This is a genomic window from Sinorhizobium terangae (assembly GCF_009601505.1).
Taxonomy (GTDB): Bacteria; Pseudomonadota; Alphaproteobacteria; order Rhizobiales; family Rhizobiaceae; genus Sinorhizobium; species Sinorhizobium terangae.
In genome coordinates this window covers 1-54,463 of sequence record NZ_WITC01000139.1, presented here as the reverse complement: position 1 = coordinate 54,463, position 54,463 = coordinate 1, and the positions used below count along the sequence as shown (strand labels likewise).

General features: G+C 62.1%; 63 protein-coding genes (1 of these 63 cut by a window edge). 16 read left to right on the top strand and 47 right to left on the bottom strand.

Annotated elements, in window-relative coordinates; translation table 11 throughout:
* Together ptsP and GHK62_RS33360 are read right to left on the bottom strand one after the other, a co-directional pair.
* Positions 1–638, bottom strand: the start of a protein-coding gene (gene ptsP, locus GHK62_RS33365; RefSeq protein WP_153443275.1) for a phosphoenolpyruvate--protein phosphotransferase. 1,630 nt of this gene lie to the left of the window's left edge; only the first 638 of its 2,268 coding nucleotides appear in the window; it begins with the start codon at positions 636–638; its stop codon lies beyond the left edge, outside the window.
* 92 nt (positions 639–730) lie between these two features.
* Complete coding sequence (locus tag GHK62_RS33360) at positions 731–2,005, bottom strand: aspartate kinase (RefSeq protein WP_153443274.1); 1,275 nt, start codon at positions 2,003–2,005, stop codon at positions 731–733.
* A gap of 580 nt (positions 2,006–2,585) precedes the next feature.
* On the opposite strand from GHK62_RS33360, the gene GHK62_RS33355 reads away from it, so the two are divergent.
* The gene (locus tag GHK62_RS33355) at positions 2,586–4,115 is read left to right on the top strand and encodes an ABC-F family ATP-binding cassette domain-containing protein (RefSeq protein WP_153443273.1); all 1,530 of its coding nucleotides are present in this window, start codon (positions 2,586–2,588) and stop codon (positions 4,113–4,115) included.
* Positions 4,116–4,173: 58 nt separating this feature from the next.
* Here GHK62_RS33355 and GHK62_RS33350 read toward each other — a convergent pair whose 3' ends face one another.
* Positions 4,174–4,719 carry a class I SAM-dependent methyltransferase gene (locus GHK62_RS33350; protein WP_153443272.1) on the bottom strand — a complete coding sequence of 182 codons (546 nt, stop codon included), beginning with the start codon at positions 4,717–4,719 and terminating at the stop codon, positions 4,174–4,176.
* Between the two features lie 166 nt (positions 4,720–4,885).
* On the opposite strand from GHK62_RS33350, the gene ubiG reads away from it, so the two are divergent.
* A complete protein-coding gene (gene ubiG / locus GHK62_RS33345; protein WP_153443271.1) occupies positions 4,886–5,632 on the top strand; it encodes a bifunctional 2-polyprenyl-6-hydroxyphenol methylase/3-demethylubiquinol 3-O-methyltransferase UbiG in 747 nt (248 codons plus the stop codon).
* Positions 5,633–5,657: 25 nt separating this feature from the next.
* Here the strand turns inward: ubiG and GHK62_RS33340 are convergent, their stop codons facing one another.
* The 4 genes from GHK62_RS33340 to GHK62_RS33325 form a co-directional block, all read right to left on the bottom strand.
* The gene (locus GHK62_RS33340; RefSeq protein WP_184108566.1) at positions 5,658–6,086 is read right to left on the bottom strand and encodes a DUF1178 family protein; all 429 of its coding nucleotides are present in this window, start codon (positions 6,084–6,086) and stop codon (positions 5,658–5,660) included.
* Complete coding sequence (locus tag GHK62_RS33335) at positions 6,083–6,940, bottom strand: carbon-nitrogen hydrolase family protein (RefSeq protein ID WP_153443270.1); 858 nt, start codon at positions 6,938–6,940, stop codon at positions 6,083–6,085. Before GHK62_RS33335 ends, GHK62_RS33340 begins: the two co-directional genes overlap by 4 nt.
* A gap of 68 nt (positions 6,941–7,008) precedes the next feature.
* The gene (gene grxC, locus GHK62_RS33330) at positions 7,009–7,266 is read right to left on the bottom strand and encodes a glutaredoxin 3 (protein WP_153443286.1); all 258 of its coding nucleotides are present in this window, start codon (positions 7,264–7,266) and stop codon (positions 7,009–7,011) included.
* A 46-nt stretch (positions 7,267–7,312) separates the two neighbouring features.
* A complete protein-coding gene (locus tag GHK62_RS33325) occupies positions 7,313–8,089 on the bottom strand; it encodes a ComF family protein (RefSeq protein WP_167528434.1) in 777 nt (258 codons plus the stop codon).
* 58 nt (positions 8,090–8,147) lie between these two features.
* On the opposite strand from GHK62_RS33325, the gene GHK62_RS33320 reads away from it, so the two are divergent.
* On the top strand, positions 8,148–9,035 hold the full coding sequence (locus tag GHK62_RS33320; RefSeq protein ID WP_184108567.1) for a methyltransferase domain-containing protein: 888 nt from the start codon (positions 8,148–8,150) through the stop codon (positions 9,033–9,035).
* Positions 9,036–9,129: 94 nt separating this feature from the next.
* Here GHK62_RS33320 and GHK62_RS33315 read toward each other — a convergent pair whose 3' ends face one another.
* From GHK62_RS33315 to GHK62_RS33290, 6 genes are all read right to left on the bottom strand, one after another.
* The gene (locus GHK62_RS33315; protein WP_153443267.1) at positions 9,130–9,303 is read right to left on the bottom strand and encodes a Flp family type IVb pilin; all 174 of its coding nucleotides are present in this window, start codon (positions 9,301–9,303) and stop codon (positions 9,130–9,132) included.
* A gap of 90 nt (positions 9,304–9,393) precedes the next feature.
* Positions 9,394–9,714 carry a hypothetical protein gene (locus tag GHK62_RS33310; protein WP_153443266.1) on the bottom strand — a complete coding sequence of 107 codons (321 nt, stop codon included), beginning with the start codon at positions 9,712–9,714 and terminating at the stop codon, positions 9,394–9,396.
* Positions 9,715–9,950: 236 nt separating this feature from the next.
* Positions 9,951–10,364, bottom strand: coding sequence for a (deoxy)nucleoside triphosphate pyrophosphohydrolase (locus GHK62_RS33305; protein ID WP_153443265.1), 414 nt, complete (start codon positions 10,362–10,364; stop codon positions 9,951–9,953).
* Between the two features lie 3 nt (positions 10,365–10,367).
* Positions 10,368–11,180, bottom strand: a complete 813-nt coding sequence (locus tag GHK62_RS33300) for a GNAT family N-acetyltransferase (RefSeq protein ID WP_167528433.1) — start codon at positions 11,178–11,180, stop codon at positions 10,368–10,370.
* Positions 11,181–11,213: 33 nt separating this feature from the next.
* Entirely contained in the window at positions 11,214–12,455 is a 1,242-nt protein-coding gene (argJ, locus tag GHK62_RS33295; protein ID WP_153443264.1) for a bifunctional glutamate N-acetyltransferase/amino-acid acetyltransferase ArgJ, read from the bottom strand.
* A gap of 132 nt (positions 12,456–12,587) precedes the next feature.
* Positions 12,588–13,442: a peptidylprolyl isomerase gene (locus tag GHK62_RS33290; protein WP_153443263.1), complete on the bottom strand. Its 855-nt coding sequence runs from the start codon at positions 13,440–13,442 to the stop codon at positions 12,588–12,590.
* Positions 13,443–13,683: 241 nt separating this feature from the next.
* Between GHK62_RS33290 and secA the strand changes: the two genes are divergently transcribed.
* From secA to GHK62_RS33275, 3 genes are all read left to right on the top strand, one after another.
* Positions 13,684–16,395 (top strand): preprotein translocase subunit SecA, encoded by a 2,712-nt coding sequence (secA, locus tag GHK62_RS33285; protein WP_153443262.1) that lies wholly within the window; start codon positions 13,684–13,686, stop codon positions 16,393–16,395.
* A gap of 162 nt (positions 16,396–16,557) precedes the next feature.
* Positions 16,558–17,952 (top strand): lipopolysaccharide biosynthesis protein, encoded by a 1,395-nt coding sequence (locus GHK62_RS33280; protein WP_167528436.1) that lies wholly within the window; start codon positions 16,558–16,560, stop codon positions 17,950–17,952.
* Positions 17,949–19,223, top strand: a complete 1,275-nt coding sequence (locus GHK62_RS33275) for a GNAT family N-acetyltransferase (protein ID WP_153443260.1) — start codon at positions 17,949–17,951, stop codon at positions 19,221–19,223. The genes GHK62_RS33280 and GHK62_RS33275 overlap by 4 nt, the downstream gene beginning before the upstream one ends.
* 11 nt (positions 19,224–19,234) lie before the next feature.
* Here the strand turns inward: GHK62_RS33275 and GHK62_RS33270 are convergent, their stop codons facing one another.
* Complete coding sequence (locus tag GHK62_RS33270) at positions 19,235–20,872, bottom strand: AMP-binding protein (RefSeq protein WP_153443259.1); 1,638 nt, start codon at positions 20,870–20,872, stop codon at positions 19,235–19,237.
* Between the two features lie 205 nt (positions 20,873–21,077).
* Between GHK62_RS33270 and GHK62_RS33265 the strand changes: the two genes are divergently transcribed.
* From GHK62_RS33265 to GHK62_RS33255, 3 genes are all read left to right on the top strand, one after another.
* Positions 21,078–21,626 (top strand): Rid family hydrolase, encoded by a 549-nt coding sequence (locus GHK62_RS33265; RefSeq protein ID WP_234887144.1) that lies wholly within the window; start codon positions 21,078–21,080, stop codon positions 21,624–21,626.
* 202 nt (positions 21,627–21,828) lie between these two features.
* Entirely contained in the window at positions 21,829–22,725 is an 897-nt protein-coding gene (locus GHK62_RS33260) for a LysR family transcriptional regulator (RefSeq protein ID WP_153443258.1), read from the top strand.
* Positions 22,726–23,331: 606 nt separating this feature from the next.
* On the top strand, positions 23,332–23,568 hold the full coding sequence (locus GHK62_RS33255; RefSeq protein ID WP_153443257.1) for a hypothetical protein: 237 nt from the start codon (positions 23,332–23,334) through the stop codon (positions 23,566–23,568).
* 179 nt (positions 23,569–23,747) lie between these two features.
* Here the strand turns inward: GHK62_RS33255 and GHK62_RS33250 are convergent, their stop codons facing one another.
* The 4 genes from GHK62_RS33250 to GHK62_RS33235 are packed head-to-tail and all read right to left on the bottom strand — an operon-like array spanning position 23,748 to position 25,255.
* Positions 23,748–24,074: a phage holin family protein gene (locus tag GHK62_RS33250; protein ID WP_153443256.1), complete on the bottom strand. Its 327-nt coding sequence runs from the start codon at positions 24,072–24,074 to the stop codon at positions 23,748–23,750.
* Entirely contained in the window at positions 24,074–24,280 is a 207-nt protein-coding gene (locus tag GHK62_RS34765; protein WP_153443255.1) for a hypothetical protein, read from the bottom strand. Before GHK62_RS34765 ends, GHK62_RS33250 begins: the two co-directional genes overlap by 1 nt.
* Positions 24,198–24,440, bottom strand: coding sequence for a hypothetical protein (locus tag GHK62_RS33240; RefSeq protein ID WP_234887143.1), 243 nt, complete (start codon positions 24,438–24,440; stop codon positions 24,198–24,200). Before GHK62_RS33240 ends, GHK62_RS34765 begins: the two co-directional genes overlap by 83 nt.
* Positions 24,440–25,255: a lysozyme family protein gene (locus tag GHK62_RS33235; RefSeq protein WP_153443253.1), complete on the bottom strand. Its 816-nt coding sequence runs from the start codon at positions 25,253–25,255 to the stop codon at positions 24,440–24,442. Before GHK62_RS33235 ends, GHK62_RS33240 begins: the two co-directional genes overlap by 1 nt.
* A gap of 158 nt (positions 25,256–25,413) precedes the next feature.
* Here GHK62_RS33235 and GHK62_RS33230 point away from each other — a divergent pair, with 158 nt between their 5' ends.
* On the top strand, positions 25,414–26,121 hold the full coding sequence (locus GHK62_RS33230) for a hypothetical protein (protein ID WP_153443252.1): 708 nt from the start codon (positions 25,414–25,416) through the stop codon (positions 26,119–26,121).
* 42 nt (positions 26,122–26,163) lie between these two features.
* Here the strand turns inward: GHK62_RS33230 and GHK62_RS33225 are convergent, their stop codons facing one another.
* Positions 26,164–26,544 carry a hypothetical protein gene (locus GHK62_RS33225; RefSeq protein WP_153443251.1) on the bottom strand — a complete coding sequence of 127 codons (381 nt, stop codon included), beginning with the start codon at positions 26,542–26,544 and terminating at the stop codon, positions 26,164–26,166.
* Positions 26,545–26,655: 111 nt separating this feature from the next.
* Here GHK62_RS33225 and GHK62_RS33220 point away from each other — a divergent pair, with 111 nt between their 5' ends.
* Entirely contained in the window at positions 26,656–26,886 is a 231-nt protein-coding gene (locus GHK62_RS33220; RefSeq protein ID WP_153443250.1) for a hypothetical protein, read from the top strand.
* A gap of 15 nt (positions 26,887–26,901) precedes the next feature.
* Entirely contained in the window at positions 26,902–27,069 is a 168-nt protein-coding gene (locus tag GHK62_RS33215; RefSeq protein WP_153443249.1) for a hypothetical protein, read from the top strand.
* On the opposite strand, the gene GHK62_RS33210 is transcribed toward GHK62_RS33215, so the two are convergent.
* From GHK62_RS33210 to GHK62_RS33080, 27 genes are all read right to left on the bottom strand, one after another.
* A complete protein-coding gene (locus GHK62_RS33210; protein WP_153443248.1) occupies positions 27,066–29,747 on the bottom strand; it encodes an SGNH/GDSL hydrolase family protein in 2,682 nt (893 codons plus the stop codon). The genes GHK62_RS33215 and GHK62_RS33210 overlap by 4 nt on opposite strands.
* 33 nt (positions 29,748–29,780) lie before the next feature.
* On the bottom strand, positions 29,781–31,958 hold the full coding sequence (locus GHK62_RS33205; RefSeq protein ID WP_153443247.1) for a hypothetical protein: 2,178 nt from the start codon (positions 31,956–31,958) through the stop codon (positions 29,781–29,783).
* Positions 31,955–32,356, bottom strand: coding sequence for a DUF6950 family protein (locus GHK62_RS33200; protein ID WP_153443246.1), 402 nt, complete (start codon positions 32,354–32,356; stop codon positions 31,955–31,957). Before GHK62_RS33200 ends, GHK62_RS33205 begins: the two co-directional genes overlap by 4 nt.
* Positions 32,346–32,930 carry a transcriptional regulator gene (locus tag GHK62_RS33195; RefSeq protein ID WP_153443245.1) on the bottom strand — a complete coding sequence of 195 codons (585 nt, stop codon included), beginning with the start codon at positions 32,928–32,930 and terminating at the stop codon, positions 32,346–32,348. Before GHK62_RS33195 ends, GHK62_RS33200 begins: the two co-directional genes overlap by 11 nt.
* A 2-nt stretch (positions 32,931–32,932) precedes the next feature.
* Positions 32,933–33,655: a hypothetical protein gene (locus tag GHK62_RS33190; protein ID WP_234887142.1), complete on the bottom strand. Its 723-nt coding sequence runs from the start codon at positions 33,653–33,655 to the stop codon at positions 32,933–32,935.
* Complete coding sequence (locus GHK62_RS33185; protein WP_153443244.1) at positions 33,655–35,562, bottom strand: phage tail protein; 1,908 nt, start codon at positions 35,560–35,562, stop codon at positions 33,655–33,657. Before GHK62_RS33185 ends, GHK62_RS33190 begins: the two co-directional genes overlap by 1 nt.
* Positions 35,563–35,870: 308 nt before the next feature.
* Complete coding sequence (locus GHK62_RS33180; protein ID WP_153443243.1) at positions 35,871–36,239, bottom strand: hypothetical protein; 369 nt, start codon at positions 36,237–36,239, stop codon at positions 35,871–35,873.
* A gap of 9 nt (positions 36,240–36,248) precedes the next feature.
* Complete coding sequence (locus tag GHK62_RS33175) at positions 36,249–36,938, bottom strand: phage tail tube protein (RefSeq protein ID WP_153443242.1); 690 nt, start codon at positions 36,936–36,938, stop codon at positions 36,249–36,251.
* A gap of 13 nt (positions 36,939–36,951) precedes the next feature.
* Positions 36,952–37,338 carry a DUF3168 domain-containing protein gene (locus GHK62_RS33170; protein WP_167528432.1) on the bottom strand — a complete coding sequence of 129 codons (387 nt, stop codon included), beginning with the start codon at positions 37,336–37,338 and terminating at the stop codon, positions 36,952–36,954.
* Positions 37,339–37,353: 15 nt separating this feature from the next.
* Positions 37,354–37,806, bottom strand: a complete 453-nt coding sequence (locus GHK62_RS33165; RefSeq protein WP_153443240.1) for an HK97-gp10 family putative phage morphogenesis protein — start codon at positions 37,804–37,806, stop codon at positions 37,354–37,356.
* Positions 37,806–38,144 carry a phage head closure protein gene (locus GHK62_RS33160; RefSeq protein WP_153443239.1) on the bottom strand — a complete coding sequence of 113 codons (339 nt, stop codon included), beginning with the start codon at positions 38,142–38,144 and terminating at the stop codon, positions 37,806–37,808. The genes GHK62_RS33165 and GHK62_RS33160 overlap by 1 nt, the downstream gene beginning before the upstream one ends.
* A gap of 6 nt (positions 38,145–38,150) precedes the next feature.
* On the bottom strand, positions 38,151–38,735 hold the full coding sequence (locus GHK62_RS33155) for a head-tail connector protein (protein WP_153443238.1): 585 nt from the start codon (positions 38,733–38,735) through the stop codon (positions 38,151–38,153).
* Position 38,736: 1 nt separating this feature from the next.
* The gene (locus GHK62_RS33150; protein WP_153443237.1) at positions 38,737–38,919 is read right to left on the bottom strand and encodes a hypothetical protein; all 183 of its coding nucleotides are present in this window, start codon (positions 38,917–38,919) and stop codon (positions 38,737–38,739) included.
* 61 nt (positions 38,920–38,980) lie between these two features.
* Entirely contained in the window at positions 38,981–40,252 is a 1,272-nt protein-coding gene (locus GHK62_RS33145) for a phage major capsid protein (RefSeq protein WP_153443236.1), read from the bottom strand.
* Positions 40,253–40,298: 46 nt separating this feature from the next.
* Positions 40,299–40,877, bottom strand: a complete 579-nt coding sequence (locus GHK62_RS33140) for an HK97 family phage prohead protease (RefSeq protein ID WP_153443235.1) — start codon at positions 40,875–40,877, stop codon at positions 40,299–40,301.
* Entirely contained in the window at positions 40,867–42,171 is a 1,305-nt protein-coding gene (locus GHK62_RS33135; protein ID WP_167528431.1) for a phage portal protein, read from the bottom strand. Before GHK62_RS33135 ends, GHK62_RS33140 begins: the two co-directional genes overlap by 11 nt.
* Positions 42,171–43,871: a terminase large subunit gene (locus GHK62_RS33130; RefSeq protein ID WP_234887141.1), complete on the bottom strand. Its 1,701-nt coding sequence runs from the start codon at positions 43,869–43,871 to the stop codon at positions 42,171–42,173. Before GHK62_RS33130 ends, GHK62_RS33135 begins: the two co-directional genes overlap by 1 nt.
* A 14-nt stretch (positions 43,872–43,885) precedes the next feature.
* On the bottom strand, positions 43,886–44,374 hold the full coding sequence (locus GHK62_RS33125; protein WP_153443232.1) for an AraC family transcriptional regulator: 489 nt from the start codon (positions 44,372–44,374) through the stop codon (positions 43,886–43,888).
* Positions 44,375–44,447: 73 nt separating this feature from the next.
* Positions 44,448–44,810, bottom strand: coding sequence for an HNH endonuclease (locus tag GHK62_RS33120; RefSeq protein WP_153443231.1), 363 nt, complete (start codon positions 44,808–44,810; stop codon positions 44,448–44,450).
* A gap of 342 nt (positions 44,811–45,152) precedes the next feature.
* On the bottom strand, positions 45,153–45,812 hold the full coding sequence (locus GHK62_RS33115; RefSeq protein ID WP_153443230.1) for a transcription termination/antitermination NusG family protein: 660 nt from the start codon (positions 45,810–45,812) through the stop codon (positions 45,153–45,155).
* On the bottom strand, positions 45,796–47,166 hold the full coding sequence (locus GHK62_RS34760; protein ID WP_234887140.1) for a hypothetical protein: 1,371 nt from the start codon (positions 47,164–47,166) through the stop codon (positions 45,796–45,798). Before GHK62_RS34760 ends, GHK62_RS33115 begins: the two co-directional genes overlap by 17 nt.
* 232 nt (positions 47,167–47,398) lie before the next feature.
* Positions 47,399–49,408, bottom strand: a complete 2,010-nt coding sequence (locus GHK62_RS33105) for a DNA cytosine methyltransferase (RefSeq protein WP_153443229.1) — start codon at positions 49,406–49,408, stop codon at positions 47,399–47,401.
* Positions 49,395–49,712: a hypothetical protein gene (locus GHK62_RS33100; protein ID WP_153443228.1), complete on the bottom strand. Its 318-nt coding sequence runs from the start codon at positions 49,710–49,712 to the stop codon at positions 49,395–49,397. Before GHK62_RS33100 ends, GHK62_RS33105 begins: the two co-directional genes overlap by 14 nt.
* A complete protein-coding gene (locus GHK62_RS33095) occupies positions 49,709–51,358 on the bottom strand; it encodes a hypothetical protein (protein WP_153443227.1) in 1,650 nt (549 codons plus the stop codon). The genes GHK62_RS33100 and GHK62_RS33095 overlap by 4 nt, the downstream gene beginning before the upstream one ends.
* Positions 51,358–51,600, bottom strand: coding sequence for a hypothetical protein (locus tag GHK62_RS33090; RefSeq protein WP_153443226.1), 243 nt, complete (start codon positions 51,598–51,600; stop codon positions 51,358–51,360). Before GHK62_RS33090 ends, GHK62_RS33095 begins: the two co-directional genes overlap by 1 nt.
* The gene (locus GHK62_RS33085; protein WP_184108568.1) at positions 51,600–52,061 is read right to left on the bottom strand and encodes a phage regulatory CII family protein; all 462 of its coding nucleotides are present in this window, start codon (positions 52,059–52,061) and stop codon (positions 51,600–51,602) included. Before GHK62_RS33085 ends, GHK62_RS33090 begins: the two co-directional genes overlap by 1 nt.
* Before the next feature lie 316 nt (positions 52,062–52,377).
* Positions 52,378–52,716 carry a helix-turn-helix domain-containing protein gene (locus tag GHK62_RS33080; RefSeq protein WP_167528429.1) on the bottom strand — a complete coding sequence of 113 codons (339 nt, stop codon included), beginning with the start codon at positions 52,714–52,716 and terminating at the stop codon, positions 52,378–52,380.
* Between GHK62_RS33080 and GHK62_RS33075 the strand changes: the two genes are divergently transcribed.
* Entirely contained in the window at positions 52,697–53,311 is a 615-nt protein-coding gene (locus GHK62_RS33075; RefSeq protein WP_234887139.1) for a LexA family transcriptional regulator, read from the top strand. The two genes, GHK62_RS33080 and GHK62_RS33075, sit on opposite strands and share 20 nt — an antisense overlap.
* On the opposite strand, the gene GHK62_RS33070 is transcribed toward GHK62_RS33075, so the two are convergent.
* Positions 53,308–53,631 (bottom strand): hypothetical protein, encoded by a 324-nt coding sequence (locus tag GHK62_RS33070; protein WP_153443224.1) that lies wholly within the window; start codon positions 53,629–53,631, stop codon positions 53,308–53,310. The genes GHK62_RS33075 and GHK62_RS33070 overlap by 4 nt on opposite strands.
* Before the next feature lie 214 nt (positions 53,632–53,845).
* Here GHK62_RS33070 and GHK62_RS33065 point away from each other — a divergent pair, with 214 nt between their 5' ends.
* Genes GHK62_RS33065 through GHK62_RS33800 form a run of 3 tightly spaced genes read left to right on the top strand, consistent with a single transcriptional unit; the run spans position 53,846 to position 54,325 of the window.
* Positions 53,846–54,028 carry a hypothetical protein gene (locus GHK62_RS33065; protein ID WP_153443223.1) on the top strand — a complete coding sequence of 61 codons (183 nt, stop codon included), beginning with the start codon at positions 53,846–53,848 and terminating at the stop codon, positions 54,026–54,028.
* Positions 54,029–54,032: 4 nt separating this feature from the next.
* On the top strand, positions 54,033–54,155 hold the full coding sequence (locus tag GHK62_RS34955; protein WP_268833771.1) for a hypothetical protein: 123 nt from the start codon (positions 54,033–54,035) through the stop codon (positions 54,153–54,155).
* Positions 54,152–54,325, top strand: a complete 174-nt coding sequence (locus GHK62_RS33800; protein ID WP_167528430.1) for a hypothetical protein — start codon at positions 54,152–54,154, stop codon at positions 54,323–54,325. Before GHK62_RS34955 ends, GHK62_RS33800 begins: the two co-directional genes overlap by 4 nt.
* Positions 54,326–54,463: the final 138 nt, after the last annotated feature.

The window sequence follows — 54,463 nt, the reverse complement described above, 5'->3', positions numbered from 1 at the left end:
TCCTCATTGAGCAGGTTCGTGACGACGATCCTCGGCTCGTGCAGCACGACGTAACCGAGACCTATGCCTTCGCCAAAACTGTTGCCTTCGATCGAGACCGGGCGTGAAAGATCGAGTTCGAGCCCCGGCTTGGTGATCTTCTTCAATTCGCCGGTCGCAACCATCTCGGCGAGAACCATCGCCGTGGTCTCGAGCGCCTCGACCTCGTCCTCGCGATAATTGCGCATCGCCTTGTTCTGCACGACGAGAACGCCAAGCGCGCGCCCCGTGCGCAGGATCGGCACGCCAAGGAAGGAGTGGTAGATCTCTTCGCCCGTCTCCGGCAGGTAGGTGAAGGCCGGATGCGACTGCGCGTCGGAAAGGTTGAGCGGCCGTGCGGAGGCGGCGATGGTGCCGACGAGACCTTGCCCCATCTTCAACTGCGCCAGGTGGACGGCGGTCTTGTTCAGGCCTTCGGTGGCATAAAGTTCGAGCACGCCGTCGGAACGCAATACGTAGACGGAGCACACTTCCGCGACCATGTTCTGTGCGATCTGGCGCACGATCCGGTCCAGGCGCTCTTGCGGCTCGAGCGGTTCCGCCATGAGCTCGCGCAACCGCTTGAGGAGAACGCGCGGACCTGCGGAAAGGTCTCTCATCGCGTAAGGTCTCCAGAATAAGAATTACCGACGACATACATCTGGACCCGCGGCCTTTCGAGCCGTGAATCCCAAATCGAAATGTCTGCTAATTAACTCTTATCCAGACCGTAGGCGGAATGCAAAGTGCGAACCGCCAATTCCGCATATGGACCGTCGATCAGAATGGATATCTTGATCTCGGAGGTGGTGATCGCCTTGATGTTGATCCCCTTCTCGGCAAGCGCCCGGAAGGCGGATGCGGCGACGCCCGCATGGCTGCGCATGCCGATACCGATCACCGAGACCTTGACCAGGCCGGATTCGGACTGGGCGACATCGTAGCCGATCTTTTCCTTGTTGTCGGAAAGCACCTTGAGCGCCTTGTCGACATCGCCCGAAGGGACGGTGAAGGTCATGTCCGTCTTCGAGCCGTCTTCCGAGATGTTCTGGACGATCATGTCGACGTTGATATGGGCTTCTGCCAGGGGACCGAAGATCGCGGCGGAAACGCCCGGCCGGTCTGCCAGACGGCGCAGCGAAATCTGGGCTTCATCCTTGGCATAGGCAATGCCGGTTACGACTTCCTGTTCCACGATCTCATCCTCATCACAAATCAGCGTTCCGGGCGGGTTCAGAAGGTCACCCATGCCCGGCGCATCGGGATCCTCGAAAGAAGAGCGCACGAACGTGCGAACCTTGTGCACCATGGCGAGCTCGACCGAGCGCACCTGCAACACCTTGGCGCCGAGCGAGGCCATTTCCAACATTTCCTCGAAGGCGATTTTCTTCAGCCGCCGCGCCTTGGGCTCGATGCGCGGATCGGTCGTGTAGACGCCATCGACATCGGTGTAGATGTCGCAGCGGTCGGCCTTAACGGCGGCGGCGATCGCAACCGCCGAAGTGTCGGAGCCGCCGCGCCCGAGTGTGGCCAGCCGGTTGTCTGGGCCAAGGCCCTGGAAGCCGGCGATCACCGCCACCTGGCCCTCGCCCATCCGCCGGATGATGTCGGCTCCTTCGATATCGAGGATGCGGGCAGCGCCGTGGGCGTTGTCGGTCTTGATCGGGATCTGCCAACCCTGCCAGGAGCGCGCGTTGATGTTCATGGATTGCAGCGCGATCGCAAGCAGACCGGAGGTGACCTGCTCACCGGAGGCAACGACCGCATCGTATTCGCGCGCGTCGTAAAACGGGGCGTTCGAACCGGCGACCTTCGGCATGTTTTCGACCCAGCCGACCAGTTCGTTGGTCTTGCCGGACATGGCGGAAACGACGACGGCGACCTCGTGGCCGGCATCGACCTCACGTTTCACATGGCGGGCGACATTGTAGATGCGTTCCAAATTTGCGACGGACGTTCCGCCGAATTTCATCACGATGCGTGCCATTTCGCCTCTACCGGTACCGATGTTTGCGCGCGAGCGCGCGACAGGGAAAGCGTCCCCGCCGGCGCCTGTCGATCAAAAAAGCTTGGGACTTCTCGGACATCGGCCAGTCACCGCTACGGGGAGTGGAAAGTCGCGGCGTCTCTTAGCGGATCAACGGGCGACGTGCAATGGCAAGGCGACGGAATGGCGTTGTTACAATCCGTGTTGGAACCGTCCTGCCGATCCCTCGTCTCGCCATGGTTGCAAGACTTTGTGCGCGATGCTATCAAGGCACCGCAACTCAAGTGATGAAGGGAGGGCTGCGCGTGATCACATACTTCCGGCACCACCGCCAGCGTGGCCCCGTCTCCGCCCTGCAAATGCGTTTGCAGGGCTGACCAGAGACTGAACCTCATTCTCATCGTTTCCTGGTCTGCCCAGTCGTCGTGCGGAGCCGAACCAAAGGGTTTTTTGGCGCCGCTCATCGTCACCAAACCGGGTCGAATGGCCCGAGCAACGCGCTGGCGTTCGCATCCGGCCACCCCGCAACCAATCAATTATCGGAAGCGGGAGCACAGCTCGGGCAGTCCAGAGAACGACAATGGCCTTGATCAATGTAAAGAACCTCGGCGTCACCTTGGGTGCGCCGCTCTTCTCGAACCTCAACCTTTCGGTCGCAGCCGGCGACCGCATCGGCATCGTCGCCGCCAACGGCCGGGGAAAGTCCACGCTTTTGAAATGCATCGCAGGCGGGCTTGATCCGACCGCCGGCGAAATCACGCGCTCGCGTGGCCTCACTGTCGGCCACGTCGAGCAAGCGGTGCCGTCCGCCATCTTGGGCAAGTCATTCTACGAAGCGGTGCTCGAGGCGTTGCCGGAGGAACAGGCGGAAACAGAAAGCTGGCGAGTCGACGTCACGCTGGATTCGATCGACGTTCCCACGGAGCTTCGCGAGCGGCCGATCGCTGAGCTCAGCGGCGGCTGGCAGAGGCTTGCGCTTCTCGCTCGCGTCTCGGTCACCGATCCGGACGCGCTGCTGCTCGACGAACCGACGAACCACCTCGACCTCGCCAAGATCATGCGGCTGGAAACCTGGCTCAACAGCCTCCCCCGCGACGTTCCCGTGCTGATCTCCAGCCATGACCGCGCCTTTCTCGATGCAACAACCAACCGCACGCTGTTTCTGCGTCCTGAGCAGTCTCAGGTGTTTTCGCTTCCCTATTCGCGCGCCCGCAGCGCGCTAGACGAGATCGATGCCTCGGATGAGCGGCGTTATCAGAAGGAGATGAAGACGGCCCAGCAGTTGCGCCGGCAGGCGGCCAAGCTCAACAATATCGGCATCAACTCCGGTAGCGATCTCCTGACCGTCAAGACGAAGCAGTTGCGCCAGCGGGCGGAGCGTCTGGAAGACGCGGCGCGGCCGGGCTTTCAAGAACGATCATCCGGGGCGATCCGGCTTGCCAACCGCGGCACGCACGCAAAGACCCTGCTGACGCTTGACAGTGTGTCCGTGGAGGCGCCTGGCGGACGTCTGCTCTTCAAGACAGGCAAGCTCTGGATCTGCCAGGGCGACCGCATTGTGCTGCTCGGGCGCAACGGGGCCGGAAAATCCCGTTTCGTCGACCTGATCAGAACGGCGGTATCCGGATCGGGCCACGCCTCGGAAAGCATCAAGTCAACGCCGTCTGTCGTGCTCGGCTACAGTGATCAGGCCCTTGCTGGCCTGCCGGATGAGGACACGCCGCTTGCAGCCCTCGGCCGGCGATTCGAGATCGGCGATCAAAGGGCACGCGCCCTGCTTGCGGGCGCCGGCCTTGGCATCGACCTCCAGACGCGCCCGATCGGCGCTCTTTCGGGCGGGCAGAAGTCGAGGCTTGCGATGCTTATCCTGAGGCTCACCAATCCGAATTTCTACCTGCTCGACGAACCGACCAACCATCTGGACATCGATGGACAGGAGGCGCTGGAATCGGAATTGATGGCCAACGAGGCGACCTGCCTACTCGTCTCCCACGATCGCAGCTTCGTGCGCGCCGTCGGCAATCGCTTCTGGCAGATCGAAAACCGGCGGCTCGTCGAGATCGAGGGGCCGGAGGATTTCTTTGCCTCCGCGGCAGCGAGTCCGACGTAAAGCAGCGCCACCGATGCAGCACTCCGCCGCTGGCGGGGTGCTGCGAACACAACTTACCTCACCGCTTCGGTTCGTCGGCAACGGCAACCCGCTTCGGTGGAACAGCGATGACGCAGGCGACGTCGCAACCGTCAAACCTGCGCGTTAGCACTGCTGCCACCGTCCAGGCATTACGCCTTATGCCCGCCTCAAGTCGCCGAGCAACATCGGCGGCGCTGCGGGATGGCTCGTCGTGGAAAAGAAAGAGCCGCCCCGCCGGAGAAAGGTGCCGCGCCAGAACCTCAAGCTCGCGCACGGGGCCGTTGCGCGCGAAAACGCCGACGCGCAGGGCGAAGGCTTTATCGAAACGCGCCTCGCCGAAATCCGCAGAGGCAAGCTCGGCCGCATGAAACTGCACGCGGCCGGCGGCGAGATGAACCGCATTTCGCCGCTTTGCCGCCGCGATCATCGTCGCCGAGCGGTCGACGGCGACGATATGGCCATCGGTCAGCCTGTCGCAAACCATCGTCACCGCGACCCCGTGGCCGCAACCGATTTCGAGGATCCGCTCGGACGCGCGCGGCGCCAGAACGTCGACCGCCCAGCCTATCCTGTCATTCGGCATGGCCACCTCCTCGTCCCGCCATCACTTCCGCCTTAGCACTGTACGGCCACTGGCGGTTGACTCGCCCCTTGACATCGCCCTTCGATCGTCCGACTTCACGATCAGAATGGCGAAATTTCGAGCGGGTCGAACCTTATCCGCCGAGGCGAAATGCAAGGAGGCTCTGATGAGCGAGACGGCACGCACCACGATCGATCAGAGCGAGGTGGATCGGTTTTCCGCGATGGCGGCCGAATGGTGGGATCCGACCGGCAAGTTCCGTCCGCTGCACAAGTTCAATCCGGTGCGCCTTGCCTATATCCGCGACAAGGTGTCAGAGCATTTCGGCCGCGATCCCAAGGGTCCGCAGCCGCTCAAGGGCCTGCGGCTGCTCGACATCGGCTGCGGCGGCGGCCTGCTCTCCGAGCCGATGGCGCGCATGGGTGCGAATGTCCTCGGCGCCGACGCATCGGAAAAGAATATCGGCATCGCCAGGACCCACGCGGCCGGAAGCGGCGTTTCCGTCGACTACCGCGCAGTCACCGCGGAGGCGCTCGCCGAGGCCGGCGAAAGCTTCGACGTCGTCCTCAACATGGAGGTGGTGGAACATGTCGCAGACGTCGATTTCTTCATCACCACCTGCGCCCACATGGTGCGGCCGGGTGGGCTGATGTTCATAGCCACCATCAACCGTACCGTGAAAGCCGCCGCGCTGGCGATTTTCGCCGCGGAAAACCTGTTGCGCTGGCTCCCGCGCGGCACCCACCAGTACGAGAAGCTGGTTCGTCCGGAAGAGCTGGAAAGGCCGCTCGAGGCAAGCGGCATGGAAATCACCGACCGAACCGGCGTGTTCTTCAATCCGCTCGCCAATCAATGGAACTTGTCTAAGGATATGGACGTCAACTACATGATCGTCGCCAGGCGTCCGCTCTGACTTACCGGCACCGCTGAGACCGACTTCAGTTCGCATCATCCGGCAGCACCGGTAGAGGTGCGATCTCGATACCTTCTTCCAGAAGCGCCATCGCCTCTTCCGCGCTAGCCTTGCCGATCAGCCCGCGCTGCTCGGCCTCGCCATAGTGGATCTTGCGCGCCTCTTCCGGGAAACGTTCGCCGACATCCTCGGCATTCTCGCGGATCGAATTGACCAGGTCGCGGATCTTGGCGATCGTTTCTTTCTGGGCGCGATCCATCACCAGCGCGCGCGTCGCCTCCTTCTTGCGTGCTGTCGACACCGACGGCGCCATCAGCTGCTTGCTGACGGAGTGAGAGCCGCAAGCGGGACATGCGACCAGACGCCGCTCGACCTGCGAATCGAAGTCGTCGCTCGACGCGAACCAGCCTTCGAAATCATGGCCATTATCACACGAAAGGTTGTAACGGATCACGCTGCAACGCCCCCTTTCCCGTTCGGCGTCACCTCGTCCAGCACGAAACTGCGGGCATTCTTGAGATTGGGTATTTTGGCGCGCGCGCCATGCACCGCGGCGGTGTCGATATCGGCTATGATGATCCCCTCTCCGGTCGGGCCTGCCTCGGCGAGCACGCGACCCCACGGGTCGACAATCATCGAATGACCGAAAGTTTCACGACCATCCTCGTGCTTTCCAGCCTGCGCGGCGGCGATGACGAAAACGCCGTTCTCGATGGCGCGGGCACGCAGCAGGATCTCCCAATGCGCCTCGCCGGTCTGCTTGGTGAAGGCCGCCGGCACGGACATGATCTCGGCGCCGGCAACGGCCTGCTGACGGAAAAGCTCAGGGAAGCGAACGTCGTAACAGATGGAAAAGCCCAGTTTGCCGAACGCAAGATCGGCGACACGGGCCGTGGTGCCGGGTCGATACGCCGCACTCTCTCGCCAGCTTTCGCCATTCTCCAGATCCACGTCGAACATGTGGATCTTGTCGTAGTCGCAGATCCTGCCCCCGTCCGGCCCGAAGAGGAAGCCGCGATTGGCGATCTTGCCGTCGGAAAGGGCGATCGGCGTCGAGCCGATATGAAGATAGACGCCGAGCTCACCGGCAAGGGCTGAGGCCGCGCGCACGACGATGTCGTTCGCCTCGTCCTTCAGCACGGAACGAAGCCCTGTCCGATCGCGCTGGATGGCGCCGGTCATTTCCGGGGTCTGGATATAGGTCGCGCCTTGAGCGGCCGCCTCGCGCACAAGCTTCGCCATCGTCTCCACGTTTCTTGCGGGATCGACGCCGGAGCACATCTGGACGGCAGCAGCTTTGAAACTCATCTTTCTTCTCTCCGTAGCCACCTTCACGCACGCCAAGGGGTCGTGCGCGATGGCCGCGCGTCAAACCTCTAGGCTACGAGCATCTCATCGAGCTTGCCAGCCCGGTCGAGCGCATGCAGGTCGTCACAACCACCGACGTGTAGGCCGTTGATGAAGATCTGCGGGAAAGTCGTGCCGCCGTTGGACTTTTCGATCATCGTCTGGCGCAGGCCCGGATCATGGGTCGCGTCATGCTCGACGAAGGTGACGCCTTTGGTTTCGAGAAGTTTCTTCGCTGCCGAGCAATACCCGCAGAACTGACGCGTATAAATGACGACCGAAGCCATATTGTTGAACCGTTCCTTCACCAGCACGACGCCGGATATCTGATTGTCATATAGGACCGGACATGGCTCTTGCAAAGGTCAAGACCGTGACATCTCCAGCCCCCGCCCGCTTCAGCGCACGGGTGGCGGCCGAGACGGTTGCACCGGTCGTATATACATCGTCGACGAGTATAATTCTTTTCCCGCTGAGACCCGGCCTGCCGCTTTCAGGGACGACGAAAGCGCCGCGAACATTTTCCTCACGCGCCCGGGCGCCGAGACCGACCTGCCGGCTGGTGCGCTTGATGCGGCGGAGCACGTCCGGTCGATAGGGTTTTCCCGCGTGACCCGCGATCACACGGGCGAGTTCGGCGGCCTGGTTGAACTTTCGCCGCCAGAGGCGGAATGCATGGAGCGGAACCGGTACGATCATGTCGGCAGCCGCGACCGCGCCGTCGCTCGCACGGATCATCCATTCGCCCATCATCGGCGCCAGATCGGTGCGGTCGCGGTATTTCAAGCCGTGGACGAGATCGCGCACGACACCGTCGTGGATCGCGACCGAGCGGAGCCGGTCGAAGACGGGCGGATCGGCGATGGCTTCGGGGGAGAGGGAACCCGGTCCGGGATCAAAGGCAAAGGGGAGCCCGAGGATCTCGCAATAGGGTCGCTCGATCAGCCGCAGACCGGACCAGCAGGCCGGGCATACGGCATGATGATCGCCCGTCAGCCGACCGCAGCCGCAGCAGACCGGTGGAAAGACGATGCCGACGGCTTCGCTCCCGAGGCGGCGCAACAGCGCCGTCCATCGCAAGGCCCGATTTCGCCATCCTTCCGGCTCCATATGGTTGACTTTGTCCACTTCAGGGTTTCTTTGCATCCGTGATTTCGGAGAGAGTATCGTGGAAATCATCTTTGACCAGAGCCTCGTCGAGGCGCACCGCCACAGGGCCCTCATCAACGGCGACCAGAAGGCAACCTTCCTGCTCGATATCGTGGCGCAAGAGCTCGCCGAGCGCGTCAGCGTCGTTGAACGGCATTTCGACCGGGCAATGGAATTGCATGGTTACACCGGCCCCACGGCCCGCTGTCTTGCAGCGACGGGCAAGGTCGGAATCATCGAGCGGGTGGAAACGGAGGAAGGCTTCGGCTCCGGCGACCGACCTGTCACGGTCGCCCCACTCGAGCAGATTCCCGCGGCACCGGAATCGCTCAACCTTCTCGTGTCACCGCTTTCGCTGCATCTCACAAACGATACGCCGGGCGTCTTCATCCAGGCTCGTCGCGTGTTGAAGCCGGATGGCCTGTTCCTCGCGGCGATCCCGGGCAACGGCACGTTGCAGGAGCTTCGCGAGTCGCTTCTCACCGCCGAGGCCGAACTGACCGGCGGGGCGAGCCCAAGGGTCATTCCCTTTGCCGACGTCCGCGAAATGGGTGCGCTCCTGCAGCGGGCAGGCTTTGCCCTGCCGGTCGCGGACGCCGAAACCTACACGGTCCGCTACGATTCGCTTTTCGGATTGCTGAAGGACCTGAGGGCCATGGGCATGGCCAACCCGCTGACGGCCCGCAGTCGCGTGCCGGTTTCCAGGCGGTTCTTCCTGAGGGCAGCCGAGATCTATGCGGAACGCTTCTCCGACCCCGATGGCCGCATCCGCGCGACGTTCTCGGTCATCTATGTTTCCGGTTGGGCACCGCACGAGAGCCAGCAAAAGCCGTTACGACCCGGTTCCGCGAAGCAAAGGCTTTCCGAAGCGCTCGGAGTCAACGAACATCCGTTGAAAGAAAAATAGACGACACTACAGCGCCGCGCGTCCTATCAGGCGCAAAGCACACTGTAGCACTTTGAATCCCGGGACGTGGCCTTTCGGCGCCTTCGGCGCCTACTCACCCCCAGGCCGACTCCACCGTGTCCGACACGTGATTGAAGAGGCCGAGCAGCGAATCGGAGAGACTCTCCAGCCCGATCAGCAGACCGACGGAAATAAGCGCGGCGACGAGGCCGTATTCGATGGCTGTGGCGCCGTCTCTGCTACGAATGAAGCTTGCGAACTTGGCCATGCACCCTTCCCCCGTTTTGCCCGTTCCGGAGCGGGAAATGCCGGCCTGCAGCGCCATGCGTCTTCTCACACGCACAAAGCTCGCTGCAACTCAGCATCCGCTTTTGCTGCCGTCCGCGTCGATGATGCAGACGGCGCCCGGCATTTCCTGCAGCACGCTGCGGCGCACCGTGTAGCGCCTGCTGGTACCGTTGGAAGGAATCGAGCCGGTCGAAATATTGTCGTAGCCCATTGGCGTATTTGCCAGCATGCGCCTGTCCGCCTTTGACGACAGCATCGGCGTGAGGATCATCGTCAGCGCAATCACCGCCGTTCCGAACAGCAGCGACAGATTGAGCACGCCCGTCCGACGGGCCTGGCTCGCCGCCAGATCCTTGTCCTGAACTGTCCTCCAGAAATCTTCGTCCACCATCCCAGCCTCGCAAACACGTAAAGAGCGGCGGGCGAAGCACCCTTCCCAAGCCTCGACCTGACCACACCTGCTCGAAACCGGAGCCACGCCTTAAGCCGGCAGGCACCGAAACTGATGGCCCTATCATGCCGCCAGGGTGATAAACTTTTGATTAATAAAGTTCGAGATTTCCGGTAGATTCGCGTCCCGGGAGGGAAACAATCAGGCCAGACGCAACCGCGTGCGCCTTTTCAGGATCAGAGCAAATCCATCAGAAACGGGATCAGCGGTTCATCCGCCGGAGGCATCGGATAGTCGCGCAGCGCTTTCGGTCGCACCCACTTGATCGTCTGGCCCTCGCGCCCCTCGGCAAAGCCCTCGTATCGCCGGCATACATAGAGCGGCATCAGCAGATGGAAATCGTCATAGCTGTGGCTCGCGAAGGTGAGCGGCGCAAGGCATGCGACCTTGGTGCGGATGCCGAGTTCCTCCTCCAGCTCACGGATCAGCGTCGCCTCGGGCGTTTCACCAGGCTCCACCTTGCCGCCGGGAAACTCCCAAAGCCCGGCAAGCGGCTTTCCCCCCGGACGCTGCGCCAGGAGAATGCGGCCATCGGAATCGACCAGAGCGCAGGCCGCAACCAGCACGATCTTCTTTTCCTGCACATCCATGCGTCAGGCCCTCGGCGCGCGATAAAGGTAACGATAGACCTCGGTGAAGCCGGCCTTGCGGTAGAGCTCGACCGCCGCTTCGTTTTCGGCCTCCACCTGCAGCCAGGCTTTCTTCGCACCCTTGAGGCGCGCCCAGCGTAGCGAGGCATCGAGCAACGCCGAACCGACCCCCTGTCGGCGCACGCCCTCGGCGACCGCGAACTGCATGATGCCGGCCAGATCGTTGTCCTGGACCACCAGCGACACGGCGGTCGGGCCGATCTCAAGGTCTTCGAACAGGAACAGGCCGCATTCCGGCTTGATGGCATTGATGATTTCTGTAAGCGCCGGCTTGGTCTGCGGCTCTTCTTTGCCGATCAAGATGCGCGCATCGACGAAACGGCCGACATCCTTGATGGGGAGGTGGTCTATGCCATCGCCGAATTCGCGCTCGGCTAGGTCCGCCGTCAGCACCAGGCTGTGCCCGAATGCGACCCAGCCTTCGTTGTCCATGTAGGCGATCAGCTGCGGCGGCGTCAGCGGCGTCTGGCGAACGATGAGCGGACGGCCGTAATCGGAGAAGCGCTTGCCTGCCTTTTCGAGCCGGATGTGAATGTCACGGTAATCCGACGGGTCGAGCGGGTTGACCGAGTTCAGGCGCTTGGATGCATGTCCCGCCGTAAGGCGGATCAACCAGCTGCCGTCATACTGAACGCTTGCGGCCGGCCAGGCGCGGAAGCCGACGGCTTCCAGGCGGCGCACACTCGGGAGATCAACCATCATCGCGTCCCCAACCGCCGCGCCCGTCGTCGGCGGCTGCCTGTCATTCGATGTCATTCGTTCGCAACCTTGGATCAGGGAACCAGAGCATCAGCTTCTGTAGTCGCCGTTGATCTCGACATATTCCTTGGTCAGATCACAGGTGTAGACGGTCGCACGACCCGAACCGAGACCGATGTCGACACGGATCGGAATGTCTTCGCCCTTCATGACGGCGCTTGCCGCTGCCTCGGAATAGCCCGGATCCCGCTCGCCCTCGACTGCAACGCGCACATCGCCGAACCAGATCGCAAGCCGGTCCCGTTCGGCCATCTCTCCGGATTTGCCGACAGCCATGACCACCCGGCCCCAGTTCGCGTCCTCGCCGGCAACAGCCGTCTTGACGAGCGGCGAATTGGCGATCGACAGCGCAATGCGCTTGGCTGCGGCATCGCTCTCCGCGCCTTCGACGGTTACGATTACCATCTTGCGGGCACCTTCGCCGTCGCGCACCACCTGCAGCGCCAGATCGCGCAGCAGGTCGTTGAGCGCCGCGCGGAAGGCGTCGAGGCGCGGATCGACAGCGTCCACGACCTTCGCCTGACCGTCCTTCGCCGCCGCGCCGGTGGCAAACAGCATCAGCGTGTCAGAGGTGGAGGTGTCGCTGTCGACCGTGACGGAGTTGAAGGTCGGGCCGACGCCGGCGGAAAGCAGAGCCTGCAGTGCTGGCGGCGCGATGTCCGCGTCCGTCACGACGAAGGAAAGCATCGTCGCCATATCGGGCGCGATCATGCCCGCCCCCTTGGCGATGCCGTTGATCGTCACAGTGACGTCACCAATCTTGGCACTGCGGGTCGCGACCTTCGGATAAGTATCCGTTGTCATGATCGCCTTGGCCGCCTCGAACCAGAAATCTTCCTTAGCGGAAACCGCAAGACCATCGAGGACGCCGGCGAACTTAGTCGCATCGAGCGGCTCACCGATCACGCCGGTCGAGGCGAGGAATATCTCGCTATCGGTGCATCCGACAGCCTTGGCTGCGGACTGCGCCGTAAGTTCGGTCGCCTCCCGCCCCTTCTTGCCCGTGAACGCATTGGCATTGCCCGAATTGACGACGACGGCGCGGGCAACACCTGCCGGCAGATTCCTGCGGCAGAAATCGACCGCCGCCGACGGGCATTTCGATCGGGTGAAGACGCCAGCGACCGCAGCGGGCTCGTCGAAGATCATCATCAGCACGTCGGTGCGGTTCTTGTACTTGATCCCTGCGGCTGCCGTAGCCATGCGCACGCCTCGAAGCGGCGGCATTTCGGCGAAGGTTTTCGGAGCGAGCGGAGAAACGGAGCCGGACATGGGACGAACCTGCTTTGGAGAACCGTGGATGATGTTGCGGCAAATGCCCAAACGGAATCGAACCGTCGGGCATCGACAATGAGTGAGCCGGATGTCGCTCAGCCCTTCAGACGAACGACATCCGGCGAAAGCTTACTTCGTTTCCTGGGGCTTGTTGGCCTCGTCGTAGGCCTTCTTGAGCGCCGGATCCGAAATTTCGACGCCGGTTTCCTTTTTCGCGGAAGCCAGGAGCTCAAGGTACTTGTCACGCATGACGAGCTGACGAACCTGCGGCTCGACTTGTTCCAGCGTCGGCGGCGCCTGCGGGCGCTTGTCCTCGACGAGGATGACGTGGAAGCCGAACTGCGTCTTCACCGGGGTTTTGGTGTAGGTGCCCTTTTCGAGAGCGAAGGCGGCTGCCTCGAATTCCGGCACCATCCGGCCTTTGGCGAAATAGCCCAGATCGCCGCCGTCATCCTTGTTCGGATCGGACGACTTGGCCTTGGCGAGTTCGACGAAGCTCTTGCCGGCGTCAAGCTCCTTGATCACGGCCTTGGCCTCGTCCTCGGTCTTCACCAGGATGTGGCGTGCCTTGATCTCTTCCTGCGCCGGGATTGCGGCAATTTCCTTGTCGTAGCGTGCCTTGACATCTTCCTTCGTCACCGCATCCACGACATGCTTCTTGAAGAACGCATTGTGCAGTTCGCGTTCGGTGAGATAGGCGATGCGCAGCTTGAAGACAGCGTCGTCCTGGAGGCCCTCCTTCTCGGCGTTCTTTGCCAGTAGCTTGACATCGATGACGGCCGAAAGCGCGGCGGCGCGCTTCTGTTCTTCCGGCATCTGCTGAAGCTGAGGATCGAGACCACCGAGAGCGAGATTGAGCTCGGACTGGCGGACTTCCTGCTCGCCAACCTTCGCGATTACCGGATCGGTTTCTTCGGCGTGCGCTCCCTGCAAAGCGATCGCCGCGACGAAAACCGCAGCCGCCAAAGTCTTGTATCTGGACATTTCACTAACCTTTCACCATTGACCGCCGGCGCGATTGCCTCAGGCCCTGCGGCTGCACAACACCAGAATGTGGCTGATCTGTAGCCATCCAGCAGTGCAAGTGCGTTGACATAATCCGACCCCCCTCTTATCTGTCACGCAACCTCGCGTCCAGAACAGTTTCCGGGCGTTTCATGGCATTATGTGGTTTTTCAAGCCCAACCTGAAACCCCAGGCGACAAATAAAGAAAGGGCCATTCGTATGGTCAGTCTCGGCGGCCTAGCCCGCAAGTTATTTGGTTCCGCCAATGAGCGCCGCGTCCGTAGTTACAAGGGCCGGGTGGACGACATCAACGCGCTTGAAGCCGAAATGAAGGCGCTCAGCGACGAAGCGCTGGCGGCAAAGACCACAGAATTCCGCCGGCAATTGGCCGAAGGTAAGACGCTCGACGACATCCTCGTGCCCGCCTTCGCCGTCGTGCGCGAAGCCGCGCGCCGCGTGCTCGGCCTGCGCCCCTTCGACGTTCAGCTCATCGGCGGCATGATCCTGCATGAGCGCGCCATATCCGAGATGAAGACCGGTGAAGGCAAGACGCTCGTCGCGACGCTGCCTGTCTACCTCAATGCGCTCGCCGGCAAGGGCGTCCATGTCGTCACCGTCAACGATTACCTTGCCCAACGCGACGCCGGCATGATGGGCCGCATCTACGGCTTCCTTGGCCTGACCACCGGTGTCATCATCCACGGCCTCACCGACGAGCAGCGCCGCGACGCCTATGCCTGCGACGTCACCTACGCGACCAACAACGAGCTCGGCTTCGACTATCTGCGCGACAACATGAAATATGAGCGCTCGCAGATGGTACAGCGCGGTCACTTCTTCGCGATCGTCGACGAAGTCGACTCCATCCTGGTCGACGAGGCACGCACGCCGTTGATCATCTCCGGTCCGCTCGACGACCGCTCCGACCTCTACAATACGATCAACGAGTTCATTCCGCTGCTTGCACCTGAAGACTACGAGATCGACGAGAAGCAGCGCTCGGCCAACTTCTCGGAGGAAGGCACCGAGAAACTCGAAAACATGCTTCGGCAGGCAGGGCTCTTGAAGGGCGAGTCGCTTTACGACATCGAGAACGTCGCGATCGTCCACCATGTCAACAATGCGCTGAAGGCCCACAAGCTCTTCACGCGCGACAAGGACTACATCGTGCGCAACGGCGAGATCGTCATCATCGACGAGTTCACCGGCCGCATGATGCCGGGCCGTCGTTATTCCGAAGGCCAGCACCAGGCGCTGGAGGCCAAGGAAAAGGTCCAAATCCAGCCCGAGAACCAGACGCTCGCCTCGATCACTTTCCAGAACTACTTCCGCATGTACGAAAAGCTTGCCGGCATGACCGGTACGGCAGCGACGGAAGCAGAGGAATTCGGCAACATCTACGGCCTCGAAGTGGTTGAAGTTCCGACCAATCTGCCGATCCAGCGCGCCGACGAGGACGACGAGGTCTATCGGACGGCGGGCGAGAAGTACAAAGCGATCATCGACGAGATCAAGGCCGCGCACGAACGTGGCCAACCGATGCTGGTCGGCACCACCTCCATCGAAAAGTCCGAACTCCTCGCCGACATGCTGAAGAAGAGCGGCTTCTCGAAATTCCAGGTCTTGAACGCCCGCTACCACGAACAGGAAGCCTATATCGTCGCGCAAGCCGGCGTCCCGGGGGCCGTGACGATCGCCACCAACATGGCCGGCCGCGGTACCGACATCCAGCTCGGCGGCAACCCCGATATGCGCATCCAGCAGGAACTGGCCGAGATGGAGCCGGGGCCGGAGCGCGAGGCACGAGAAAAGGCGATCCGCGAAGAAGTGCAGAAGCTCAAGGAGAAGGCACTCGCCGCCGGGGGCCTTTATGTTCTCGCAACCGAGCGCCATGAAAGCCGCCGCATCGACAACCAGTTGCGTGGCCGCTCGGGCCGTCAGGGAGACCCCGGGCGTTCGAAGTTCTACCTGTCGCTGCAGGACGACCTGATGCGCATCTTCGGGTCCGACCGCATGGACGGCATGTTGCAGAAGCTGGGCCTGAAGGAAGGCGAGGCAATCGTCCATCCATGGATCAACAAGGCGCTCGAGCGGGCACAGAAGAAGGTCGAGGCGCGCAACTTCGACATCCGCAAGAACCTGTTGAAATATGACGACGTGCTCAACGATCAGCGCAAGGTCATCTTCGAGCAGCGTATTGAGCTGATGGATGCCGAGAGCGTCACCGAGACGGTCACCGACATGCGCAACGAAGTGATCGAGGAAATCGTCAGCAAGCGGATTCCCGAGCGAGCCTATGCCGAGCAATGGGACGTTGAGGGCCTGAAGGCGGACGTCCAGCAATATCTCAACCTCGACCTGCCTCTCACCGAATGGGCGGCCGAGGAGGGCATCGCCGAGGACGATATTCTCGAACGCGTCACCGCTGCCGCCGACAAGGCTGCGGCCGACCGGGCGGAACGCTTCGGTCCCGACATCATGCAATATGTCGAGCGCTCCGTCGTGCTGCAGACGCTCGACCATCTCTGGCGCGAACACATCGTCAACCTCGACCATCTTCGTTCGGTCATCGGCTTCCGCGGCTACGCCCAGCGCGATCCGCTGCAGGAATACAAGTCCGAGGCCTTCGAACTGTTCCAGGGCCTGCTCGGCAATCTCCGCCAGGCCGTGACGGCGCAACTGATGCGCGTCGAACTGGTGCGAGAGGCACCGGAGGCACCGCAGGCTCTGCCGCCGATGGAGGGTCATCACATCGATCCGCTGACCGGCGAGGATGACTTCGCGCATGCTGGTGCGCCGCTGCTGGCCGCGGCACCGGCGGACCGCAATCCGGCCGATCCCTCGACCTGGGGCAAGGTATCGCGCAACGAGCCCTGCCCCTGCGGCTCGGGCAAGAAATACAAGCATTGCCACGGAATATACGAAGCATGATCGAATGCCGCCTTCGGGCGGCATTTTCATTAGGACGTGACAGCTTTCCGCGAATGCCGCGCTGAACCGTTTGTTAACGCTGATCTGGCAGAAGTGAGGCCCTGTATTGCGTAGTGTCAGGGTGTCCTCGTGTTCATGGCGGTATGTCAATCAGCCGGACGAATGCTGCCGTCGGCGCTGAGGCAACGCCTGTCTCCGCTGCTGGCCAGGCTTGGACCGATCGCGTCCGGCGCTGATCCGAAGAGCCGCGCCCAGCGCACGGCGCTGATCGCCTTCGCGATCCGCATCTTCAGCGCGGCCATTGCCCTCGTCTCGCAGATCGTTCTCGCTCGTCTGATGGGCGAGTTCGAATACGGTGTCTTCGTCTTCGTCTGGGTCCTGGCCGTCCTGTTCGGCAACCTGTCCTGCCTCGGCCTGCATGCGGCCGTGATCCGCTTCGTGCCGGAATATCAGATGGCGGACGCCGTGGCCGAGATCCGCGGGCTGACGACCGTGGCGCGCGTCTTTGCGCTGTTGTCGGCGACCGTACTCGCCGCCATCGGCGGCATCGGTCTCTGGTTCTTTGCCGACATGATCGAGCACTATCATCTCGTCGCCCTTTACCTCGGCCTGGTCGCCCTGCCGATGATTGCGCTCGGCGACGTGATGGACGGCACCGCCCGCGCGCATAGCTGGCCGCTTGCGGCGATGAGCCCCACCTTCATCGTCCGGCCGCTGCTCATTCTCGTCTTCATGGTGTTAGCCATCGCCGCCGGCTTGCCGAATACGGCGAAGACGGCAATGGTCGCCGCGCTGGCAGCCACCTACATCACGACGCTCGCGCAGTTTCTCGCGATGACGTCGCGCCTGCGCAGGCGCTACGTTCGCGGGCCGATGAAGATCGAACTCGGATCATGGCTGCGCCTTTCCGTGCCGATATTTCTAGTCGAAGGTTTCGGTTTCCTGCTGACAAATTCCGACGTGGTGATCGTCGGGCTCTACCTGCCGCCAGACGACGTCGCGATCTACTTTGCGGCTGCCAAGACCATGGCTCTCGTTCATTTCGTCATGTTCGCCGTAAAGGCGGCGGCGGGGCCGCGCTTCTCCGAGGCGATGGCTTCCGGCGAAAGCCGCCAGCTTGCAGAAATCGCAACCGAAAGCGCACACTGGTCCTTCTGGCCCTCGCTCGCGATGGGCGGCACGGTGCTTATCGCCGGTCGTTTTCTTTTGTCGCTATTCGGCCCGGCCTTCACCGCCGGCGCGCCGTTGATGGCGGTCCTGTTTGCCGGGATTCTGGCCAAGGCCTTCGTCGGCCCGGTCGAAACCCTGCTTACCATGGCCGGCCGACAGAAGCTCTGTGCGATGCTTTACGCGACCGCGCTCGCCGTCAACATCGCGCTGAACTTTGTTCTCATCCCGGCCTTCGGCCTGATGGGCGCAGCCTTCGCCACCGCCGGCGCGATGTTCTTCGAGGCGGCAATTCTGCACCTCGCGGCAAGACGCACCTTCGCCATCCCCCTTCTCGCTTTCGCGGGCGCAGGAAGCGGCAACGACAAGAACGAGGCGATCCGTCCATGATCGGCAATACACCCTTCCCCGGAAACACGAACGGCAGGGCGAGCCGCCTGCTCGGCGGATTGGCCCAACCCGGCTTCGACGCGTCACAACCCGAGCAGACCATCAGCGTGGGGCGGCCCGGCCGCTATCTTTCGATCTATTCCGCAAGGGCAGGCTACGAGTTGCAGCGAGAGCTCGATTACCTTTCCAACCGCGCGATAGAACCGAACATATTCTTTACCGGCCGCTTCCTCGCCCCGGCCATGCCGCGCCTGGAAGACCGCGTCATCCGGCTCGCCGTGATCCGGGACAACGACGAACGCCGCAGCCGAATGCGCTTCCTCATGCCGTTTTCGATCGAGAAGCCGGGCTTTGCGATCGGCCCCTCGATCATTCGTGCCTGGTCCAACCCGTTCGGACCGCTGGGCGTGCCGCTGCTCGATGCAGAAGATGCGGCCGAAACGATCAGCAATCTCTACGAAGCGTTGGCCGCCCCCTCCTCCGGTCTGCCGCCGGTGCTCGTGCTGCCGGATGTAAGACTCAAGGGCCGCTTCGCACAGCTCGCGCGTGCCGTCGCGATCAGCGAAAACCTGCCGCTCACCGTGACCGACAGCTTTGAACGGCCGATGCTGGAAAGCCTGCTCGACGGTCCGACCTATCTGCGCAAGTCAATCAAACGCGCGCATTTCAAGGAATTGCGGCGCCAGTGGAAGAACCTCGAAAAGCACGGACAGCTGACCTACAACGTCGCGCGCCAGCCTGAGGAGATCCGGCTGCGCATGGAGGAATTCCTGGCGCTGGAGGCTTCCGGCTGGAAGGGGCGCGAACGCAGCGCCATGATCACGGATCGCTTCCGCGCCGCCTTTGCTCGCGAGGCGATCACCAATCTCGCCGAGACCGACAGCGTCCGCATCCACACACTCGATCTCGACGGCAAGGCGATCGCCGCCATGGTCGTTCTGCTGATGGCCGGCGAGGCTTATACGTGGAAGACCGCCTATGACGAGCGATATGCCTTATATTCGCCCGGCAAGCTGCTGCTCGCCGAACTGACGGAATGGCACCTCGACGACGCCAACATTACCCGCTCCGATTCCTGCGCGGTGCCCGATCACCCGATGATTAGCCGCTTCTGGCAGGAGCGCGAGGAGATGGGAACGCTCGTCATCGGCCTGCACCAGAACCGTGACCGCGACGTCCGCCAGGTTGCGGCCCAACTCCACCTCTATCGCAACACCCGCAACATGGCGCGGCTGCTGCGCGAGAAGATACGGGCGCTCGCCGGCCGCTGACGTCGCTCCCGCTACTCCCGAAGCGCCTCGGCAGCGGCCCGGTCGCGCAAAAGCCGGCGGATCACCTTCCCCGACGTCGTCAGCGGCAGGCTGTCGACGAACTCGATCTCGCGCGGGTATTCGTGCATGGAGAGCCTGGTTTTCACCCAGTCGCGGATCCCGGCTGCAACCTCTTCATCGGCAGGGGCGCCTGGTCTCAGCACCACATAAGCCTTGACGATCTCGGTGCGCAGCGGATCGGGCTTGCCGACGACCGCCGCCATTTGAACGTCCGGATGGCCGGCCAGGCAATCCTCGATCTCGCCGGGACCGATGCGGTACCCCGATGAGGTGATGACGTCGTCGTCTCGGCCGAAGAAGGTGAAATAACCCTCCGCGTCCATCACGCCCTGATCCCCGGTCGTCATCCAATCGCCGATGAACTTCGCTTCCGTCGCCCGTTCATTGCGCCAATAGCCGAGGAACATCACCGGATCCGGGCGCTGCACGGCCACCTGCCCGACCGTTCCCGGCGGCAGGACCCTCCCCTCGCCGTCGATGATCGCCACACGATGACCGGGGGCCGCCTTGCCCAAGGAGCCGGGCTTCAAGACACCGAGATCCGCGGCCGAAGAGATGACGATATTGCACTCCGTCTGGCCATAGAACTCGCTGACATCGATGCCGAGCGCTGCCTTTGCCCACTCGAAAGTCTCCCGCCCGAGCGCCTCGCCGGCGGAGCCGATCGTCCGCAGCTTGAGGGCGTAGCGATCGCGGGGCCGATCGACGGCCTTGAGCAGCCGAAGCGCAGTCGGCGGGATGAAGGCATTGCGCACATCCATCTCTTCCATGATCCGGAAGGCCATAAGCGGGTCGAATTTCTGCGCCGGCGACGAAACCACCGGTACGCCCAGCAGCAGGGACGGCAGCAGCGTGTTCAGAAGCCCCCCGGCCCAGGCCCAGTCGGCCGGGGTCCACATCCGGTCGCCCGGTTGCGGCAGGAAATGATGATGGAACTGGAATCCCGGCAGATGGCCGAGCAGGACGCGATGACCGTGGAGCGCCCCCTTCGGAGGTCCGGTCGTTCCGGAGGTATAGATCATCAGCGCCGGATCATCCGGCGTCGTATCGGCGGCAGCAAAACGCCTCTCGCTGTTTGCGAGCCGGTCGAAACGGACCGTGGCTGGCTCGTCCTCCTCTTCCGCCAGTACCACGAGACCGAGTTCCGGCAGTTTGTCCCGGATCCCCGCAAGCCGCTCGTAGCCGAACCGGTTGGTGACGATGGCGGTCGCAGCAGCATCCAGCAGGCGATATTCGAGCGCATCGACGCCGAACAGCAAGGCGAGCGGCAAGGCAATCGCGCCGAGCTTGTAGATCGCAACATGCGCGATTGCCGCCTCGAAACCCTGCGGCAGGAAGATCGCGACGCGGTCGCCGCGCTTGATGCCGTGGTCCGCCAATCCGGCAGCAAAGGCCGACGAGCGCGCCGCGAACGCGCCATAGGTCAGAGACAGATGCGCGCCATCAGGTCTGAAATGCTGGAGGCAGACACGCTCCGGCTCCCGCTCCGCCCAGGCATCGCTGACCGCAACGCCGATGTTGAACTTCTCCGGAATCCGCCAGCGGAAATCGCGATAAAGTTCGTCGTAGTTTTCGATTTTCGGGAGCATGGGCGGCCGCAACAGAATTGTTGCAATGCAGTTAACATTTCTGCTTGGGCGAGTTCAATGGGTGCTCAAGAGGGCGCAACGAAGCTCGCGCTGTCCCTTGATCGCAATTTTGCAAGAACGGACTCGCGCGGATGAGCCTTGAGTGAGTGAGCCGCGGTGCCAAGATGCGTCACGTCGCGATCATGAACAAAGGGAACACACCGCTATGAGCAGTTCGGATACTCCATCGTTCAATCACACGCGCCGCCGTCTCGTTGCGCTTTCTGGCCTGGCAGCAGCGGCCGTAACCGCATTCGGCACACCCGGTCGCGCCGAGGGAAGTGGCGGACAAAAATCCGCAAAAGGCATGGGCATGCCGTGGGAAGACGAATATGGATATGCGCAATCCGTAAAGGTCGGCGACACCATCCACCTCTCCGGCCAATTAAGCCACAACGACAGCGGAGAAATAATCGCCCCGGCGCCCATCGACGCGAACGGAAAAGTTACGGACTTCTCGAATATGGGAGCTCAGATGGAGCAGGCCTATGCCAACTGCGCGAAGCTGCTGGCGCAGTACGGGTTGACCATGGAAAGTGTGGTGCAGGAAGTTATATACGTGCTGGACATGGATGCAGCCTTCAAGGTGGCTGGCCCGGTGCGAAAAAAAGCATTTGGCTCTCAAAAGCCCGCTGTCGCTAGCACTATTCTCGTTACTCCCCGCTTGGCCTTCCCGAGCCAATTGATCGAAATTAGCATGATGGCCGTCGCTTAGCGCCAAGGCTCCCAGTAGCCGGCGCGCGCCCGTTGCAGGAAAAGCTTGCGCGCGCCGCGATCACGCCCGCCACTCCGAGATGAGGATGCGCTGCTCCGCGTGGAGCAGTCTCTGCGACCTTCATAAGTGACCGCAACGGGCTTGCATCTGAAACTCCTCGCGGCGAACAATGCGCCCAATTGTGTAAGCGCGTGAGAAATCGATGCAGGACGATCATCTGTCTTGGGATGACCTGAGGCTGCTGAAGGCGGTCGCGGAGGGCGGAAGTGTAGCGAGAGGCGCACATGCGCTCGGCATAGACAATTCAACCGGGTTTCGTCGCATAGCGCGCCTTGAGGCCTCGCTCGGGGTAAAACTCTTTGAAAGGCATCGAAAGGGTTACGAACTCACTCAGGAAGGTGCCGAGATATTCGCGTTGTCGATGCGCATGCAGCGAGATGTCCAAGCCACGTCGCTAAAGATCGCGGGTGCCGACCAGAGCCCCGTTGGTCATATTCGGATTGCCACCAACGACACCATCATGTCGCGCTTTTTAGCCGGCATTTTTGCGTCCTTTCAATCCAGGTTCCCCGGAATGTCGCTGGAGGTGGTGACGGGCAACGTCTCATTGAATCTGTCGCAAAGGGACTGCGATGTGGCCATAAGAGCCACAAACAGGCCACCCGAGAATCTGGTCGGTAGACGGCTGGCAACAATTGGATGGGCGCCGTACAGACGCGTTTCAGAATCGCACGGAGCGGAAGATCCCTTCGAGGGGCGGTGGATCAGTTTCGCAGGTGAGCTCAGTGACTTGGCTGCGGCACGCTATTTGGCCACGAGGGTCGCGCCCCACCAGATAGCCTTTAGCGCGAATTCAACGGAAGCAGTTTTCGCTGCCGTTTGCGCGGGAATTGGGGCGGCGTATCTGCCGTGTTACCTTGGCGACAACACGCCCGACCTGGAGCGCCTGACGCCACCGGAGGGTTCCTTGGCGAGCGCGTTGTGGATCTTGACGCACCCGGAACTGAAGAGGGCCAAACGAGTACGGCAGTTCATCGATCACTGTGTCGGTGCACTTTTGCCGCTCCGCGCCACCATGGAGGGTTTGCCCGGGAGATAGTGGACACACTGTTTTGAATGGTGGTGCCCCATGCCGACGCGAGGTAAGCGCGCCGGATCAACTACTTGCAGATTTGTGGGACACAAAGGCGAGCTGACGTTTCATTACGTATTTCGGCCCGCATGTCTCACACCTGCGGCGTTAGCTGAGAACGCGGAGAAAACTCAACCGTCCCTTGCGTATCGTTCCAAGCCTCACCAAGTTAAAACGAGGCTGAGGAAAGGAATAATAAGAATGGGATTGGACGGGCCTCGCGGCGGTCTGGGGAAGTGGTCGAAGCCGGGCGTTCCGCACAAAGGCTGGACTTGTATCAACATAGAACTTTTCCGGGTACGACGGCAGCCGCCATATCGCGCACATCCACTGGTACCATATGGGCTGGTGGAATTGGTACATGACCTGGAATTGGGCGAAGAACAGCAATAGGTGGCAACGCCCGAATGGTCAGGCCGACTCCGCAAGGGCGGCGGCGCTCGAGGCGGAGGCATGCTACGATGCCATCCTCCGGTGCGAATGGCCGGGGATGGTGCCAGAGGACCTGCAATGCATGCTCGACAACGAGGAATGGATCCGGACTAGGCCTTGACCCTGCCGAGGAGACCGATCATGGCCGATGCGCTCAAAATGAAAAAGCTGATCTGGGATTGCCAGAAGGATATCGCCGCATACCTGCCACCGGAGAGCGGCATCACGGAACACCAACTGCTCCAGCGGCTCATGACCCGGCTGGACGGCCAGCAGGCTAAAGAGGCGCTCGGTGATGATTGGCAAGGATGGTGGCCGGGTGACGATGATGACGGCGACGACGGCGGCCCATCTCCTCAAGACCGCGAGATGGCCTGAACACATACAGAGCTGCAGTGGGCGCACGCTGCAGCTCCTCCTTTGCGACGTATCAATTATGTTGCTGGGGCGCATTCGCCCTGTTCCATCCAAGGGAACCGCTTCGAACGTCGCTACTGCTATAGAGATAGTGAAGGCACAAGCGAGATCAAGCCCGCTTGCGCAGATCCGGCGGCATTCTAGCCCTTCTCTACCTTCGCCCCAAACCACTTCATGAACAGCACCTCGGATCCGCGCGGCCCCAGATAGGCGAGTGCCGCGATCAGCCCTGTCGCCATCGGTTGCTCAAGTTGCAGCCAGGTCGAAAGCCCCTCACCGATGAAGGCCATACCGACGGCGATCGGCATTTCCCACAGCAGCTCCTTGCCGAAGAACTTCCGGCGCATCTTCCGGACTTCGTTCGTGTGCCACATCAGGCGTCCGACAACCGCGCCGATGATCGTCGTCGCGGCGCCGCCGAACCATGCATTGAGCAGTTCAATCAAAGACGTGTATTTCTGCGGCATCAGCGCCCTTCCCCGTGTCTCGCACATTCCGCCTTCGTCCAGACCGCCGCGGCGCAGATGCCGACGACGGTCCGGTCGATCTTCCGTTGATCCGCTGGCGTTGCCCCTCGCGCGCCGATCAGATCAGTTCCGACGACCCGGCGCAGGCCTGCGACATCTGCCGGCGCCGAAGTCCCACACGCCGCCCCCATCGAGGCAACGGTCATAATCGCTGCGGCCAGCGTCCGATTGATGAGCCGCTTCATTGTTCTGCCTTTCGATGGCTTGCTTGACGGATTCGGCGCCGTCCTCGCGGATCTCGAGGACGACCCAGGCGATGGCGGCGAGCACAAGCACGCCGCCGAGGATCTTCGACCAGGGGATCATCATTTCAGCCCCAACGCGTCGCGCACCGCCGGCATCGAGCTGATCGCGTAGATCGCGAAGCCGACGATGACGGCGAGGATGGCGATCTGCACCCGCCAGTCGAGCGCCACCAGGTTCAGCTCTTTCAGCGCCGTGACGATCGTTCCGCCGGCCGTCAGCAGCCAGGTCCAGAATCGGCCGGATTTGCGTACCAGCTTTGGTTTCGGCTTTGGCACAGGCACAGCCGGCGGCGCTGCTTGCGGCCCCTCCTCGACCTCATGCGGCCGCCGCGCCACTTCGAGGACCTCGCGCAGCAACGCCTCCACCTTCTCTGGCTTCACCAGCGCCTTGTTGAGCCCGTCGCCGGCATAGTAGGACTGCCCGCGCCTCACCTCGTGCTCATTGCCCTTGGTGTCCGCCAGAACGGGAAACGATGCCCACTCCTGCGCCAGGCGCTTGCCAAACTCGACGATGTCGATCTTACCGACGATGAATTCCGGATAGCCGCGGCGGACCAACAGCTTGTAGCCGAGCCGGTCCTGCAGATCCGGCGTGAAGCGATCGGTGCCCTTGATCGAAGGCATGGCATTCGCCAGGTCGATCAGCGTGTGCCGCATAAACTGGTAGCCGCCGGCCGCGCTCGACTTGAAACGCTTCGACCAGCCCTTTTGCGCATCGACCACCTCGCCATAGGTCATGGTCGTCAGCGGCTGCGGCAGCTTGTCCTGGTTGTGGCCATAGATCACGTCATAGGATGCGCGGTCGGCCTGCCCGACTTCCGTTTCACGGATGAAGTCAAGCAGGATCGCCGCGCCGGGAGGCACGGTTCTGTCCATCTGTTTTCCTTTTTGTTGAAAACGATCCGAAGTGGATCAGGGAGCGAATTGCCGGGGCGGCCGACGACTTACTGCCAGGTAGCGCATCGCCGTCTGGTTGTGTTACCGGTTGCGCCAGTAAAAAACTTCAACCCACTCGGTCATCGGAGGCATGAAAGTTGGCGTTCTATAAATTTTGCATGGCAAAGCACGTGCAGTCGATCCTATGGGGGACGATGCGACTAGGAACGCTGGAGCATTTCCGCAGCATGGAAGTTGCGGACGATCAAGAGTGGATCGCTGACCGACTAGAAGGTGTGTCCACCGGTATAAACGATGAAATTCGCATATCCGGGCGCGACCCGAACATCGGCGATAACGTCATGATCCAAGGTGCCCACAAGATGATCATTACCGGCATTCGCGAAGATACGGAAATTGTCATCGGACCAGGCACGCACAGAATTGTAGGTGAGGAGTTTTACATCCTCTGCCTTTCTAGAGAGCCGTTCAAGTCAGCAAGAAAAGCCATGTGCGTCGATGCCCCGGACGGGTATCGGTATGACTCTTGTGTCGAAATATCCGACGTCGAACAACTCTACGAGTGCATCGTCGCTACCGGAAAAATTCTCGGCCGGCCAATTCACCATTGGTTTAGCGGAGCTTACCTTGAAGAGGTTACCTACGACAAACGGGAGCGAAACATCCCGAGCGAGACGATGTTCGACGAAGGTCCCTTTTGCAAACCATCGCATTTCAGTGCTCAGCAGGAATTCAGGATTGCATTTCGGCCACGAGAACCACGCCTGTTAACGGAACTCGGAGACTCCTGCTTTGTGACTTTCGATCCGCCCGATGGACTTTTGTCGCTACGGGCGTGCTGGTGATTGTTTCACGCACCGATTCTCTAAGCCAACGCGGCAGCTTCATTATTCTTCGTCTTGGTCTTCGCCCCGCTTCGCGGTCATCGCCGCGATGCACAGTGCGATTGCCGGTGTCGCGCCGGTACAATAAAGGCCCTCGCCGATAACAGCCCTGAATTCCCCGTTGCCCCAACTGACTCCGCCGAGCCTAAACCCCGTCACGATCCGAACCAGGCCAAAGGCGGCGTCAAGCGAATCCGTAAAAAGGGGCAGCTTTCCGTCTTCCGCCCCTATCCATTTGACCTTCTCGATAGGCTGGCCGTTTTGGTTTGTGCCTCGATTTTCCACATGCCGTTTCCAGCCGAGTTGACGGGCAATTTTTCTGTCGACGCCCCGATCCCCTTCTTTCAAGCCCTTAAGTTCGTTGATTAGGACGTCTATAGACATTTCGACGACACAGCTCCGATTCCCCTTGAACGAGAAATACGATACGGCACCCCGAAATGCCACCCACTTGCCTATAGGTTGTGCCTGAGATAGGCGTAAGACGGCTGATAAATGGTGGGCACTGAAATGGGGCTGAAATCACCGGAGGATCGCCGGCAGGATCTTATCCTGCTCCGCGAGAAGTCCAGGCATTCACAAAAGCTGATGAATGATTTTCGATCCTCATTTGAGGAACTCCTTACGATCATTATCGATGAGCGATCGGATGCCGGGGGCGGCGCCCACCAGAGGGGACCGGTGAGCGCGCTATTCCGCCGGCTTTTTAGAATGATGCATATTTGAGTGAGAGTGGTAACGATGGGGCTGAAATCACCGGAAGATCGCCGGCAGGAACTGATCCGACTGCGCGAGAAGTGCAGGCGTTCACAGTCGATGAACGATCTTCAATCGGCATTTGAGGAATTTCTTACGATCATCATCGATGAGCGATCGGAAGAAATCGAACGGTTCGAAAATATCATCTAAGCCAGCGCAACCGACTTCTTCACGCCACCGATGACCGTGCTGAAAGTCGAGGCCGCGAAATCGATCCACTCCTCGCCGTCGACAAGGGTGTTGTACCCCCCCGTACCGAGACGATAGGGCGGATTGAATACCGCGTCGGACGCACCAGCGTTGCGAGCAACCAAAAATGCCGGCCCCAAAGCGAATGGCACCGTGATCGGCGAACCGGTGACACTGTCCAGGTACAGCGAGGTATCTGTCCGGTTGAAGAAGAGGGTCAGCGTCAAGTCGTTATTAGTGTTGGTGACCGTAACGGCAACCGTCGTGATGACGATGTTGCCGCCAGCCGCCCTGAAGGTCGCAGTGACGGTCCAGACCGTGCCGGACGTTTTGGCAAAGCTGTACTCGACCAGCGGTGTATGTTCTCGCCCCGGATTGGATTGTTCGCCAAGCTCCAGCACCAGACCGTCGACCATCTTGCCGCGAATCCTGTAGCGAGACATCCAGGTCGAAGCATTCTCCGGCGCCGTTTCCAGACGACCGAGCACGGTTCGACCGCCACCCGACTTGACTGCCTTGATACCCATCCGAGCCCCCAGGATGACGGGGACGGCGTTGTAGTCGAGCGCGCCGGCCTCGGACGAATAGGGCACGTTCGCTCCGGAATAGCGCTCGTCGAACAGGCCGCGCAAATCGTAGAAGTCCTGCGGAACCGGGGTGACTGAAAACTTGGCGAACTCCGCCGTTTGGGTACTGGTCACCCGCATGTTGATCCGGTTGAGCCCCGGCCGGAGACGGCAGGCCCTCAGCGGAACGGAGATCGCCCGGCCGGTCGATCCACCGCCTACATTGGTGCCGAGGGTGAACGTATTGGCCGTGTCGCCGGGAATGTCGAGGTTGGTGAGCAACAATGATGGCGTTAGCGTCGCGTGGCGTTCCCGCGTCAGATAGAGCACCAGGTCGGAATATTCGTAATTCTCGACCCACAGGTAGATAACGAGGTTGGACGCGTTATCCGTCGCCGTGTAGCGGAGCGTCGCCGCTTCCTTGGAGTTGACAGCATTGTCCTCCATCTTCACATAAGTCACCACGGCATTGCCGACGGGAACGACATGGCTGCCGAGCATATCCTTCTGCGCGCCGCAGCGGACATTGAGCGGTTCGGTCGCAAGGGCGTAGGCAAGGAAAGCCCCGGCCATCAGTTCATAACCAGCATTCGTGTAGTGGATGCCGTCGGAGGTCAGGTCGCCGAACGAATAGCCGTTCTTCGAGGAAACCAGATCGGTGATGATGTCGTTCAAGGGCACCAAGTGCACGCCGTGAGAAGCGGCGACCCTATGACACGCCTTGCGGTAAACATCCACGAACTGCGGGCCGGTGTTGTTCATGCGCTTCCGCGGAGTGATATCGCCCATGACGACCGCATAGCCGTCCCGCTTCATCATTGAGACCAGCCGCGACAGGTTCGCCTCGTAGGTTTCCACCGAGATTCCTGCGTCCGGATTGGCATCGTTCATCCCGACCATAAGAATGACGATATCAGGCGCAAAGGAGGTCACGTCGGTCGCGTAGCGGCTGATCAGCTGCTGCGAGGTATTTCCGCCGACGCCGGCATTGCCGAAGACGATGCTGGTGTTCTTGTAGTAGAGTTTGCACATATCCCAGAGCTGGGCCGGGTAAGCAAAGCCAGGATCGGCACCGGTGCCAGCCGTAAGGCTGTCGCCAAACGGCAGCACCCGTACCGCTTCACCGTCCTGCATCCGCTTTTTGTGAAACTGTAAAAGCGCCGCGTTATCACTGCGCCGGCGCTCATCGATGAGCCGTTCCCAATAGCCGCCATTGGTAGCATCGATGACGCCGTCCGCCCTATACCGGTCGGTCGAGCGGATCCAGTCGCCATGGGACGGCTGCGCATTTACCCGGCAATAGGTGCCGCCCTTGTTGTCGCTGATCGTGTTGTACCCGGCAAGCCAGGCCGATTTTGCCGTGGAACTGACGGACATTCCCTCAAGGTCGGCCTTGGTCGCGAAGCGCGTTACAACCAGACTCCCGGCGGCGGCAACCGCAGTGTCCCGAGCGTTCTCGGCTTCCGCCTGCGCAGCCTCAGCCGCCGCAAGGACGGCGGCGCTCACCTGGTCGCTCACCAACCGGAACGTGTTCCCCACGATCCGGCCGAGCAAGATACCAGAGATCCCGCCAGCGGCCGGATTATTGCCCGCATTCGTCTTGATCGTCAGCACCGCGCCGCCGTTGAAGGAGATCGTGACAGGCGTGCCCGTGTTCGGCTCGAAGACGCTCACCCAGATTAGTGCCGATTCAGACGCAGGAAGGCTGCTCGTCGCCTGAATGGCATTCGGCGTGCCGGCGCCGACATCTGTGGCCGGAATAAACGGAAACGGCAAATCGCCCATGCGTACCCAAGAGCCGGAACCGGATGCACCGATCTTGCGGTAGATGCCGTTATTGGCGACCGTGGCATCACCCATCACCCATGCCATCTGGTTCGCGGCATAGGTCAGCGTCGCGTCCATCGTCGCCTTGTCGGGAAAGATGATGCCGCCGCCGGCTTGGAAGGACGTGATCAAACGCTCGGTCTCGGTGCCCCAGACCTGCGCGTCCAGCGGCTCGATCTCTCGCGGCGTTCCGTCACTATTATAAGGCGCGAAAACGCTTTCTGCCGTCTTCGTGAAAAGAGACATTCAATTCTCCACTGCGGTTATGAAAATAATCAGCTAGAGGTTGATCTGAGCCGAGAAGGTGCGCGGCGTGCCTTCGACGCCGCCGGTGGTTTTGGTGATCAGTCGCCATTCGACGGTGCGTTGGCCAAAACCGCCGCCGGTGTAGCTGTCGCCAAAAGTCACATCCTGGAAGGGACGCGCATCTTTTTCGTTGCGTGTCGACCAGGGGCCGAACCCCGACCCATCATCGACGCGACGGTCGAGGCGGATCGAAGCGCAGCGCAGCTCGGTGGCGTTAACCGTGACATCGAGCGCAGCAGTCGTGCCCGACACGGTCGTGCCGCCGGAAACAAGGATCGGCTGTCCGCAGGGTGCGTTGTTCACTGCAGCTGTGACATGCAGGACATCGGAGTAATAGCTGCCGTCATCGCCTTCGAAGATCCTGACCCGCGCGTCGACCTCCTGCCCGAAGAGATCGGCCCCGATATAGGCGAAGGTCGATTGCTCGTTCATGCCAGACCAGGAACCGGGCAGCCCGCCGCTATAGGCGCGATACGTCGCCTCGACCGTGCTGAAGCTCACGCCTGGCAGTGTGTAGGCGATCCTGAATTCCTTGTTGCCACTGATCGGATAGGTTATGTGCACCGCCGCTGTCGGCGCGTCCGGCGTCGGCAGCGAGCTTTCATACTGCATCTCCGGCAGAGCTTCCGGCGCGTCCGCCTCGTCTGTCGCCGGGTTCCACGCCGGCAGCGATGGCCAGACCGCAAAAGGGATTTCCACCGTGCCCCGGCTGTCGTCGATGCGCGGCGGCAAGAGCTTCACCTTCTCCACGTCGCCGAGATCCGGCAGCTCGATCTCGCCGTAGTAGAGCCCCCAGGCGGCGAGCCCGACCATGTTCGTCACGGCGACGCCTGTGTCGCCGCGCGCTTGCAGGAACCGTCGCCGGGCGATCCGCTGCGCCTGGCTCGCCGAAGGGCAGAACGGCAGCTCGACATCGTGATATTTGGGGCCGTAGAGCGTCACCTCGTCATCGACCTTCGCCCAGGCGATGCCGGTCATGTCGATGTCGGCGAGCTCGTAATTGCGCTCCGGCGAATAGTATTTGATCCGGCAGATGTTCGGCCGCTCGACTGCCTCAGGTCCCGAAATCCAGTCGAGCTCGAGGAGGTCGATCGGCACGAGACTGATTTCCGGCGACGGATCGTCATCGATCAGCTCGAACCAGATCTTGCCCTCGGCCGTATAGCGGATCTCTGCCCCGATCGAATCGAGGATGTCCTGCATCGTGTCGCGGCGCGCGCCCTCCCACGCCCACATGCCGCCGCAGCGCGCTCGCTTCTCAGTGCCGGTCTTCGTCGCGATGAAGATGTCGGCCTTAACCGCCTGAGTGGTGATCAGCGGCCAGTCGAAACGATCGGAGGTGAAGGCCGGATCGCGGCGCAGCACATGCGCGGCGCAGAGAATGCCGTTCTCGCTCCAGCTCCATGTATCATCGTCGTCGGGATCTGCGCTGTCGTCGCGCGGATCGTAGACCAGCGATGCACGCGCCACCCATTCGGTATCCGGAACGCCTCCCTGGTAAAGCGAGAGATACTTCGACGAGGTGAGCCCCGGATTGAAGAAAGTGACAAGCGACTGCGCAATGCCGCGCACCCGGTGAGCGCTGCTCCAGAGTTCCGGAAAAGCACTGATCAGCGCCGGCCACGCGGTCTCAGATCCTGTACCCTTCTTGTCCTCCCATTTCATCCAGGAGCCGCCGGACTTCGACCAGGGCGGCGAGGAAACGTCACCATCCGAATCGACCGTCACCTCGCGACCGCCAACGAAATACTGCTCGATCGCATCGATCGGCCCCTGAAGCCGGCAGACGAGCCGCCAGCGCGTCGAACCGTCGGTGTTCCCGAAAGCTTTCAGCCCGCCGACGCGCACGCGGCCGAGCCCCTCGATCACCGAGCTTTCGCCGCTCTCGAAGGTGCCCTTCGCATCGGCGGCCTTCACCGTGCCGGTTTGCCGCTGGCGGCCGATCATGGACAGGCCGACCAGAGCCCCGCCGACGATCACGTTCGCGGCGATCGTTGCGATCGTGCCGGCGGCCGTCGCGGCGACTGCTGTGCTCGAAAGCAGAAAGCCATGAATGGCCGTCGCGATCAGCGACACCGGGTCCGCATGTGCATGCGACGCCATCACGACGAACGAAGCGCCGCTGGCAAACAGCAATCTAACGGATTTCATACGATCGACCAGGTCTTGACGATTAGACGGGGAACGAGGAACGCGACGCCCGTCTCTGCGCGCCACGCGAAATATTCCCCATGAAGAAAGATGCCGCCGACCTGCCCGTAGCGGCCGGTTTCGATGACGCCGACGTCGCCGAGCTGCGGCACGCCACATTGGAAAAGCCCGAAGTCGGCGAGCGCCTCTGACCAGAGCGCTTCGAGCGAGCCAGCTCGCGCAATCAGCCGATGCGCCTCCTCGCGGCTTTTCCAGCGCGGCAGAGCGATCTTGCGGCCATGCACCTGCTCGACCCACGACGCCGCCCATTTGGAGCAGTCGGAAACGCCCCAGACGCTCTCGCTCTCCTGCGCCTCCTCGAGGAAAGCGCGCAGCGGTTCGGCAAGATCAGTCCGCACGGATGATCTCCTGCACCTTCACGCCGACGAATTCGAGCCCCTTGTCGCCGGGATAGCGCGCCTGCTGGTCCGCCGGCGTCCACTTGCCACCGAAGGGGAAGTTCTGCGAGTGCCAAAGGCTTTCTATGGTGAAGGAGACGGTCCGCACGCCGACGCCGCTCCAGCGGATTTTTGGCGAAGAGAGGTAGCCGGGAAAGAGCTTCTTCAGCCCCGAGGACCAGACCTCTTGCGTCTCCTGGTCGAAGGCGCACCAGTAGACGTCGGCAAGCCGTCCCTCGATCTGCCGACCCTGATCCTTGACCGAGCGCAGGAATTCGACATTGGTGCCGGCAATCACCACATCAATTTTCGCCGCTTGCCCGAAGCGCGGATCCTCGACGGCGCCGATCGAAACGAGCTGACCGCCGGCGGGATCGGAGACCCCACGCCACTCGAAGCCGCCGACGGTCTTGCGCCCGACGCCATTGTGCAGCCGCCAGCGGCCGGAGGGCAGATCGATATCCGCGAACCACGCCCGCGCAATGTGCGGCCGGCGCAGGAACGCCATGTCATCAGCAGAAAACAGGTTCGCCATGATCAATCCGCGAAATAGTCCCTGACGTCGTAGTCGAAGACTTCGATCAGCGTCACGCTCGCCTCTTCGGCATAGGCGACGCCACGCGCCGCACTCGCCGCATCTTCGCTTTCCAGCCGCATCGCCATTGTCGGATAGAGCGTCGCGAAGTCGTCGACTGTCAGCGCCTTGCGAAGCGGCGGCCAGATCCGGTATTCACCGTCACCCCGCTCCTCGGTGATCGTGTAGAGCCCGAAGTGGAGCGGGAAGAAGCCGAGATAGTCTCCCATCTGCAGCCGATGGCCCCAGAATTCATCTTCGAGGCGGATGATCGAGGCATCGAGCGAGGCGGCGGCCGCGACCGGCACATTCGGCGCCGTCACGCTCCAGTTCTGCCCGTTGCTCCACGGCTCGCCATTGCCCCATGGCAGCCCGAACCGCTCGTGCGCACTAGTCACCGTCAGGCCGGCTTCAAGCAGGGTCATCATGTCCGGGTCGCCAAATGGCACGCGCGTCGCATTGGCGCCGCCATGCAGCGCCGTCGCCCAACCGCGATACCGCCGGAACTTCGCATCCTTCGAAACCGGAAACACGAATTCCCAGCGCCAGGCGCCGAAGGGCGAAGCAACCGTCTGCGAGAAGTTCCCGATCGACGTGTTCGCTGCCCCGCCGACCACGCGAGGACCGGAAAGCGGCGTCATCGAACGCGGCCGCAGTCCGTTCGGCATCGAAATCAACCGTCCCATCAGGCCCTCGTATTCCGCGTCGTGCGCGCATGCTCATAACCGGCAACGCGCTTCGATTCCGTCCGGTCGCGCTCCGCCAACCCCCGCTCCAGCCGCGCAATCGCCGCCTGATCGGCGCCGCGCGCGTCGATGTTGTAAGTCGGCGCGTAAGTGCCGCCGCCCGTCCGCTGCCCAGGCTTGGTGATGCTGACCGTCTCATTCGGGCTTGCGCGAAAGGCGACCATCTGACTGTCGATGCCCCCTGCCCCACCAACCTGAAACGAGCCGCCATTCTGGAAACCGACCAGGCCGCCAAGCAGCCCCTTGAGCAGGCCACCGCCGAAGCCACCGCCAAAGTTCATCGTCGACAGCAGGCTGGACGCGATGCTGCTGAGCGCATCGAGCGCCACGTCGCGCCACTCCTTCGTGCCCTTGATCGCTTCGGCCAGCGAAGATCCGACGCTGTCGAAGGCGCCGCTGATGCCGTCGCCGAGGCCGGACCCGACATTCTCCATCCCGTCGAAAGCACCACGGATGCCGCCGGCGACGTTCTGGGCCGTAGCGAGAACAGGTGCGCTCGACCCGTCCATGCCGATCCCGAGACCCTGCATGATGTTCATGCCGATCCCTTCCATCACGCGCGACGGAGAATGGATCTCGAAGAAGCTGGTGAAGGTGCTCTTGATCCCGGAGGCGATGTCGGAAACGCCGGTCTTGACATTCTCCCACTGCGCTTTGATGCCCTGAATGAGACCGTTAATGATGTCGGCGCCGATCTGCATCATGACGCCGGGAAGAGCCTTGAAAGCAGAGACCACCTCGGCGACCACGCCGGAAAGCGCCGTCCGGATCGAAGTCCCTAGTTCCTGAAACTTTTGGATGACGGCCACGAGCGCCCGTGCGTGGAGCTCGACGAAGACGTCGACGAGCTTCTTCACCCAGTCCCACGCCGCCTGTATCTCCGGCCAAAAGGCAACGACGGCGGCCGCGAGCGCGGTTATACCCGCGATCGCCGCGGCGACCGGAACGCCGATCGCGGCGATCGCGCTCACCATCAGCCCGAGCGCCGCGACGACGGGACCGATGATCGCGGCGAGACCACCGACGACGACGCCCCATTTGACGATTTCCGGGTTTGTCTGTGAGAGGTGCTGAACGAAGCCGGTGATCGTCTGCACCGCCTGTGTCACCCATTCGATGATCCCGCTGTTGGCGATTACGACGGCGAGCGAGCGTAGCGACGCACCGAGTTCAGCCATGGAGGTGTTGAACTTCGCGGCTTGCGCTGCAGCCTCGTCGGAGAATACCGAGCCAAGCTCGCTCGCCCGGTCGCCAAGGCGCGCAAATTCCGCGCCGTTGTTCTGCAGCAACGGAATGAGCGCCGTCGCCTCGTCAGCGACCGCTTCCATATAGAAGGTCATTTCCGCCTGGCTGAGACCCGCCTTCTGCAGGGAGTCGTAATAGAGCTGCAGCGCCTGCGGACCGGAGAGATTGCGGAAGGCCTCGGCCGTCACGCCAACCTTCGGCGCGATGTTCGTGAAAAAATCGGCCATCTCCCCGCCGCCATTCTGCAGGAAGTCGCCGACCTTATCGTTCACGTCCTTGTAGATGTCGCCGAGCTTGTCGCTTTCTATACCCACCGTCTTTGCGGCAAAGGCAAGCTTCTGAAACTCCTGGAAGCCAGCGCCGGCGACCTTGGCGGAATTCTGCAGACTGGAGATATCGCTGGCGACACCGGAGAGCGCGGCCGTGATCGCCGCGCCGGCTGCAGCTAGCGGCGCAGTGACGCGCGCCGACATGGTCGCGCCAAAGCTCTGCATGCTCTTGCCGAGCTTCGAAAGCGTCCGCTGGCTGTTCGAAGCCCCCTTCTCGAAGGCAGCACTGTCGAGCCCCAGCACGACGCGGAGCGCACCGATCACAGCGTTCATGGATTAGCCTTGCTTGCTACCCCACGCCCGGACTTTGGCGAACACGTCGCGCCAGTCGGACTTGGCAGTCTGTTGTCGATCATCGCGGAGAAGGATCTTCTCCAGTTTGATGAAGTCCTTCGCCTTCGCAGGCGCGTAGGCACTGAGGCGCGCCATGAACCAGGCGGCCGTCAGCAGTTCGTTTTGCCGCTTGCGCTGGTTCGCAACCGCCCCGCTGACGATGACGTCGATCTCGCGAAGAGTCAGATTCCAGAAGTGGGCCGGGTCCTGCCCGACCTCGACCCAGGAGGAGAGCAGCGATTGCCAGTCTATCGGCGTCTCACTGCTCTTTGAGGCTTTCCCCTGCCGCCCTTCGCCTCCACTTTCGGCATTCCGGCCTGGATGATCTTGACCACGAGCAGACCGGCGCTCTCCATGCCCATTTTCTCCATCAGATCGCCCGCATCCCGTGCCGTGGCCTCAGGCTCGGAGTAGCTCAAGGCGGCGCGGAAAATCGAACGGAAGAGGCGCATGTCGACATCGTTCGACCGGGCCATGATCTCGATGTCCTTGACGATGGCACTCGTACCTTTGCCAAGATCGTCTTCCAGCTCGCACCACTCATTGGCGCCTAGCCGGAAGCCGTAGGCCTTGCCGTCGATCTCTTGGGTGACGACACCCCGCACGTTGTTCGTCATGGGTGATCCTTACGCGATGACAGCAGCCGTCGCGGCCGATTCGGCCATTGTGTTGAAATCGTCGTTGTAGCCGGTCACCTCGCAGGTGATCACCTTGCCGACATCACCGGAGACCGGAACGTAGGAGAGACCCGTCGCACCGACAATGTCGGTGGCATCCGCCTGCCACTGGTATTCGAAGCGCTCCGCACCCGCCCAGATACCGCCATCGAGGACGAGAGGCGCGCCCACCTTCGCCGTGCCGGTGATCGCGGGAAGCGCGATGTTGCGCGGTGCCGCCGGATCTGTGTGGATCGGTTCACCCGAAACCTTGAAGGTGACCGTCGCGGTCATCTTGTCATCGGTCGGCGCGGACTTTTCGTAGGTCTGGCGAATGCCGTAGAACAGCGTCTGCGCCCCGTTCGGGAATGTGACGCGGCACCACTTGCGCTTGCCCTTGGCGGCGATCAGCGCCTTGTCCGAAGCGGAACCCGGAACATAGTTCATCTCGAAGGAGGCTTCACCAGGATCGGTGAGACCTTCGATGAATTCGCGGTTCCGGCCCGGGCTCTGCATGTGCGTCGCGTCGACCTGGTCGGTTTCGTCCGACGGCGGCGTCACATCGTAGATTTCCGCGATGTAGGTGAAGACGGTAGGCGTAGCGGCATCGGCCATCTCGAAAGTGATGCCGTAGCCAATGGATGCTTCAGTGTCTGCCATGATAGGCTCCCTTTCAGAGGCTGGAATGCCAGATGATGATGTCGGCGGAGCGCCGGAACAGCGGCATCACATCGCCGCTGCTGGAGGCCGGGAAGTCCCGGCGGTTGTCGACGAAGCCGCCCTGCAGCCGCACGCCGGAAACTATGCCGCGATAGCCGGAGAGGACGGCGAGGATCGCGTCGGAAAGCCGCTTGGCGGCGAGATAGGTGCCGGCATAGGCATCGATCTGCACGCGCGCATCGGTGAGCCCGGAAGGCCCCTGCGAGTGATAATCGTCGCGGCTGGATATGACCTGCAGCACCGCATACGGCGGCACAGTCTCCTGTGGCGCTCGCACCCAGTGCACTTTGGTGCCGGCAAGCAGCTTCACCCGGGCATCGCCGGTGAGAAGCGTTGTCAATGCTGCTTCCATGGGTTAGCCGCCAATTTTTGCCGCTTCTCGCGCGGCCTTGCGCGCCGCCCGCTTCGCCGCCTTGGAGATCTCGGTCCCGAGTTCCTTGCTGACGATGTCGAGCGCACGGTCCTTGTTCGCATCCCACGCCGGCCGCAGATGCGGCTCCGCCGCCTGATGCTCGTTGCCGAATTCGGTCTGCACCGCAGCCGGATCGTTCGGCCCGGCGAAGACTTCCACCGGGCTCTGTTTCCTGTGCAGCTTCGCCTGCCGCTTCGTCAGCTTCGTGCCGACACCATAGGAGGCCTTCAGGTTCCCGGTCGGCCCGAGCGGAGCATTCGACCGCCCCGCCTCCGCGATCGGCGTCGCCGCCTTCAGCAGCACACGCCGCGCCACGCCCTTCGCAGTGACCTGCTTCAGATCCTGCAGAGCGCGATCCAGCTCCTTCAGGCCTTCGACTTTGACCTTGAAACGCATCAGTCGGCATCCCTGATCGCAGTGATTTCGATGAAACGGTTCCGCCCCTCCTCGGTCTCTTTCACACCGAGGATGTTCCAGGTCGCATCGGAATAGTTCAGCCGATCGACGGGCGTGACCGTGCGCGTGACGCTCGAGGAGCGAACGACAAACCGCGTCATGAGCGTCGAACCAACCTGCCCCGCCGCTTCCCGCTCCCCATCGCTCGCATCGCGACGACGCGCCCAAACCGTCGTAAGCGCGGTCCATTCATAAACCGGCTCATTGACCTCATTGCGCCCCGTCTCGGTCTCGCGCTCAATGGTGATCCGCCGGTCGAGTTTGCCAGCCCCAGGCATCGATCCTCACGCAGTTACGTGGCAGCGGACGTGCTCTTGCAAAATCCACTCCACCCCGAGCGGCAATGCGTGCGCCGCATCCTCAGAAACCGCCTCGCGATTGGCATAGCGGTGCCCAACAATCAGGCAGACGGCGTCGATGAGATCCGCGTGCACGTCTGCGGCGCTGTTCTCGCCTACCTCGTATTCCACCGTGACGGCCCCGATCACATCGCGCGACGACGGCCAGGACAAACCATAGGCGGGCTCGACGCGCACCGGCTCCTTATTCAGGTCGACGCGGTACTTATCTGCCGCGAGCGTTTGTGTGACACCGTCATTGTTGACGTAGGTGATGGAGGTGACGCCCTTGATCGGCGCCCCCGGCAACATGATGCAGGACGGGAAGCAATCCATGGATTTCCGCCACGTCTGCTTGAGCATGGCGACACCGATCCCGTTCGGCCCGTCGATGCGAGCAATCGCACCCTTGAGCATATCGCCGAGCATCTCGTCATCGTCGGCAACGTCGATGCGCAAACGTGACTTCAGTTTCGCGATACTGATCAACTCGCCACCGGGTTTGGTCGACACGGAAACGCCCGACCACATGCTACTTCACCGCCTTCTCGGACTTGTCCTTACGCGTCGCCGTCTCCGGCTTTTCGCTGCGAACCGGAATGGCCTGCCCGGCATCGAACATGCGCTGGGCCTCCGCGTCGCTTACGTCGATCTCCTCGCCGGGTGCGAAGGTTCCATCGGGACCGCCGCGCGAGACTGTGAGTTTGACTTTCATGGCACTTCTCCTTCGGTTTTGAAGACGGGCGGCGGACCGCCCGTCGCGCAAAGCCGACTGATTAGGCAGCGGCGAGCTGGAGGTGCTTGACGGCCGCCGAATTGAGCAGCTCGCCGTCGAAGCGCTTGAAGCCGACCATGCCGATCTGGAAGTTTTCGGCATAGCGCTCGCGCAGCGTCAGCACGGTGAAACCGCGCACCTTGCGGACGACATAGCGGCTGTGATCGCCGAAGATGATCGGCTTGGCACTGGCCGCGATGTTCGCCATGGCTTGGTTGACGGAATAGGGATGCGCCAGGAGGCGATCAGGCTCGCCGGTGCGGACATCACCCATCTGCCAGAGATAGTTACCCTGTCCGTCCTTCAGCTTACGTACGGTCGCCATCGTGTTGTCGTTGAACTGCCAGCGGCACTTCGGCGACGCTCGATAGGCCGGATCAACCGAATGCACGAGGTCGATCAGCTCGTCGGACGTGATGGCCGCAGCAGCCGCGGCGGCTTTGCCGAGCGACGAGGCGTTGACGATACCATTCGGCTTATTGGTGCCATCGCCCGTCGTGAGAACACTGTTCGCGAGGCGGCCGAGACGTTCGCCGAAGAGATCATTCAGTAGCGCCTCCATGTCAAAGGCGGAGTCCTGAAGCAGCTCCATCGGGATGCGGACCATCTTCGTCGAGTAGACATAGGCGTCGAGCTGCTTCTCACCAAACACGACGTCGCCGGTGCCATCGTCGGTAACGGCGCCGTTCTGCGCCTTCAACTCCCCGGTTTGCGAGGTGTCATCGACTGTCGGCCACGGCAAGCGATTGCCCGACGAGGTGTTGATCTCACGGACAACGTCAGCATCCCACATCGGACCCCAGGCCTTCATGGCCTTGTCGATCTCGCCCGAGAAGCCCTCCGGCACGAGATAACCGCCGGCAGAATCGGTGCCGGTCGACTGTGCCCGGACTTCTGCAGGAATGTCCGCGCGGTGCTGCTGGATGACGGCCCGCTCCTCGGGCGTCAACTCCGACACGCCGAAGCGGATGGCCTTTGCGAATACATCCTTGTACTGCGGAGCGCCATCGCCGTCATTGCGGCTCTCACCATCGTCACCCTTCGGGCGGCGCGGATCGCCTTTGTTGGCGCGAGCCTCGGCTTCATCGAGCTTCTGCATCCGCTCAATGCGGCCGCCGAGCTGATCGTACTCAGCCATCATGGCATCGAATTCACGCTCGATCTCCTGCGCGCGTTCGGCAGGCGTGTCATCCTTGATTTCATCGAACTTAGCGCGAGCGTTCGTGGCAATGCGAGCCTGCTTCTCGCGCAGCTCCTTAAGCTGTGCAAACATGATCAATCTCCGATGTTGATGAAGTTGAATAGGCAGCAGCAGGCCGCTACTTGCCGTTCTCCCGCTCTTTCAAAGCGAGGTCCATTTTCATGCGGATGCGTGAGCGGGCCGCATGGAAGTTCTTGCCCTTGCGGTGACTTTCGAGACTGCGAAGGCCGATCTCGGTTCCTTCATAGGCAGGCGTCGTGACGATCGACACGTCGTATAGCCGCGCCTTTTTCACAGTTCGCCGGGGCGGGTCCTGTGTGTCGTCCCACTCCTGCACCTCGGCCCAAAATGCAAACGACATCTTGTCTAGGTCGCCGCGCTTCATCTTCGGCACGATGGCCTGCACGTCGGGATCATCGCCGTCGAGTTCCGTTTCGATGCGCAGCCCGTGATCGTCCTCGGAGAGCTTCAGCGTGCCGGAGCGGGTGCGCGCCAACGGGAGCCCGTCGTGGTTGACCAGGAAGACGACGTCATCGCGGCCAATCGCCTCGGCAAATGCACCAGGCTCGATCACCTCGCGGAACCATCCGCCGATATCGGTCTCCTGGTTGAACACGGCCGCATATCCGGAAACCTTGATGCCGCCATCCTCTGCCCTGATGTCGGCCGGGATGCCACCACGGATCTCACGCTGCATCGCTGTTTTTCCCTTCTTCGTCGTCGAGCGACTGTCCACCGTTGGTGCGGGGTGGTTGCTGCCCGAGCTTGTCGATCGGCATCATGGCACCCTGCATGTGAAGCTTCCCGGCAGCGCCGCCTATTGCCGGACGGTTCTCCATTTCGCGGGCCTCATCGGGCGTCAGCTGCCCGGTCTGGATCGCGCGCGCATTGCCCTCCATGCGCGTCTTGAAGTCACCGCGAAGGAGGCCGTCGAGGTTTAGCTCGGCATAGATTCGGCTGTTGCTCCGCCCGAAAAGCTTGAGGTTCAGCTCCTGCTCGAACTGCCGAGCCCACCGCGTCAGCGTGTGCTTCACGAAATGAAGATCCTGCTGCTCGGTGTTCGAGAAAGTACCGTGCGTAAGATCCTGAAGGAACGTCGGAGGCAGTGAATATATCCGGGCAATCTGCTCGATCAGGAAGCGCTGCAGCTCGACCAGCTGCGACTTCTCAGGATCGACGCCGATCTGCTTAATGTCGTGCCCCGCCGGCAACGACAGCGCCAGCCGCCCTTCCTTCGCCGCCTTCTTCACGGCCGCCGTCAGATCGTCTGCCGATCGCTGCAGCCCGCCGGGTGAAGTGATCGGACCCGTGATCGCAAATGGCGGAACACCACCGTTCTGGAAGAACTTCGACCCGTATTTCGTCGCCGCCTGAGCAAGGCCGACGGCATCCTTGTTTGTCAGGATCGGTGAGCGATGATCAAGGCCGTTCGCCTTCAGCATGAAGGGAATGTCGATGATCTCTTCGGCCTGGTAGGTGTTCGTCTTCCCACCGTCCCGATATTCGTAGAATTTCCGTCCATCCTTGCGACGGACCTTTGTCTGGCCGGGGTCGAGCGCCCAGATGTTGATGATGCGCTTCAGGTCGTTGCGTTCGATAAAAGAGTAGGACCTGCCGCCGGTGAATACCTGATCGAAGGAGTACTTCCGCCAGTCGAACGACGACGCCGTGTCGTTCGCAACATCATGAAGGATGTTGGCGACGCCATTCTTCACCTTCTCGCGGCCAGCATCGGTCTTCTTGTAGACATTGAGCGGCAGGCTCGCGAGCGTGCCCGAGAGGAAGTTCACGGCGGCGAAGATCGCCGGAACACCCAGCGCACTGTCGATGGAGACGCGTTCCCCGGCCGCCGAGAGCGCATCAATACCGAGAAAGGCGAGAATGTTCTCCGAGGAAATCGGCACTTTTGGGTCTTCGATCGATGCACGTGCGTCCAGCGCCGTTTTCACCGCCGCATCGATCTGTCGCTGGCTCGGTCCAAACAATCCCATCATGCCACCTGATAGCTGAATTCCGGGTCATCCCAGGGCGACTGCCGTGAGCCTGCAGCTTCCGGATTGAGGAACATCAGCATCGCCGCATTGAACATCGCCATCAGCGGATCGATCTTCGACGCGCCGGCGGCTTGCTTCGTGACGATGTAGTTGGAGCCCTTCAGCTCCGTCTTTGCATTGCCCACCGCCCAAGCCATTAGCGCCTGTCCGCAATGGCGCATGGTCTTGTCTTTCAGCTTGCGCGGCAACGTTGTGACAGCCGATTGCAGCTTCCAGCCCTGTCCGACCGCCATGGTGAGGTCGCCTGCCATGCCTCGCTCTGCGAGTGCATCCAGCAGGCTCGCAACACCGAAAGCATCGAGACCTATGCCTGCTTTCTCCGGCAACCGCCCTGCAGCAAACAGCCGTTCGCAAACATCGGTGATTTCAATGATGTCCTGATCAGGTTCCACGCACACGATCAGGTCGCCATCCTTCTCGAAGTCCCGCAGACGCGGAGCGATCTCCTTCCGCCGCTCGAAGACATCTGGGTACGCCCAGGCACGCCCCCAATGCAGCCACGTCCGCGCCTTCGCATGCCGCCCAATGACAGCGATCGCCATCAAGTCATCAAGGCCGCCGCCGTCGATTCCGACAACACAAACATCACATTCCGCAATGATGCGATCGAGCGACAGTTCCTTTTCGACCGCCGCTTCCCAGTATGTCGCGCCGGCCCAGCGATCGGCATGCAGCCCGAGGCCGACCTCGACGTTGAAGTGCTGTGAGGCGATCAGCGCCAGCTTTTCCGGCCCCTCACGCTCCGCCGTAGCGATTTCTCCGGCCAGGTAATCTTCGTTGACCGAACGGTTCAGGTTCGGATTGACCAACCCCCAAGTCTCGCGCCGCTTCCAGCCGCCGTTCACCGCATCCTCCGCCGGCAGCTCGTAGAGAACGGCCAGCATCGGAAACTCGAACAGCCCATCGCGAACGTCGCGGGCCTTCTGCAGTTCGGCTTTGAACACGCCAGAGGGTGGCGTCTTCGATTGCGTGGTGATCTGCAGCAGGAAACCATCAGGCCGTGCTGCGAGCGAACCGCGAATCTCGACAAAGATGTCAGCAGCCTTCGCGATGGCGGCAAAGACGTGCGTCTCGTCGATTAGGATGTAGGTCGCCTTCGAACCGGTGATGACGTCCGCCGCTGCTGCCTTCACGATGATGACGGCAAGCGTGTTCAGGTGCGTTATCTTCTTCAGGTGATCCTGAACATGGAAGAGTTTCGCCAGCTCCGGGTCCAACCGGACGATGCCGGCCGCCTGCTTGAACGAAATATCCGCGATCTGCTTCGTCGGAGCGATCAGCAGCAATTCCGCTTCCGGTCGCTCATTGAGGATCGCGGCCGTCACAATGATCGCCGCCGCGATCGAGGACTTGCCGTTCTTCTTCGGCACCAGCAGGAAGAATTCCCGCAGCGCCCGGCGCTTCGTCTCGGGATCGTAGCTGCCGAAGACGACGCGAACGAAGTCGAAAACCCAGTCGTCGCAAGCCTCGCCGTAGGTCGGATTGCCGATAATGTCCGGCACCCGAAGGCGCTTGAAGATCCGGAGCGCCTTCTCCGCAACGACGTCGTAAAGCGGCAGCTCAGGAATGAGCGACAGCTTTTTGCGGATTCGCTCTTTCCAGTCCGGTACCGCCGTCGACCAGGTCGAAGCCGGCATCCACGCCGTATCCATCACTGCACCCTGTGAACGCCGGGCAGTAGATCATTGCCCCAGGAACTACCCTCGCCGGCCGTCTTCGCGTCCAGCTTTTGTTGCTCCTTCTTGCCGAGCTGCTTGTCTTCCTTTTCCGGCTTCCGATCGCCTTGCGCCTGGCGGAGGCGAGCGTCGATCAGCATCGTGTCGGAGCGCTCGATCATCTTGCCCAGCTCCTTAAGCGCCGCAACGTTGCCGGCGTTCGCCTGCTCCATCGCGAGCTCGAAGCGGCGAGCATCGAGCCGATCGCGCATCGCATCGCGTTCCCTCAGCTCGGCTCTAAAATACCTCTTCACCGTCGCCGGCGAGACGCCGATACCGTTGGCCATCCGCTCGATCGACCAGCCAAGCGCCAGCAACAGCTTGATTTTATTGCGGTCTCTGTCAGTCGGCTCATAGCGCGGGCGTCCGCGCTTGCCCTTCCACTCCGGAATGGGCTGACCGAACAGGTCGAAATTCGTTTCCATCAGAAAAAAATCTCTGCGTGAGGGGGGCGCGGGTCTAGAAGGAAGGGGCTTCCAGACTTTTGACCCACCCCCCCTACCAGTGAGCCTGTGCCCGCTCTTCCTTCTGCTTCAGTTTGTCGTGGCAGGGCTTGCAGAGGCACTGGAGATTGTCCTCATCCCAGAAGAGGGCCTCGTCGCCATGGTGCTGGATCTTATGATCGGCAACCAGCTGTGATGTGTCGGGCTGGACCTTGCCGCATCCAACCATCTGGCAGGTGAAGCGATCGCGGATCAGCACGTTCATGCGCTGCTTCTGCCAGCGTGCCGTCTTGTACCAGCTGCGCCATCCGACCGTCTGGTCTCGCTCGCGCAGCCTTGCCTTCTCGTCGCCGGGAGCACGGCCAATCTTCGGCGCCAGCGTCGCCAGCCTTGGCTTGATGGTCGAGAGCCTGCCCATACCATTAAACGAAAAAGGCGACCTCTCGGCCGCCGATTTGATTACTCAACTGTTCCCTCTTCAGGGTGGCCTTCAATCAATGAAGGAACGACCCGTATGCGAAACAAACGATCGAGATTTCAGATTAAGGTCCACATCATCGCCGATTCCGAGTTCATCATGAACCTTATAGACCTCATCCAGACATGGCTTGCGCACTGGCCCTGAATCGGTGTCTCGCCTTGAAGACTGTCAGGGTTGGGGCTGACCGGTGTACCGACCTCAGGCTTTCCGCCCCGCACTCTCGTGCGTTCTCAGAGGCTCACTGCAGGATCATCAGCTCATCCAGTGGCGAAATGACTCTCACAACTTTTTCAGCAGTGCAAGAGGCACCGTGACCGGGATTTCGCCGCCCATGAAGTCGATGCAGACAACCACGTCACCACGCCCCTTTTTGCTTGGCGTAACGACGGTCGCCTTCTTATCGGAAAACGGACCGGCAGTGATCCAGACGGGCTCGCCTGCCTTCAGGATCATGTCGACAGGACGCTCCCAGTCATAGGAACCGTTACGCGCCAGAGCATTGAATCTGCTGACCTCTTTGTCACTGATGCGCATCGGACGTTCGCAGCCGCCGAGCACATCGATCGCATGCTCAATGCCCTGCAATCCAGTCAGGTATTCGGCTTTCGCAAACATCTGAACGAGCACATAGCCGTGGATCACAGGCATCATCGCACCCTCGATAAGGCGACCGCGACGGCGCAGATCCGGTCCCTTTCGCATGGGCACAAGCGACCGTATGCCCATCTCGTCGAGGCTGTTTTCCACAACCTTCTCGCGCCCCGTCCAGACGCGCAGCGCAAACCACGGCGCCTTACCACCGTTGATTCGCCAATTCGTGGTCACCAGTGCGCCCTCGTCGAGTAGCCCGTCTGTGATTCGGCGCATGCGATCCTTGAACCGATCTCCGGAGCCAATTGCGATCGGTGTGCCAACCATCCCCTTATGCTGCATGATCATCGCTCCGCTCCTGTCTCAGCGCCGCGCGTGCGGCCATTTCGAAATCGTGAAGTCCTTCCGGCCCGCCCCTCGGGAAGTAGACGACGGGCATCGATCCGGGATCTGGCACGAACGGCCAGCCAGCCTCCTCGTGATGCTCCCGCCATTGCTCGAAGAGAGCGGAGCCGACCGGTACCGGCTCGCAAAGCTCCACCAGCGCCCCGAAGCGCGCTTCCGCAACGCCTCGCTCCCGGTCCTTTGCCTGCAGGTGCAGCGCGTTCGCCCGCGGATAGCCGCTCTCGCAGACGCGCCGCCTGAATTCGGCCTGGTCGAAGTCATTCGGGAAGATCAGCCCGCCATCGGCGCCAAGCTCAATGCCCTTGCCCTGCAGGTAGGCGAGCGCCCTCGCCTCGCTGGAGCGCCGCAGCGCCTCAAACATCTGCCTGGCTCGGTCGCGCACATCGAGCGGCACGTCGACAGCCTCAGGGCCGTCCAGCAGCGCCAGCGCCCGCATTCCCGCCCATACCGGCCCGAACGGAGCAACAGGGATCTTGGCGCTTGCAACCTGCGCCTTCGCAGCCAAAGGCGAAACGTCGAGGAACTTCTTGTCCCGCAGATAGACGCCGAGCGCGACGGGCTTCACCTTTTGCGCCTTGCACTCGGCGAGGTATGAGTCCCGGCGCTCCTCTGCCAGCCTGCGTTCTTCCGGCGTCAGCTTTTCGAACTGCAGCAGCGCCCATGCCGTCGACGAGGCGATCGCACCTGGCCACGGATTGTTCGCCGTGCCCAGCTCCAGCGCTTTCACCCGCTTCGCAAACTTGGTGGGGTCATCACTTTCCCCATCATCGCGCCCGCGCCCTCTCTCTGTTCGTTCAGCAGGAGGAGTTAAGCTAGAGTCGTTAATAGGTGCCGATCCAGGACCGGCAGGGGGTGCCGACTCTGGACCGGCAGGGGGTGCCGATATACCGGCAGGGGGTGCCGGCTGATCGGCAGGGGTATCGCTGTCGTCTTCGAGCACATCCGCCCCCAATTCCTCGTCGGTCAGCTCGTCGTCGCGGTCCCATTCGCGGAAAGCCTCCTCCGGCGTGACGCGATCGTAGATGACGCGATACCAGTGGGCGCTGTCCCGGCCGCTGTCGCTCACCACCTCGCGACGCTCGACGGCGCCGATCTTCACAAGCCTGTCGAGCGAGGCCTGCACAGTGGAGCGTGCGCAGCCCATCTCCGCCGCCATCTTCACCTGGCTGCGTCGGCACCAGCCGTGCTTGCGGTTCGTATGCTGCCCGAGCACGCAGAGCACCTGCAGATCGCGCCCCTTCAGACGCCGATCGGCAACCACCCAGCCAGGAATGATTGAGAAACGTGCGTTGCTCATGCCGCACCGCCTTCTGGAATGAGCCGCGCAGCATCCAGAAATGCCCGGAACCGGCCGTCTACCTGCTCCATCGCTCGCTTCTCGGATCGTTCCGATCCCGCCGCAGGGTGGCCGCTCTTGGTGACCCATACCCGCCAACGCCAAACGCGCGCCCTGCCGAGCGGCGGATAAACCGCCCCAACATCCACGTCACCGCACATAAGCAGCATCCTGTAATTGTCGTTGCACCAGTTCACGTCGCCTCCCTCCGCACTGCCAGGTGGTTGCAATTGGCCGCGACGAGCGCGCATGCGACCGGCGGCGAGACGGAATTGCCGACGCACGACACCTGCACCGACTTCGAGAACGGCACCCAGACCGGGCCGCCGTTGTGGCCGATGTCAGGCTGTTTCCAGACGCCGTCGATCTTGTATTTCGGCGGGAAGCCTTGCGCGTTGTAGAGTTCGCGCGGCGTCAGCATGCGCATGCCGATATCGACGATGACGAAGGTCTCGCCGGCGATCTCGACCGTGACGAACTCGCGATCGTCCCAGAAGCCATGCGCCCGCATGAAATCGGCGACCTGCCGGGCGCGATCCGCCTGCTCTTCAGTGAAGGGCGGCACGCCGACAGTCGCCTCGACATGGCCGTGCCGGTCCTTCGTCGTGACCGTCCGCATCGGCTCGGTCTCGTGCTGGCCGTCACCAGTTCCGTAGTAGGCCTGCAGGTACAGCACGACGAGCTGCGACTTGCCGCCACCATCGGCCATTACCGTCGCGGCAGGCTCGTCGAGCGCGTGGCCGGTCGACGTGCCGAACTGGCGAGCAACGAAGGCCGAGACGATGCCCTGCTGACTGCCGGACTGCGTCGCCGTCGACATAGGCTCGTCGACGGGCCGCCCGGGGTTGACGCCACCGATGCGGCGGCTGTCGTTGTTGTGCTGGGCCATGAAGGCGACCGCGACGCAGCCATCGGCCTTGGCCGTGATCGTTCCCGTCGGCTCGTCGCCGCCGCGTGGTCGGCTCTGCCCTGCCCTGCCGCCGCAACCGACCAGCGTCGGCACGATGACGGAATTCTGGTCCTTGCTGCTGGCACTGATCGTATGGTGTGGATCTTCCACCGAGCGGACGGAACCGCCTTGCTGGGCAGCGGTCAGAACCGGCGCGACCAGCGTAAGGCCCGCACCGCCAGCGGTGATCGTATGCGTCGGTTCGTCTGCCCCGTTGAACGGTTTACCGGCGTTGCGCATCGTCATCAGGTGCGGCGCGACGACGTTATGCTTGATGCCGCTGGCGACCACCGTGCCAAGAGGCTTGTCGATGCTCATGGCGCGCGGCGCCTGGCCTGTCCGCTCGCCGTAGCCGGTCTGCACTAGAAACGGCCGCTCCGCATCGAGCACGTAGCGCTTCATCCCACGAGCCACGCGCGCCATTGTCGCATCGGCGAGCGGACGGACAGCGCGCAAGCTGTGATTCTGCCAGATCTGCTCAGCAGTATCGAAGATCGACGGACAAGGCAGCGACCAGTCGATGCATTCGGCCGCCGTCCGCCACGGGAGTTTCTTACCGGCGATCACGTCGGGATCGTCTGGCTTGCCGTGCGTCGGCTCCGGCCAGACGATCGGCTGACCGTCGAACCGGATGATGACGAACAGGCGCTTGCGGATCGTCGGCGCGCCATAGTCGCAGGCGCGCAGCTCGCGATACTCGATCCTGCCGCCAAGCCGGCGCAGACGCCTGCACCATTTGCGGAAGGTCTCGCCGCGGCGCTCCGGATCCGGCATCAGGCCGCGATCGGTCTGGACGAGCGGTCCATAATCCTTGAACTCCTCGACGTTCTCCATGATGACGACGTCGACCTGGCCTCCGCTCTTCTGGATGCGCTCGATCCAGCCGGGAATGATCCAGCATAGGTCGCGGATATTGCGCTCGACAGGTTTGCCGCCCTTCGCCTTGGAGAAGTGCTTGCAGTCCGGCGAGAACCAGGCGAGGCCGATGTGCTTGCCCTTCAGGTGGTCGAGCGGATCGAGCCGGTAGACGTTTTCCGAGAGGTGATGCGTCTCCGGGTGGTTCGCCTGGTGCAGCGCCAGCGCGTCCGCATTGTGGTTGATGGCGAAATCCGGCGAGCGGCCCAGCGCCTCCTCGATCCCGGTCGAAGCCCCGCCGCCGCCGGCGAAGCTGTCGATGATCAGCGGAGCGCCGAGATAGGCCGAGGCCATTAGCGCATCGGTGCTGGTCTCGCTGAAGAGATCAGTTCTGAACATACCTTGCCCCCTCCAGCGCGCCCCCGCGCGCAATGACCTGAATTCCGATCCGGGCGTACTCCCGCGCATTTCGAATGGTGATCGGCGCTAGCCCGTCCTTGCCGCGTGTCGCGGAAAGCGCCGCGATCTCGGCGGCCAGATAGGCGTCGCCCTCGTGAAAGCCGGCCGCTGAGAGCAGCCGGTGAATGGTGATCTGGTCGCGGATGAGCACCGCGAGCGGCGCGGCGAGCAGCCACCGTGCCCGCGCCGCATGGTCCGGCGCGTCGGCAAGCTCTTCGAGGATGGGCAGGAGCACCGTCGTCATCCCGCCACCTTCATCAACAGCAGCGCTCCCGCCGTCGCCTCCAGCGCCAGCTTCCCGGCATCCGAGAGCGCCCATTCCGCGCCGTCGCGCGGCTCAATCAGCCCGTCAGCCGAAAGCCCCGCGATCAGGGCATCCGCGACCGATGGCCGGACGCCGATGCCCCGCCGCAGCGTCACCGCATCGAACGCGTCGTGCTCCAGCATCCAGACGAGCGCGCGCGAACGCTCCTCGTCGCAGCGCTCGTCGAGCGTCTTGCGCGGCGTTTCGCGCGTGAAATCCTCGTCATCTGATGAAAAGACGAACGGGGCCGCATGCCCGCCGGCGCCCGGCGTCAGCGCCGGCGCCGACCGGTAATTCTGCCAGTCGACACGGATGGTCTCGAAACGCCCGTCGCCACGACCATATGTGCAGCCATCGTCGTTCCGCTCCCAAACGAACCAGGCGGTATTCATCTGGCTCGATGCCTTCGGCCCGTCCCATCCGTCCCGGTGCATCATCGGCAGGCGACGCGTGAAGACGTAGACGCGGGATGGTGGATTCTCATCCATCAAGAACCGACGGTCGGGATCTTCGAAGCCGCACATGAAGTTGAGGTTGAGCAACGCCGCCATCTTGCGCGGCCGGTGCACGCGCAGCGCATGCGCAAGGAAAGCGTTGGCCACGTCGCCATAGGGCGGGTTGGTCACGATATCCATGCGGGCGCCGATCACAGGCGACGACTTGAGGAAGTCCCCGACCTGCTGCAGCTCGCCGTGCTGCGTGACCGTGCCGCGGTCGCGCAGATCCGCGATCGCCGCCTCATAGCCGGCAGCCTCCAGCACGCGCAGGATTGCGCCGCGCCCGACAGCAGGCTCCATCACTGTCGCGGAAAAGCTCTCCAGCGCGAGCAGCGTTTTGGTCGCCTCCTCCGGCGTCTCATAGAGCTGGTCGCCCTTCTCCTCCTTCGTCGCCGTTTTCGTGCCGATGGCATGCGAGATACTGCGCCGGCTTGGTTCCAGGCCGGCTTCAAGCCGCGCCTCGACGACGCGCTCCACGAAATCAGGTTCCGCCCGCACGGCATTGCGCAACTTGCGCGCCTCGTGCAGGCGGCGCTTGTCGATGCCAACTTCGTCGAATGTGAAAACGTCCGCATCGCGGACCTTTGCCTGACCCTGCTTGGCGACATGGCCCTTGGCCTGCGCCTCGTCGATGGCATCGGCCATCGCGACATAGCACATGCTCTCGATCTTCAGCGCTTCTGCCTGCATGCGCCGCGCCTTGTCGATCAGCTCGCGCGACGCCTTCACCTTCTCCGCATAGGCAGCCCCGGCCTTCGCCCGCTCGTAAAGCCCGGTGGAAAGCAACAAGGCCGCCTGCACGTCTCCGGCGTCGAGCAGCGCGCGTGCGCTCTCGATCGCCACGACGAGGTCGGAGGCATCGGCGACGGTCGCCGGCAACTGTGCAGCCTCCACCACCGCAGGCGAAGCTGGCACGGGCGCGTTCGGATCATGCCAAAGGTGACCGTCCTTCTTGTCGCGTCGGATCAGGCCTTTTCCATTAAGCTTGCGCGCGGCGATCTGCTCTTTCTCGCTTGCGCATCTGTAGCTGCCGTTAGCCTCGATCTCCGCCATGATGCGGGATTGCGTGGTGGCGTGAGCGAGGGTCATCAGTGCGCCCTCATCAGCCGGTCGAGATAGGCGTGCCCCTTGCCCGTGAGCGCCACGCCGCTCACCCGCTTTCCGGGGCCGATGCTGCCGCCGACAAAAGCCAACACGCCGGCCGCCGCACAGGTCTTCGCCAGTTCACGCTGGCGATCGTCACCCACATGCAACGATCCGCCCGCATGGCGAACGGTACGAAGAAAGGCGCGCTCTTCGCCGGAAAGTCTGACGTCGAGGGTGGAATACATCACTCCCCCTCCAGACTGGCGAGCACTTCCTGCAGGGAGCGGATTGCCTCGCGGGCCTCATGGGCGATCTTCTTCCGGTCGAGCGCATCGATGCGCCCGTCGGCGATTGCCGCGACAATGGCGCGGGACACGTCGTTCGCCTCGTGCATCACCTTCAGCGCCGCCGCCTCGGTGAGCGGCTTGCCCTGGACTTGGCCGGCGAGCGGCGTCAGCCCGTAGCCGAGCTGCCGCGCCGCCTCGCCGATGATGATCGGAGATCCGGCCCGCCTGTCGGCCTCGACGGCGATATCGACGGGAATGACGTTGTCCCGGAATTCCTCGCTCCCCGAAGCGTACTTCGAGAGTGTCGAGACACCCACGCGGGTAAAGCTGGCGAAAGACGTAAGCCCCTTGCCGAGAACAAAGCTGGCCTCGGTCGCGCCCTTCAGGGACAAGACATCTGCTTCGAGAATTGTGCGCACGAAAACACCCCGCGAAATGCAAGGAAAGAAAAACGGAAAAGGATTCAGTGAGGCGCGGTCATCCCGCGCGTAGGGTCAGCCCATCAGATCAGGGGTGGCCCGCATGCCAGTCGAAAACGAAAAGGAAACGACCCGCCGCAGCCGCGTGGCATACGGCGCGGCAGGCCGCCCGGTGCCCCCGGCCCGGCCGGGAGAGGAAAAACAAAGGCAGGGACGCGCCGGGTCCGATTGGCGCGCCCCTGCCAGGCGGCAAGACGTGCAAGAGGGAGGAGGAATCCTACGCGCCCTGCGCCTTGCTGGGGGAACATCGATCTCTTCATTGCGCGCACTCCGCGACTGGTGGTTCAAAGAACCAGCGGTCGTTCCATGCGATTCCGCGCTCTTCGGCCGCCGCCCGAATACGGGCCATCTGTTCGAGCGTGATCGACTCCTCGCCAGACCGCTCCCAACGCGACACCGTGGGTTGAGTAACCCCGGCGATAGAGGCGAACTCATCCTGATTAGCTACGAAGATGTTCTTCCGAATATGCGCGATAGCACTCATGGCGCATTTATACGCATACGCATGAACAAGTGTAAAGGGATATGCGTTGGTGTATTTTCTTTTTAAGGGGGGCCTTGATATGCGCTGGCGAATGGAGTTGAAGGTTGCCATCAAACGCCTGCGCACACTCGCAGGCATGACACAACACGCGTTCGCCGAGGCCGTCGGCGCGACGCAACCAACCGTGTCGCGATGGGAAGCTGGAGCAAAACCCGAGTTTGAACAAATCGCTAGGCTCAAAGCCTTCGCAGAGGAGCACAACTTCGACTTCGACCTATCCGAGACTGGCTGGGAAACTGGCTGGACGCAAACTGTGAGTATATTTGGTTACGTGGGTGCCGGGGCCGAGGTCATGCCCTTCAATGATTCAGAGCACGACGGCTTTGATACCGTCGAGGTCGATTTTCCAATCCCGGAAGGAACAGGCGCCGTCATCGTCCGCGGCGAATCGCAGATGCCGATCTTCGAGGACGGAGACCTGATTGGCTATCACAAGGAAGGCAGGCCGCCGACCGATCTCATCGGCCGCATGTGCATTGTCCGCCTGGCAGACGGGCGAATGTTTATCAAGAAAATCAAGCGCGGATCGGTACCTGGCTTCTTCACCCTCACCAGCTCCAACGCCGCCGACATTGAAGACGTCGTAATTGAATGGGCGGCTCCGTATCGCTTCCGCATCCCTCGGGAAGAGTGGAGAAGGTACTAAGAGGCACTTGTCGGTCGAGGGTCGAACTCACCGCACGCTTTACTGATTGCCGCGATCAGATCCGGCGACGGCGTTTCACATATGATGATGGCGTCCCCATTGCCTCCGGCACTCATGATCGGGATTGCCCGGAAGGCGCCATCGTTGAACGCCCACCGCGTTTCTAAGCGGAAGCGGTGACCCGGAAACGCTACTTCCAGCCATGCCTGAAGTCGCTCGGCAGCCAGAATAATACTTTCGCGCATATCCGCCGGAGGAATGATCACGAATTCCGTCACTGCTGGCTGATTCATCGGCGCCGAATACTCCCTGCTGTTCACGCTCGGTTCCTGTTCGAAGCAGAATTAAACCCTGCCGTCCAGCCGCATTCTCGCCCAAAAGATATACGCACACGTATTTTTGCTATTGTGGATTATGCGTATGCGTATATATTCGCATCGTCTCCTCACGCAAAGAGGCGGCGCGGAAACCGGTTCTGCATCTCCGCGCCGCCTCATGGGGAGAAGTAAACACCCCCGAACGCGGAGACAAGCGATGCAACCGAACGGCGGAATCAACACCCGGAACACTATCCAGCGCATGGCAGACGCGATGCGCGCCCACGGCGACGGCTGCACCGCCGACGATCTCATCCTCAAAGGTTTCACGTCTCGCCAGATCGAGCTCTTCGGCACCAAGGCCACCGAGCTCGCCACCGCCATGGCCCAGGCGGCGTAGCGCCATGGCGAAGAGGGCGCGCCGCCGTGCTCCCCTGCCCCTGTGGTTCACGCGCGGCGCGCTCGCAGGCCTTCTCGCCTCTCTTCCGATCCACCTTCTCTTCCTGCTCTGGAGCCTCTGGCCATGAATGAGCATTTCACCGGTTACAACAAGGCTCGCCTGGAGGCCTGCCCCAGCCGCTTCTTTCTCGCCTGCGCCATCCTCGCGCTTTCCGTCGCGCTGCTCATGGCCGCTGGCCTCGCCACCAGCACTGCCTTCAAGAAGGAATGGCAGTTCGCGGCGGAGGCGCGCGTCTGATGCTCCGCTCCCTCACCGATATCGATCTCGCCGGCCGCTGCCATGGTTCGCGCCTGGCGCTCGCCTTTTCCGTCCGCTCGCTCGACGACGCGGACCTGAAAGCCAGCGAGCGGGCCGCCCTCCTCCAGTGCATCGCCA

Coding starts and splice junctions, on each gene's coding strand:
- GHK62_RS33360 (WP_153443274.1), bottom strand. CDS start 2,005: ATGGCACGCATCGTGATGAAATTCGGCGGAACGTCCGTCGCAAATTTG.
- GHK62_RS33355 (WP_153443273.1), top strand. CDS start 2,586: ATGGCCTTGATCAATGTAAAGAACCTCGGCGTCACCTTGGGTGCGCCG.
- GHK62_RS33350 (WP_153443272.1), bottom strand. CDS start 4,719: ATGCCGAATGACAGGATAGGCTGGGCGGTCGACGTTCTGGCGCCGCGC.
- ubiG (WP_153443271.1), top strand. CDS start 4,886: ATGAGCGAGACGGCACGCACCACGATCGATCAGAGCGAGGTGGATCGG.
- GHK62_RS33335 (WP_153443270.1), bottom strand. CDS start 6,940: ATGAGTTTCAAAGCTGCTGCCGTCCAGATGTGCTCCGGCGTCGATCCC.
- grxC (WP_153443286.1), bottom strand. CDS start 7,266: ATGGCTTCGGTCGTCATTTATACGCGTCAGTTCTGCGGGTATTGCTCG.
- GHK62_RS33325 (WP_167528434.1), bottom strand. CDS start 8,089: ATGGAGCCGGAAGGATGGCGAAATCGGGCCTTGCGATGGACGGCGCTG.
- GHK62_RS33315 (WP_153443267.1), bottom strand. CDS start 9,303: ATGGCCAAGTTCGCAAGCTTCATTCGTAGCAGAGACGGCGCCACAGCC.
- GHK62_RS33310 (WP_153443266.1), bottom strand. CDS start 9,714: ATGGTGGACGAAGATTTCTGGAGGACAGTTCAGGACAAGGATCTGGCG.
- GHK62_RS33305 (WP_153443265.1), bottom strand. CDS start 10,364: ATGGATGTGCAGGAAAAGAAGATCGTGCTGGTTGCGGCCTGCGCTCTG.
- GHK62_RS33300 (WP_167528433.1), bottom strand. CDS start 11,180: ATGACATCGAATGACAGGCAGCCGCCGACGACGGGCGCGGCGGTTGGG.
- argJ (WP_153443264.1), bottom strand. CDS start 12,455: ATGTCCGGCTCCGTTTCTCCGCTCGCTCCGAAAACCTTCGCCGAAATG.
- GHK62_RS33290 (WP_153443263.1), bottom strand. CDS start 13,442: ATGTCCAGATACAAGACTTTGGCGGCTGCGGTTTTCGTCGCGGCGATC.
- secA (WP_153443262.1), top strand. CDS start 13,684: ATGGTCAGTCTCGGCGGCCTAGCCCGCAAGTTATTTGGTTCCGCCAAT.
- GHK62_RS33280 (WP_167528436.1), top strand. CDS start 16,558: ATGCTGCCGTCGGCGCTGAGGCAACGCCTGTCTCCGCTGCTGGCCAGG.
- GHK62_RS33275 (WP_153443260.1), top strand. CDS start 17,949: ATGATCGGCAATACACCCTTCCCCGGAAACACGAACGGCAGGGCGAGC.
- GHK62_RS33270 (WP_153443259.1), bottom strand. CDS start 20,872: ATGCTCCCGAAAATCGAAAACTACGACGAACTTTATCGCGATTTCCGC.
- GHK62_RS33265 (WP_234887144.1), top strand. CDS start 21,078: ATGAGCAGTTCGGATACTCCATCGTTCAATCACACGCGCCGCCGTCTC.
- GHK62_RS33260 (WP_153443258.1), top strand. CDS start 21,829: ATGCAGGACGATCATCTGTCTTGGGATGACCTGAGGCTGCTGAAGGCG.
- GHK62_RS33255 (WP_153443257.1), top strand. CDS start 23,332: ATGGCCGATGCGCTCAAAATGAAAAAGCTGATCTGGGATTGCCAGAAG.
- GHK62_RS33250 (WP_153443256.1), bottom strand. CDS start 24,074: ATGCCGCAGAAATACACGTCTTTGATTGAACTGCTCAATGCATGGTTC.
- GHK62_RS34765 (WP_153443255.1), bottom strand. CDS start 24,280: ATGACCGTTGCCTCGATGGGGGCGGCGTGTGGGACTTCGGCGCCGGCA.
- GHK62_RS33240 (WP_234887143.1), bottom strand. CDS start 24,440: ATGATCCCCTGGTCGAAGATCCTCGGCGGCGTGCTTGTGCTCGCCGCC.
- GHK62_RS33235 (WP_153443253.1), bottom strand. CDS start 25,255: ATGGACAGAACCGTGCCTCCCGGCGCGGCGATCCTGCTTGACTTCATC.
- GHK62_RS33225 (WP_153443251.1), bottom strand. CDS start 26,544: ATGTCTATAGACGTCCTAATCAACGAACTTAAGGGCTTGAAAGAAGGG.
- GHK62_RS33220 (WP_153443250.1), top strand. CDS start 26,656: ATGGTGGGCACTGAAATGGGGCTGAAATCACCGGAGGATCGCCGGCAG.
- GHK62_RS33215 (WP_153443249.1), top strand. CDS start 26,902: ATGGGGCTGAAATCACCGGAAGATCGCCGGCAGGAACTGATCCGACTG.
- GHK62_RS33210 (WP_153443248.1), bottom strand. CDS start 29,747: ATGTCTCTTTTCACGAAGACGGCAGAAAGCGTTTTCGCGCCTTATAAT.
- GHK62_RS33205 (WP_153443247.1), bottom strand. CDS start 31,958: ATGAAATCCGTTAGATTGCTGTTTGCCAGCGGCGCTTCGTTCGTCGTG.
- GHK62_RS33195 (WP_153443245.1), bottom strand. CDS start 32,930: ATGGCGAACCTGTTTTCTGCTGATGACATGGCGTTCCTGCGCCGGCCG.
- GHK62_RS33190 (WP_234887142.1), bottom strand. CDS start 33,655: ATGGGACGGTTGATTTCGATGCCGAACGGACTGCGGCCGCGTTCGATG.
- GHK62_RS33185 (WP_153443244.1), bottom strand. CDS start 35,562: ATGAACGCTGTGATCGGTGCGCTCCGCGTCGTGCTGGGGCTCGACAGT.
- GHK62_RS33180 (WP_153443243.1), bottom strand. CDS start 36,239: ATGACGAACAACGTGCGGGGTGTCGTCACCCAAGAGATCGACGGCAAG.
- GHK62_RS33175 (WP_153443242.1), bottom strand. CDS start 36,938: ATGGCAGACACTGAAGCATCCATTGGCTACGGCATCACTTTCGAGATG.
- GHK62_RS33165 (WP_153443240.1), bottom strand. CDS start 37,806: ATGCGTTTCAAGGTCAAAGTCGAAGGCCTGAAGGAGCTGGATCGCGCT.
- GHK62_RS33160 (WP_153443239.1), bottom strand. CDS start 38,144: ATGCCTGGGGCTGGCAAACTCGACCGGCGGATCACCATTGAGCGCGAG.
- GHK62_RS33155 (WP_153443238.1), bottom strand. CDS start 38,735: ATGTGGTCGGGCGTTTCCGTGTCGACCAAACCCGGTGGCGAGTTGATC.
- GHK62_RS33150 (WP_153443237.1), bottom strand. CDS start 38,919: ATGAAAGTCAAACTCACAGTCTCGCGCGGCGGTCCCGATGGAACCTTC.
- GHK62_RS33145 (WP_153443236.1), bottom strand. CDS start 40,252: ATGTTTGCACAGCTTAAGGAGCTGCGCGAGAAGCAGGCTCGCATTGCC.
- GHK62_RS33140 (WP_153443235.1), bottom strand. CDS start 40,877: ATGCAGCGTGAGATCCGTGGTGGCATCCCGGCCGACATCAGGGCAGAG.
- GHK62_RS33135 (WP_167528431.1), bottom strand. CDS start 42,171: ATGGGATTGTTTGGACCGAGCCAGCGACAGATCGATGCGGCGGTGAAA.
- GHK62_RS33130 (WP_234887141.1), bottom strand. CDS start 43,871: ATGCCGGCTTCGACCTGGTCGACGGCGGTACCGGACTGGAAAGAGCGA.
- GHK62_RS33125 (WP_153443232.1), bottom strand. CDS start 44,374: ATGGAAACGAATTTCGACCTGTTCGGTCAGCCCATTCCGGAGTGGAAG.
- GHK62_RS33120 (WP_153443231.1), bottom strand. CDS start 44,810: ATGGGCAGGCTCTCGACCATCAAGCCAAGGCTGGCGACGCTGGCGCCG.
- GHK62_RS33115 (WP_153443230.1), bottom strand. CDS start 45,812: ATGATCATGCAGCATAAGGGGATGGTTGGCACACCGATCGCAATTGGC.
- GHK62_RS34760 (WP_234887140.1), bottom strand. CDS start 47,166: ATGAGCAACGCACGTTTCTCAATCATTCCTGGCTGGGTGGTTGCCGAT.
- GHK62_RS33105 (WP_153443229.1), bottom strand. CDS start 49,408: ATGTTCAGAACTGATCTCTTCAGCGAGACCAGCACCGATGCGCTAATG.
- GHK62_RS33100 (WP_153443228.1), bottom strand. CDS start 49,712: ATGACGACGGTGCTCCTGCCCATCCTCGAAGAGCTTGCCGACGCGCCG.
- GHK62_RS33095 (WP_153443227.1), bottom strand. CDS start 51,358: ATGACCCTCGCTCACGCCACCACGCAATCCCGCATCATGGCGGAGATC.
- GHK62_RS33090 (WP_153443226.1), bottom strand. CDS start 51,600: ATGTATTCCACCCTCGACGTCAGACTTTCCGGCGAAGAGCGCGCCTTT.
- GHK62_RS33075 (WP_234887139.1), top strand. CDS start 52,697: ATGGAGTTGAAGGTTGCCATCAAACGCCTGCGCACACTCGCAGGCATG.
- GHK62_RS33080 (WP_167528429.1), bottom strand. CDS start 52,716: ATGGCAACCTTCAACTCCATTCGCCAGCGCATATCAAGGCCCCCCTTA.
- GHK62_RS33065 (WP_153443223.1), top strand. CDS start 53,846: ATGCAACCGAACGGCGGAATCAACACCCGGAACACTATCCAGCGCATG.
- GHK62_RS34955 (WP_268833771.1), top strand. CDS start 54,033: ATGGCGAAGAGGGCGCGCCGCCGTGCTCCCCTGCCCCTGTGGTTCACG.
- GHK62_RS33800 (WP_167528430.1), top strand. CDS start 54,152: ATGAATGAGCATTTCACCGGTTACAACAAGGCTCGCCTGGAGGCCTGC.